This is a genomic window from Microcoleus sp. AT8-B5 (assembly GCF_036705565.1).
GTDB lineage: Bacteria > Cyanobacteriota > Cyanobacteriia > Cyanobacteriales > Microcoleaceae > Microcoleus.
The window spans coordinates 1-57,284 of the sequence record NZ_JAUBUY010000003.1 but is presented as its reverse complement, the minus strand read 5'-3'; the positions used below and the strand labels follow the sequence as shown (position 1 = coordinate 57,284).

General features: G+C 45.2%; 53 protein-coding genes, 1 tRNA gene and 4 pseudogenes (1 of these 58 running past the window's edge). 28 read left to right on the top strand and 30 right to left on the bottom strand.

Annotated elements, in window-relative coordinates:
• Positions 1 to 210, top strand: partial view of a DUF5615 family PIN-like protein gene (locus tag QUB39_RS03095; RefSeq protein ID WP_333056229.1) — the 3' portion only. 132 nt of this gene lie to the left of the window's left edge; the window shows 210 of its 342 coding nt (coding positions 133–342); its start codon lies beyond the left edge, outside the window; its stop codon occupies positions 208 to 210.
• A 16-nt stretch (positions 211 to 226) separates the two neighbouring features.
• Here QUB39_RS03095 and tsaE read toward each other — a convergent pair whose 3' ends face one another.
• Together tsaE and QUB39_RS03085 are read right to left on the bottom strand one after the other, a co-directional pair.
• Positions 227 to 676 carry a tRNA (adenosine(37)-N6)-threonylcarbamoyltransferase complex ATPase subunit type 1 TsaE gene (gene tsaE, locus QUB39_RS03090; protein WP_333210441.1) on the bottom strand — a complete coding sequence of 150 codons (450 nt, stop codon included), beginning with the start codon at positions 674 to 676 and terminating at the stop codon, positions 227 to 229.
• Positions 677 to 789: 113 nt separating this feature from the next.
• Complete coding sequence (locus QUB39_RS03085; RefSeq protein WP_333056231.1) at positions 790 to 2,190, bottom strand: gluconeogenesis factor YvcK family protein; 1,401 nt, start codon at positions 2,188 to 2,190, stop codon at positions 790 to 792.
• 164 nt (positions 2,191 to 2,354) lie between these two features.
• Between QUB39_RS03085 and QUB39_RS03080 the strand changes: the two genes are divergently transcribed.
• From QUB39_RS03080 to QUB39_RS03065, 4 genes are all read left to right on the top strand, one after another.
• Positions 2,355 to 3,137 carry an ATP-binding cassette domain-containing protein gene (locus QUB39_RS03080; protein WP_333066584.1) on the top strand — a complete coding sequence of 261 codons (783 nt, stop codon included), beginning with the start codon at positions 2,355 to 2,357 and terminating at the stop codon, positions 3,135 to 3,137.
• 93 nt (positions 3,138 to 3,230) lie between these two features.
• Positions 3,231 to 4,721: an MlaD family protein gene (locus QUB39_RS03075; RefSeq protein WP_333210438.1), complete on the top strand. Its 1,491-nt coding sequence runs from the start codon at positions 3,231 to 3,233 to the stop codon at positions 4,719 to 4,721.
• Between the two features lie 144 nt (positions 4,722 to 4,865).
• Positions 4,866 to 5,621 carry a Uma2 family endonuclease gene (locus QUB39_RS03070; protein ID WP_333210436.1) on the top strand — a complete coding sequence of 252 codons (756 nt, stop codon included), beginning with the start codon at positions 4,866 to 4,868 and terminating at the stop codon, positions 5,619 to 5,621.
• Positions 5,622 to 5,750: 129 nt separating this feature from the next.
• Positions 5,751 to 6,338, top strand: coding sequence for a Uma2 family endonuclease (locus QUB39_RS03065; RefSeq protein ID WP_333210434.1), 588 nt, complete (start codon positions 5,751 to 5,753; stop codon positions 6,336 to 6,338).
• 136 nt (positions 6,339 to 6,474) lie between these two features.
• On the opposite strand, the gene QUB39_RS03060 is transcribed toward QUB39_RS03065, so the two are convergent.
• Both QUB39_RS03060 and QUB39_RS03055 read right to left on the bottom strand, forming a co-directional pair.
• Positions 6,475 to 6,909 (bottom strand): hypothetical protein, encoded by a 435-nt coding sequence (locus tag QUB39_RS03060; protein ID WP_333056237.1) that lies wholly within the window; start codon positions 6,907 to 6,909, stop codon positions 6,475 to 6,477.
• Entirely contained in the window at positions 6,902 to 7,129 is a 228-nt protein-coding gene (locus QUB39_RS03055) for a hypothetical protein (RefSeq protein WP_333056238.1), read from the bottom strand. Before QUB39_RS03055 ends, QUB39_RS03060 begins: the two co-directional genes overlap by 8 nt.
• A 387-nt stretch (positions 7,130 to 7,516) precedes the next feature.
• Here QUB39_RS03055 and QUB39_RS03050 point away from each other — a divergent pair, with 387 nt between their 5' ends.
• Complete coding sequence (locus QUB39_RS03050) at positions 7,517 to 7,912, top strand: tetratricopeptide repeat protein (protein ID WP_333210432.1); 396 nt, start codon at positions 7,517 to 7,519, stop codon at positions 7,910 to 7,912.
• 64 nt (positions 7,913 to 7,976) lie between these two features.
• Positions 7,977 to 9,620 (top strand): glycosyltransferase family 2 protein, encoded by a 1,644-nt coding sequence (locus QUB39_RS03045; RefSeq protein WP_333210430.1) that lies wholly within the window; start codon positions 7,977 to 7,979, stop codon positions 9,618 to 9,620.
• Here the strand turns inward: QUB39_RS03045 and QUB39_RS03040 are convergent.
• The 5 genes from QUB39_RS03040 to QUB39_RS03020 all read right to left on the bottom strand — a co-directional run bounded on the left by QUB39_RS03040 (position 9,604) and on the right by QUB39_RS03020 (position 16,418).
• Entirely contained in the window at positions 9,604 to 11,112 is a 1,509-nt protein-coding gene (locus tag QUB39_RS03040) for an FkbM family methyltransferase (protein WP_333210428.1), read from the bottom strand. The genes QUB39_RS03045 and QUB39_RS03040 overlap by 17 nt on opposite strands.
• Entirely contained in the window at positions 11,031 to 13,277 is a 2,247-nt protein-coding gene (locus tag QUB39_RS03035; RefSeq protein ID WP_333210426.1) for an O-linked N-acetylglucosamine transferase family protein, read from the bottom strand. The genes QUB39_RS03040 and QUB39_RS03035 overlap by 82 nt, the downstream gene beginning before the upstream one ends.
• A gap of 200 nt (positions 13,278 to 13,477) precedes the next feature.
• The gene (locus QUB39_RS03030) at positions 13,478 to 14,020 is read right to left on the bottom strand and encodes a type IV pilin-like G/H family protein (protein WP_333210424.1); all 543 of its coding nucleotides are present in this window, start codon (positions 14,018 to 14,020) and stop codon (positions 13,478 to 13,480) included.
• 108 nt (positions 14,021 to 14,128) lie between these two features.
• The gene (locus QUB39_RS03025) at positions 14,129 to 15,460 is read right to left on the bottom strand and encodes a class I SAM-dependent methyltransferase (RefSeq protein ID WP_333210423.1); all 1,332 of its coding nucleotides are present in this window, start codon (positions 15,458 to 15,460) and stop codon (positions 14,129 to 14,131) included.
• 370 nt (positions 15,461 to 15,830) lie between these two features.
• Complete coding sequence (locus QUB39_RS03020; RefSeq protein WP_333210421.1) at positions 15,831 to 16,418, bottom strand: Uma2 family endonuclease; 588 nt, start codon at positions 16,416 to 16,418, stop codon at positions 15,831 to 15,833.
• A gap of 141 nt (positions 16,419 to 16,559) precedes the next feature.
• On the opposite strand from QUB39_RS03020, the gene QUB39_RS03015 reads away from it, so the two are divergent.
• From QUB39_RS03015 to QUB39_RS03000, 4 genes are all read left to right on the top strand, one after another.
• On the top strand, positions 16,560 to 16,748 hold the full coding sequence (locus QUB39_RS03015) for a hypothetical protein (protein ID WP_332984302.1): 189 nt from the start codon (positions 16,560 to 16,562) through the stop codon (positions 16,746 to 16,748).
• Positions 16,749 to 16,857: 109 nt separating this feature from the next.
• Positions 16,858 to 17,475 (top strand): Uma2 family endonuclease, encoded by a 618-nt coding sequence (locus QUB39_RS03010; RefSeq protein ID WP_333210418.1) that lies wholly within the window; start codon positions 16,858 to 16,860, stop codon positions 17,473 to 17,475.
• Positions 17,476 to 17,654: 179 nt separating this feature from the next.
• Positions 17,655 to 18,830 (top strand): AI-2E family transporter, encoded by a 1,176-nt coding sequence (locus QUB39_RS03005; protein ID WP_333056248.1) that lies wholly within the window; start codon positions 17,655 to 17,657, stop codon positions 18,828 to 18,830.
• A gap of 157 nt (positions 18,831 to 18,987) precedes the next feature.
• Positions 18,988 to 19,257, top strand: a complete 270-nt coding sequence (locus QUB39_RS03000; protein WP_333210416.1) for a hypothetical protein — start codon at positions 18,988 to 18,990, stop codon at positions 19,255 to 19,257.
• A 161-nt stretch (positions 19,258 to 19,418) separates the two neighbouring features.
• Here the strand turns inward: QUB39_RS03000 and QUB39_RS02995 are convergent.
• Positions 19,419 to 19,682 (bottom strand): annotated as a pseudogene (locus QUB39_RS02995) (Uma2 family endonuclease); the annotation flags it as partial.
• 88 nt (positions 19,683 to 19,770) lie between these two features.
• Positions 19,771 to 20,025: a Uma2 family endonuclease gene (locus QUB39_RS02990; protein WP_445243069.1), complete on the bottom strand. Its 255-nt coding sequence runs from the start codon at positions 20,023 to 20,025 to the stop codon at positions 19,771 to 19,773.
• A 297-nt stretch (positions 20,026 to 20,322) separates the two neighbouring features.
• On the opposite strand from QUB39_RS02990, the gene QUB39_RS02985 reads away from it, so the two are divergent.
• Positions 20,323 to 21,498, top strand: a complete 1,176-nt coding sequence (locus tag QUB39_RS02985; RefSeq protein WP_333036886.1) for a homocysteine biosynthesis protein — start codon at positions 20,323 to 20,325, stop codon at positions 21,496 to 21,498.
• Positions 21,499 to 21,583: 85 nt separating this feature from the next.
• Here the strand turns inward: QUB39_RS02985 and QUB39_RS02980 are convergent, their stop codons facing one another.
• Both QUB39_RS02980 and QUB39_RS02975 read right to left on the bottom strand, forming a co-directional pair.
• Positions 21,584 to 22,831 (bottom strand): hypothetical protein, encoded by a 1,248-nt coding sequence (locus QUB39_RS02980; RefSeq protein WP_333056250.1) that lies wholly within the window; start codon positions 22,829 to 22,831, stop codon positions 21,584 to 21,586.
• Between the two features lie 122 nt (positions 22,832 to 22,953).
• Complete coding sequence (locus QUB39_RS02975; RefSeq protein WP_333056252.1) at positions 22,954 to 23,088, bottom strand: hypothetical protein; 135 nt, start codon at positions 23,086 to 23,088, stop codon at positions 22,954 to 22,956.
• Between the two features lie 327 nt (positions 23,089 to 23,415).
• On the opposite strand from QUB39_RS02975, the gene QUB39_RS02970 reads away from it, so the two are divergent.
• The 3 genes and pseudogenes from QUB39_RS02970 to QUB39_RS02960 form a co-directional block, all read left to right on the top strand.
• Positions 23,416 to 24,324 carry a tetratricopeptide repeat protein gene (locus tag QUB39_RS02970; protein WP_333375254.1) on the top strand — a complete coding sequence of 303 codons (909 nt, stop codon included), beginning with the start codon at positions 23,416 to 23,418 and terminating at the stop codon, positions 24,322 to 24,324.
• A gap of 257 nt (positions 24,325 to 24,581) precedes the next feature.
• Positions 24,582 to 24,860 (top strand): annotated as a pseudogene (locus tag QUB39_RS02965) (Uma2 family endonuclease); the annotation flags it as partial.
• A gap of 139 nt (positions 24,861 to 24,999) precedes the next feature.
• Positions 25,000 to 25,614: pseudogene (locus QUB39_RS02960) on the top strand (Uma2 family endonuclease); the annotation flags it as partial.
• A gap of 37 nt (positions 25,615 to 25,651) precedes the next feature.
• On the opposite strand, the gene QUB39_RS02955 reads toward QUB39_RS02960, so the two are convergent.
• The 5 genes from QUB39_RS02955 to QUB39_RS02935 form a co-directional block, all read right to left on the bottom strand.
• Positions 25,652 to 25,933: a type II toxin-antitoxin system RelE/ParE family toxin gene (locus QUB39_RS02955; RefSeq protein ID WP_172191064.1), complete on the bottom strand. Its 282-nt coding sequence runs from the start codon at positions 25,931 to 25,933 to the stop codon at positions 25,652 to 25,654.
• Positions 25,933 to 26,157, bottom strand: coding sequence for a hypothetical protein (locus QUB39_RS02950; RefSeq protein ID WP_096831014.1), 225 nt, complete (start codon positions 26,155 to 26,157; stop codon positions 25,933 to 25,935). The genes QUB39_RS02955 and QUB39_RS02950 overlap by 1 nt, the downstream gene beginning before the upstream one ends.
• 219 nt (positions 26,158 to 26,376) lie before the next feature.
• Positions 26,377 to 26,565, bottom strand: coding sequence for a hypothetical protein (locus tag QUB39_RS02945; RefSeq protein ID WP_333485003.1), 189 nt, complete (start codon positions 26,563 to 26,565; stop codon positions 26,377 to 26,379).
• 66 nt (positions 26,566 to 26,631) lie between these two features.
• Entirely contained in the window at positions 26,632 to 28,359 is a 1,728-nt protein-coding gene (locus tag QUB39_RS02940; protein ID WP_333339785.1) for a succinate dehydrogenase/fumarate reductase flavoprotein subunit, read from the bottom strand.
• 129 nt (positions 28,360 to 28,488) lie between these two features.
• The gene (locus tag QUB39_RS02935) at positions 28,489 to 28,803 is read right to left on the bottom strand and encodes a hypothetical protein (RefSeq protein WP_333056259.1); all 315 of its coding nucleotides are present in this window, start codon (positions 28,801 to 28,803) and stop codon (positions 28,489 to 28,491) included.
• 522 nt (positions 28,804 to 29,325) lie between these two features.
• Between QUB39_RS02935 and QUB39_RS02930 the strand changes: the two genes are divergently transcribed.
• Positions 29,326 to 30,051, top strand: a complete 726-nt coding sequence (locus QUB39_RS02930; protein ID WP_333485002.1) for a lysophospholipid acyltransferase family protein — start codon at positions 29,326 to 29,328, stop codon at positions 30,049 to 30,051.
• Positions 30,052 to 30,150: 99 nt separating this feature from the next.
• Positions 30,151 to 30,972, top strand: a complete 822-nt coding sequence (locus QUB39_RS02925; RefSeq protein ID WP_333485001.1) for an alpha/beta hydrolase — start codon at positions 30,151 to 30,153, stop codon at positions 30,970 to 30,972.
• 600 nt (positions 30,973 to 31,572) lie between these two features.
• On the opposite strand, the gene QUB39_RS02920 is transcribed toward QUB39_RS02925, so the two are convergent.
• The gene (locus QUB39_RS02920; RefSeq protein WP_333056262.1) at positions 31,573 to 31,956 is read right to left on the bottom strand and encodes a hypothetical protein; all 384 of its coding nucleotides are present in this window, start codon (positions 31,954 to 31,956) and stop codon (positions 31,573 to 31,575) included.
• Positions 31,957 to 32,038: 82 nt separating this feature from the next.
• Here QUB39_RS02920 and QUB39_RS02915 point away from each other — a divergent pair, with 82 nt between their 5' ends.
• A complete protein-coding gene (locus QUB39_RS02915) occupies positions 32,039 to 32,323 on the top strand; it encodes a hypothetical protein (RefSeq protein WP_333056263.1) in 285 nt (94 codons plus the stop codon).
• 54 nt (positions 32,324 to 32,377) lie between these two features.
• On the opposite strand, the gene QUB39_RS02910 is transcribed toward QUB39_RS02915, so the two are convergent.
• The 6 genes and pseudogenes from QUB39_RS02910 to QUB39_RS02885 all read right to left on the bottom strand — a co-directional run bounded on the left by QUB39_RS02910 (position 32,378) and on the right by QUB39_RS02885 (position 39,085).
• A complete protein-coding gene (locus QUB39_RS02910; protein ID WP_333056264.1) occupies positions 32,378 to 32,788 on the bottom strand; it encodes a hypothetical protein in 411 nt (136 codons plus the stop codon).
• Between the two features lie 184 nt (positions 32,789 to 32,972).
• Positions 32,973 to 34,568 (bottom strand): tetratricopeptide repeat protein, encoded by a 1,596-nt coding sequence (locus QUB39_RS02905; RefSeq protein WP_333485000.1) that lies wholly within the window; start codon positions 34,566 to 34,568, stop codon positions 32,973 to 32,975.
• A 333-nt stretch (positions 34,569 to 34,901) separates the two neighbouring features.
• Positions 34,902 to 35,339 carry a hypothetical protein gene (locus tag QUB39_RS02900; protein WP_333056266.1) on the bottom strand — a complete coding sequence of 146 codons (438 nt, stop codon included), beginning with the start codon at positions 35,337 to 35,339 and terminating at the stop codon, positions 34,902 to 34,904.
• 321 nt (positions 35,340 to 35,660) lie between these two features.
• Positions 35,661 to 36,855, bottom strand: a pseudogene (locus tag QUB39_RS02895) (RNA-guided endonuclease InsQ/TnpB family protein).
• A gap of 103 nt (positions 36,856 to 36,958) precedes the next feature.
• Positions 36,959 to 37,702 carry a sigma-70 family RNA polymerase sigma factor gene (locus QUB39_RS02890; RefSeq protein WP_333484999.1) on the bottom strand — a complete coding sequence of 248 codons (744 nt, stop codon included), beginning with the start codon at positions 37,700 to 37,702 and terminating at the stop codon, positions 36,959 to 36,961.
• Between the two features lie 114 nt (positions 37,703 to 37,816).
• Positions 37,817 to 39,085: a transposase gene (locus QUB39_RS02885; RefSeq protein WP_333056272.1), complete on the bottom strand. Its 1,269-nt coding sequence runs from the start codon at positions 39,083 to 39,085 to the stop codon at positions 37,817 to 37,819.
• A gap of 399 nt (positions 39,086 to 39,484) precedes the next feature.
• Here QUB39_RS02885 and QUB39_RS02880 point away from each other — a divergent pair, with 399 nt between their 5' ends.
• Together QUB39_RS02880 and QUB39_RS02875 are read left to right on the top strand one after the other, a co-directional pair.
• On the top strand, positions 39,485 to 39,805 hold the full coding sequence (locus QUB39_RS02880) for a hypothetical protein (protein ID WP_333056273.1): 321 nt from the start codon (positions 39,485 to 39,487) through the stop codon (positions 39,803 to 39,805).
• A gap of 32 nt (positions 39,806 to 39,837) precedes the next feature.
• Entirely contained in the window at positions 39,838 to 40,122 is a 285-nt protein-coding gene (locus tag QUB39_RS02875; RefSeq protein WP_333056274.1) for a flagellar alpha dynein, read from the top strand.
• Between the two features lie 66 nt (positions 40,123 to 40,188).
• On the opposite strand, the gene QUB39_RS02870 is transcribed toward QUB39_RS02875, so the two are convergent.
• The 5 genes from QUB39_RS02870 to QUB39_RS02850 form a co-directional block, all read right to left on the bottom strand.
• A tRNA-Ser gene (locus QUB39_RS02870) sits at positions 40,189 to 40,273 on the bottom strand.
• A 34-nt stretch (positions 40,274 to 40,307) separates the two neighbouring features.
• Positions 40,308 to 41,225, bottom strand: a complete 918-nt coding sequence (locus QUB39_RS02865) for a TIGR04168 family protein (protein WP_333056275.1) — start codon at positions 41,223 to 41,225, stop codon at positions 40,308 to 40,310.
• 291 nt (positions 41,226 to 41,516) lie between these two features.
• Complete coding sequence (locus tag QUB39_RS02860) at positions 41,517 to 44,747, bottom strand: RNaseH domain-containing protein (RefSeq protein ID WP_333212678.1); 3,231 nt, start codon at positions 44,745 to 44,747, stop codon at positions 41,517 to 41,519.
• A 201-nt stretch (positions 44,748 to 44,948) separates the two neighbouring features.
• Positions 44,949 to 48,362 carry a pPIWI_RE_Z domain-containing protein gene (locus QUB39_RS02855; protein WP_333212675.1) on the bottom strand — a complete coding sequence of 1,138 codons (3,414 nt, stop codon included), beginning with the start codon at positions 48,360 to 48,362 and terminating at the stop codon, positions 44,949 to 44,951.
• The gene (locus tag QUB39_RS02850) at positions 48,352 to 49,866 is read right to left on the bottom strand and encodes a restriction endonuclease-related protein (protein WP_333212673.1); all 1,515 of its coding nucleotides are present in this window, start codon (positions 49,864 to 49,866) and stop codon (positions 48,352 to 48,354) included. The genes QUB39_RS02855 and QUB39_RS02850 overlap by 11 nt, the downstream gene beginning before the upstream one ends.
• Positions 49,867 to 50,203: 337 nt before the next feature.
• On the opposite strand from QUB39_RS02850, the gene nadA reads away from it, so the two are divergent.
• From nadA to QUB39_RS02810, 8 genes are all read left to right on the top strand, one after another.
• Positions 50,204 to 51,172 (top strand): quinolinate synthase NadA, encoded by a 969-nt coding sequence (nadA, locus tag QUB39_RS02845; protein WP_333056279.1) that lies wholly within the window; start codon positions 50,204 to 50,206, stop codon positions 51,170 to 51,172.
• 292 nt (positions 51,173 to 51,464) lie between these two features.
• Positions 51,465 to 52,082, top strand: a complete 618-nt coding sequence (locus QUB39_RS02840; RefSeq protein ID WP_333056280.1) for a TIGR04282 family arsenosugar biosynthesis glycosyltransferase — start codon at positions 51,465 to 51,467, stop codon at positions 52,080 to 52,082.
• Between the two features lie 418 nt (positions 52,083 to 52,500).
• Positions 52,501 to 53,217: a TIGR04283 family arsenosugar biosynthesis glycosyltransferase gene (locus QUB39_RS02835; RefSeq protein WP_333056281.1), complete on the top strand. Its 717-nt coding sequence runs from the start codon at positions 52,501 to 52,503 to the stop codon at positions 53,215 to 53,217.
• Between the two features lie 114 nt (positions 53,218 to 53,331).
• Positions 53,332 to 53,841, top strand: coding sequence for a photosystem I reaction center protein subunit XI (locus tag QUB39_RS02830; RefSeq protein WP_333056282.1), 510 nt, complete (start codon positions 53,332 to 53,334; stop codon positions 53,839 to 53,841).
• Between the two features lie 57 nt (positions 53,842 to 53,898).
• Positions 53,899 to 54,015, top strand: coding sequence for a photosystem I reaction center subunit VIII (locus QUB39_RS02825; RefSeq protein ID WP_333042098.1), 117 nt, complete (start codon positions 53,899 to 53,901; stop codon positions 54,013 to 54,015).
• 340 nt (positions 54,016 to 54,355) lie between these two features.
• Positions 54,356 to 54,910: a hypothetical protein gene (locus QUB39_RS02820; protein WP_333056287.1), complete on the top strand. Its 555-nt coding sequence runs from the start codon at positions 54,356 to 54,358 to the stop codon at positions 54,908 to 54,910.
• Positions 54,911 to 55,048: 138 nt separating this feature from the next.
• The gene (locus tag QUB39_RS02815; protein WP_333056283.1) at positions 55,049 to 55,936 is read left to right on the top strand and encodes a hypothetical protein; all 888 of its coding nucleotides are present in this window, start codon (positions 55,049 to 55,051) and stop codon (positions 55,934 to 55,936) included.
• A gap of 183 nt (positions 55,937 to 56,119) precedes the next feature.
• A complete protein-coding gene (locus tag QUB39_RS02810) occupies positions 56,120 to 56,692 on the top strand; it encodes a DUF2996 domain-containing protein (RefSeq protein ID WP_333212670.1) in 573 nt (190 codons plus the stop codon).
• The last annotated feature ends 592 nt before the right edge of the window (positions 56,693 to 57,284 follow it).

Genomic DNA, 57,284 nt, shown 5'->3' with positions numbered 1-57,284 from the left:
GAATTTGCTATTACTAACGATCGAGCTATTTTGACATTAAATCGGTTTGATTTTATCGGGCTGCACAACCGAAAGTCAAACCATGCAGGTATTATTGTCTGCACAAAAAATCGGAATGTAGAAATGTTGGCAACACGCATCAATGATGCTATTGCTGGTGAGGAAACTTTGAGGGGGAAATTGATTCGAGTCAACCGTCCGACGCCGTAAGTTCGATCGCCTTTTCTCAAATTTCCAATTGCCAATCCAATAAGTCGCCATTACCAATTACTTCAATTTGCCGCCCGTTATCTAGATAACTTAAAGAAATTTGCAAATAATTTTCGGGTTTGTACTGCAATCTTTCCGCCCATTCGATCGCCACAATTCCCAAATCCATTTCTAACCCGTCCCAATAACTTTCTAAGTGCAAAGCCTCCACTTCGTCGGGTTCTAGTCGATACAAATCTAGATGATACAGCGGAATTCGTCCTCCAAAATACTCGTTAATCAGCGTAAAAGTAGGACTCTCGATCGAGTCTGAGATTCCTAAACCTTCAGCGATGCCTTGAACCAAGGTAGTTTTGCCCGCACCTAAATCTCCTTGTAATAAGATTACAGTGCCGGCGGGGAGCGATCGACCTAACGCAGCACCAAACTTGCGCGTAGCCTCAGAATCTGGAAGCAAAGTTTTCATTTCAATAATTAGTCATTAGTCCTTAATCATTTGTTATTTGTTACTCGCTTGCGGCTGCTAATAACCAATAACCAATAAAATTAGTCAACTGTCCACTGTCAACACTCAACAGCTTAAATGTTCTGGGCGCGGCCGTACCAACGCAGCAACATTCCCGCCAACCTTTGAGAATTGTGGCGAATTAAACCCGTATTTTGATCTTCATCCATGACATTGGCGATGACAACTCGCCGCCCCAATTGCGTCACGGCTTCTCGATCGAGCACAACCGGATAAGAATCCTCCTGAGAATAGCGAATCAAAGCCTTTGCAGAAGGGACTTTTCCTTGAACTACTACAGCATCGAACAGCGGCCGACCGCAAGCGCGGTCGATCGCCCGAATGTGGTCTGCAACACTGTATCCGTCTGTTTCCCCCGGCTGAGTCATAATATTGCAAACATAAATGCGCGGAACTTCGCTGTTGGCGATCGCATCAGCAATTTCCGGCACCAACAAATTCGGAATAACACTCGTATAAAGACTCCCCGGCCCAATAATGATAAAATCCGCTTCCCGAAGTGCTTGGGCCACCTTGGGCAACGCCGGAGGATTAGCAGGAGTGCAGCCAATTTTGATGATTTTTCCGTTAGCTTTTGTAATGCTGGACTCCCCCTCAATCCTCCGGCCGTCCGCCAGTTCTGCCCACAAAGAAACGTCGCTCAGAGTAGCCGGCAGCACCTCTCCCCTAACTGCTAAAACTTTAGAACTCGCCGCGATCGCCTGTTCCAAATCTCCAGCAATATCGCTCATCGCTGTCAAAAACAAATTCCCAAAACTGTGACCCACCAAACCGTCACCAGCCCGAAAGCGATATTGAAATAACTCAGTCAATAACTTTTCCTCATCTGCCAAAGCAGCCAAACAATTGCGAATGTCTCCCGGCGGCAATACCCCAATTTCCCGCCGCAGCCGCCCGGAAGACCCGCCATCATCCGCCACCGTGACAATAGCAGTGATTTTGGCGCTGTAATCCTTCAATCCCCTGAGCAAATTGGAAAGGCCCGTACCGCCCCCAATTGCCACAATTTTCGGGCCGCGGTGCAAGCGACGGTGGTTGAGGAGTCGATCGACCAGTTCCTCGTTGCCTTCGGGCATCAGCACTTGGGTAATAGAGTTCAAACTGCGAGTTTGTCCCCACAGAATTAATAAAATCCCGCCAGCAATGATGATCGGGCCCGACACGTAATTAGGAACAACTTCCGCAATCCACGCCAAAAAATTTCTCAATAATTGCAATAAGAAGAAAATGGGAGTCATCCCAGTCCAAATCGCTAAACCCAAAGTGGCAAGTACCACGCCGCTGGCACTAATCAGCAGCCACCGTTTCACTAACAGTCCGGGGGCTAACCACTTAAACCACTGGTGAACTCGCCCGTTCCGCAAAGAAGGGGGGTAAGGATTTCTGGATTGGGCAAAAACCTGCTTGGCTTTAGCCAAGACGCGGAGGGCTTTAGGAAGTGAACTAATTGACATGGTTAATTAGTCTTAAGGGTATTGGAACAGCTCGATCTGACAAATTTACAATACAAGAGAGTTTTGATTCTGGCAGTCAATTTAAGTAATTAGTGATTAGTCATGAGTCATGAGTCATTAGCTAGACTGATGACTGATGACTGACAACTTATTGATAACATCCTATGGCTGAGCCACTAATCGAACTCAAGGGGGTAAGTAAGTCCTTCGGCCAGAACCCGATCCTCGATCGAGTGGATCTGAGGATTTATCGGGGAGAGGCCCTGGCAATTATTGGCCCTTCCGGGACGGGGAAATCTACGATTCTGCGGATAATTGCGGGTTTGTTGGCCCCGGATGCCGGTGAGGTTTTTGTTCAGGGACAGCGCAGAGTCGGATGGGTGGACGACGTGGCAGATCCGATCGGAATTGGGATGGTGTTTCAGCAAGCGGCTTTGTTTGATTCGCTGACGGTGGAGGAGAATGTCGGTTTTTTACTTTACCAGCATTCTAAGCTGCCGCGCCGCCGCATTCGGGAATTGGTGGAGGAAAAGTTGGAGATGGTGGGTTTGCCGCGAATTGGCGAACGCTATCCGGCGCAGTTGTCTGGGGGAATGAGGAAGCGGGTAAGTTTTGCCCGCGCTATCATGGCGAATCCTGATAATGACAGGGATAATCCAGAGGTTTTGCTGTACGACGAACCGACGGCGGGTTTAGATCCGATCGCTTCGACGGTAATTGAAGATTTAATCAGGGACTTGCAGGCGGCCCAAGGTGTTTGCAGCACTTATGCGATCGTCACTCACCAAGACAGTACCATCCGCCGCACTGCCGATCGCATCGTGTTTCTCTATCGAGGCAAAGTGCAGTGGGAGGGAACTGTCAATGACATTGCATCGACAGATAATTTACTTATCCGACAATTTTTTAGCGGCAGTGTTACTGGGCCAATTCAAGCGCTTGGATAGTCAGCCAATTTTAGATTTTAGATTTTAGATTTTAGATTGAAATGACCGATGATGAATGACTAATAACCAATGACCAATGACTAAGGAGGTAATATGCGATCGCGAACTGTAAGAGAAGGTTCTGTCGGGTTCTTAATTTTAGTAGGAATCGGTTTATTTGGCGGCTTAGTGCTCTGGCTGCGGGGCGTGCAGGTAGGGAACCGCAGCTACAAATTCGCCGTAGAATTTGCCAGCGCCCAAGGAATGCAAATAGGTACGCCCATCAGGTATCGCGGGGTTGCAGTCGGTAAAATTACCGCCCTCCAACCGGGTTCCAACGGCGTAGACGTGACGCTGGAGATTGCCCCCGGAACTTTAGTGATTCCCAGGGATGTTACGATCGAAGCGAATAAATCGGGTTTAATTGGCGAATCGTCGATCGACATTACCCCCAACTCGATTTTGCCAGAATCATTAGTTACCGCCAATCCCGTTAGTGCCGACTGTCCCCCAGAGATTATCTGTCAAAATTCGCGCTTAAAAGGTCAAGCTGGAGTCACTATCGATGAACTAATTAAATCCACAGTCCGCCTAGCTAATTTCTACACTGACCCCGCGCTGTTCAACAATATTAAATCTCTTGCAGAAAATACAGCAAACACAGCTAAAGGTGCAGCTAAACTCACTCAAGATTTATCGACTTTAACTCAAACTGCCCAAGCGGAAATAAAAACTTTAAATCAATCTGTAAGGGGAGACCTTGGGAGCTTAAATCAATCTGTAAAAACCGAAATAGCCAGTTTAAATCAATCATTAAAGGGGGAAGCAAGCACCTTAAATCAATCATTAAAGGGAGAAGCAAGCATCTTAAATCAATCGCTCAAGACGGAAATATCAGCAGTCGCCGCTGATGTTTCTAAAGTAGCAGCTACGGCGGACACTTCCACAAAAGCCGTATCTGCCGCTGCGATAAATTCTGCTAATTCAGTAACTCAAGCAGCCAATCAAATTACATTAACAGCCAACCAAGTCAATTCTTTAGTAGCAACCAACCGCGGCAGTTTAGTCTCAACTCTGAATAACATCAATCAAAGCAGTCAGGAACTGCGGCTAGCTGTCAGCAGTTTGAGTCCGACAATTAATCGAATCAACCAAGGACAATTGCTGAACAATTTAGAAGTTTTATCGGCGAATGCTGCCCAAGCTTCTAGTAATTTGCGAGATTTATCCAGCCAAGTAAACAATCCCGCCAATTTGCTATTATTGCAGCAAACCCTAGATTCTGCACGAGCTACATTTCAGAACGTGCAGAAAATTACTTCCGACGTGGATGATTTGACAGGAGATCCGGCTTTCCGCAACAATATTCGCAGGTTGTTCAACGGATTAGGAGGCTTGTTGGGTTCGACAGAACAACTGCGACAGCAAGTTAAAGTGACTCAAACATTAGCTCCCCTTTCTGAGAAAGTAAATGCGAGTAAAACTGCCAGAAATCAATCAGTAGAGCCGGGATTTCCCAGCTTGCAAAAACAGCCCAAATTGCCTGTTATACCTTCTCAAACTGCAAGATCAGCAGAACCAGTGGCTCCCGAAAATACTCCTTAAAACAGGGTATCATTGAATAACCGCAATTATTGCAAGATTCGCGAGTTGCTTTAGTTACTAAGGTGCGGCTTTCGCAGCCGGCATTAAAGTTATTGTCCAAATCCTATTAACAAAAAACTCTTTCTATCGCAACCAGGAAAATAAATGACGCAAACATTATCGAAACCGGACGTAACCAAAAGCCAGTATACTGTAACTTGGGAAAAATTGCCAGACGACTTTAAATTACCCGACGATCCTGTCGAAAACATCGACCAACCACTTTTAGCCGCGGCCCTCCGAGAAGCCTTGGATCTCGCAGGATTTATCCTAGCTTCAATGCTAATAGCTTCCAATTTTGGACTGTGTGCCAAAGTTAACGACAAAACAGTAGTAAAAGCACCAGATTGGGTGTATGTTCCCTCGGTATTGCCAGCAGAACCAGGAGAGGTTCGCCGCAGTTATACGCCCAATGCTGAGGGAGAAGTACCTGCTGTAGTGATGGAATTTTTATCGGATACTGACGGTAGTGAATATTCAAATAAACCGACATATTATTACGGAAAATGGCGGTTTTATGAGCGAATTTTGCAAGTGCCGATTTATGTAATTTTTGAAGCAAAATCGGGAGTGTTGGAAGTGTACAGACTCTCGACTTCGGGAGAATACGAATTGCAAGAACCGGATGCTAATCAGCGATTCTGGATAGAATCAATGGGTTTATTTCTGGGGGTTTGGGAAGGTGAAAAATCTCAGAGGACGGGTTATTGGTTGCGCTGGTGGGATGAGAATGGCAATTTGCTGCTGTGGGGTGCGGAACGGGTGGAACAGGAACGCCAGAGGGCCGAAGAGGAACGCCAGAGAGCCGATCGACTAATGGCATACTTGAGAAGCCAAGGCATCGATCCTGATGGCATTTGAAGATGTGGGAGGTCGATCGATTTTAGATTTTAGATTTTAGATTTTCGATTGAATAATTGGGAATCAAGGAGCCAGAGCGATGGATTTTAGTTTAGATTTGCGATTTTCGATTGGGAATTAAGGAGCGCCATGACTGCAACAACATTAGAAGAGAAATTAGATCGGCCGTTGCTATTTCCAGGGTTAACTTGGGAACAATTCAAAACCTTAGAACCGATGCTGGATATTCCAGGGGTGCGGCTGTCATTTTTAGATGGGATACTGGAGATTCAGAAAATGCCTGGAAGAAAACACGAAACAGCCAAAGGACGTATCGGTGCGTTGGTAGAAACTTACATGATGGCGGCAGGAATTGATTTCACCCCTACGGAGTCTCTGACATTAGAAAATGAATCGCGACTGGTGAAGTGTGAAGCAGACAAGTCTTACGAATTGGGTGCTGATAGAGAACGTCCCGATTTAGTGATCGAAGTAGTCGTCACTAGCGGTGGAATTGATAAGCTAGAGGCTTACAAACGGCTGCAAATCCCTGAAGTCTGGTTTTGGGAAAACAGCCGACTGTCTCTGTATGCTCTCAGACAGCAAGGATACGAAGAAATTCCGAGTTCCCAATTGCTCCCAGATCTCGATATTGGTTTACTCGTCAGGTGTGTTAATATGCCGAGTCATGTTGAGGCAATTAAGGAATTCAAAAGGGCGATCGATGGGGATTTGTAGTCAAAAATAGATAATACATATCCCCGACTTCTTAAAAAAGTCGGGTATCTAGCAACGATCCAACGTTGTTGATGAAGTACACCCCGATCGCTCTCCGTAGTTACCCTGGGCCGTGTCCCTATAAGAGCTGGAACTCCTAAACTTCAGTGTATTCTTTGCCTTTTTGAGACTCTAACCAACGTTGATAAGCTTCCTTATCACCTCTAAAGGAATCGACAGAAACTTGACGTTCTGGCATGGGTTTGAGGGGAGCATCAATAGGGGAATATTGGCAATAGCAGATTACTACCATATCAAATTCACCGATCGGAATATCGGGAGTATAAGTCTCAACCCGCGCCACTTCCCACTCACCTGTGCGGTAATGAGTGCTGTAACCGTGCCGAGTTGGATCGTGTTCTGCTTCCACACGAACAAATTCTGGGGGGCGATAGCCAACTTCAGGAATTGGACCATCAGAAGAGTCAAAGTGTTCTGCCAAAATGCGAGTCAATGATTGAGTGTGCTGTAGTTTTCTATCTTTCCACCCAGGAGTTCTCGGTTCGGCTCGGAAAATAATGTATTTATGCATCGTCGTCCTCTCTTTCTGTGTCGTAGAATGATTTGGGAAATTCTGTTTGGCCTCGAAAAACACAATCAACTTCTAGACCGTTTGTATCAATTTCCTCTATGTCAAGTAGTTTCCAACCATATTTTCTTTGCATCTCATAGCAACAAGCTTCGTCGGCTGCTGCGTGTCGAGATTTGTCTTCGTCTGGATCGTAACGCAACCAGTTTGGATTATTTGGCATAATTGTATTGCTCCCTGTGTTGGGTTGACAACATTGGAGAAGTCGCCCGGACGAAGTATTTGCGGTACTGCGTCCGGGCGCGTCTTTGTCAAATTATAGAATAATTCAGGGCTTACGCACTCCGACGCCTAGAAACCGGGTTTTTTACCGAATCTGCAGATCGCAGTGAAGTATTCTCGTAAAAAAACCCGGTTTCTGACCACCCGTGCGTCCTGGACTGAACCCGACAATTGATTGAATTTGCTTGACAAATATCATTTAATATGGTTTCTAGGTTTCAGCGAAAATTTTAAATGGCGAAGGGCGATCGTTTTGTGATCGAACTTGGGCAATCTAGATATAGGCGCTTCTTGAGTGCCTGAAAAACAGCGACGCCAAGAGTTAGCAATGGAAAGTACACAGAAAAAATCTAGTGATAGTCGGGTTCATCGGAGCGATCGAATTAAGCAGATTTTTGCGTTAGTATCAATGGTTGGCTTTGGTGGTTCGGCAATTTTTGGTATGGTGAGTCTGTTCGGCAGCGGTTTGAGCAGTCAGCACCAGCAAAAATCAGCTCCGCCGGTAGCAGTTTCCCAGGAATCTTTGCTAGCGGCGCAGGAAAGGGGATATGAGACGGTTTTGCAGCGGGAACCGCAAAATCCGACGGCTCTGGAGGGGTTGGCAAATGTGCGGTTGCAGATGAATAATCAGGTGGGGGCGATCGAGCCTTTGGAGAAGTTGGTGAAGCTAAATCCCGATCGGGCGGATTATAAGGCGCTGTTGGGGCAGGCGAAGGGGAAGTAAGGGGCGATCGGTTAATTAAGAATTGGCGAAATCTCAATTTTATTATCTATCCTAGGTATCAATAATGTCATCAAACAATTTCTTTTCTATTATCATCCCTACACGCGAGAGACATGATACATTAAAACATTCGATTCAGAGTGTACTTAATCAAACTCATAAGGAGTTTGAACTGGTGGTTATGGACAATTTTAGTAGTGCAGAAACTGCCGAAGTTGTAGCTTCATTTAATGATGAGCGAATCAAGTATTATCGCGCACATGAAAGACTCTCCATGTCTGACAATTGGGAATTGGGGTTATCTCACGCTACAGGAGAATACATTACTGTTCTCGGAGATGATGATGCTTTAATGCCAGATTGCCTCGAAATTTGTTTAAATCTTCTCCAGGAATATGACGTGCAGACAGTGGCTTGGTCTCGGGGCACTGTATATTGGTGGCAGAGTGCGATCGTCCCTTGGCATAAGAATAAATTGTACGTTCAGTTGCAGGATCAGGTAGCTGTAAATTTTCAAGCAAGACAAAAATTAAAGCAGTTCTATAATTTTGAAGTTTCTTATGGTGAACTCCCCATGCTCTACAATGCTTTTATTCCTAGAGCCTTAATAGAAAAGATTAAATCTGTTCATGGTAAATATTTCATGTCATCTATTCCAGATGTGTATTCGGGTGTGATTAATGCCTATTATTTAGAAAATTACTTATATTCTTTTCGCCCTCTTTCAGTGGCGGGCAATTCTGGACATAGTACGGGAACTTCATCGTGCTACCCCAGCTTGGGTGGGAAACCATTTAAAGATTTTTTAAACGATGCCAAAAAAGATACAAAGAAACTGCTGCACGATAGTTTAGTACCATCAATCAACCCATTTATGTGCATTGCTGACGTGCAAGTTAGTACCAAAGAGTTATTTTTTTCGGAGGATGAAGAAATTAACTTTGATATTTTAACTGTCGTAAGGGCTGTTGCTTCAAGTATCAATATGGATATTGGCGAGTACGACACTCGTTTGCAAGAAATTGAAGAATTGGCTAAAAAACATAAAATTCCTACTTCGGAGTTTAACATTCCTGAAAGACAGACGCATCAGCCCCAAGCATATCAAGGTCCCATGTCGGACGGAAATGGCTCAATAGGTACCTGGGCGATTAATGGAGAGCAAGCGGGAATATCTAATGTGGCTCAAGCGGCGATGCTGGTATGGGGAATGTTGCCTGATTTAAGTTTTTTTCGGGTTAACTATCTGTCTAAAGATCACAGAAGTGATCTTTACCAAAACCTGAACTTAAGAGAAATCAATTTAATCGTATTTCCCGACTGGAATCAGCCGGAACAGTCTTTAAATGAGGAGTTGGCCCAGGTAATAAGAGCGATAGCAACTCACCCAGACAAAGATAAGATGACTCTGCTGGTAGACAGTAGCCAAATTTCTGATGAAGATGCTAATCTTGCTTTATCTAGTGTGGTGATGAACCTGTTAATGGAAGAGGACTTAGATGTCTCCGACGGGCCTGAAATTTCAGTGATTGGACTGTTGAGCGAAATTCAGTGGGAAGCTGTGAAACCTCGCCTGCATGGTAGAATTGTGTTGCAGTCTGAAAATAAAGAGGCGATTGCCAGAGTACAAGCCCAACACATTCCCACTCGTGATTTAGACAGCTTAATTATCAGCAACTCCCGTAATGAAATCAGTTCTCCTTCTTAAGGGTATCCTGCGGTGGGCTAGCTCCAAAAAGCCTGGTTCCCGCTTGCTCATATAATTCTCTAGAAAGTGGGTGCAAAAGATTGTATTCTAAAACATTTTTCACAACTAGCAGCAATAAGCCAGAATCTACCTCAGAGGATTGATCCGACTTCAGAAGCTTGATTACGCCCAAAGAATCGAGTTCAGCTTCTGTATAGATCCCCATCCGAATAGACAGGTTAATCAAATGCAATAGATTATTAATGTCTGTCGGATTGATTTCCCGTAGATGATGGCGGATTGTCCAAGTAATTCCATAGTCTCCGAATTTTCCCCGTCGCTCCGCTTCTGTTTGCAGGACTTGCATTAAATCCTTTGTCCACAGATCGACTTGTTCGCTATCTCCTCCCGTCATCCCCATCAGCCATGTCGCCTGAGCTTCTATCTCTTGTGCGTCTAATAGCAAAGCCAACCCCAAATACCAATAGTGAAACCTATTATCGGGTTCAGCTTCAATAGCCTCTTCGTAGAGATGGGCAGCTCGGCTGTAATCTCCTTGAAGTAAGTTTTGATAAGCTTGATTCTGGATAGTTTCTGCTTTAGTCAATCCAGTTTTTTGTAAAACTTCAAAGGGCGTCAAATTTTCGATCTGTGCGATTAAGGTTTCTCGATACGCTTTCAAATGCGCCCTCAGTCTTTCTTCCTGCTCGTTTTCTGCCACATAACGGGATTCTTTTGTAAACTGACCTGATTCTTTGACAAAAACCATATCAACCTGAAATAAAGCTAAGTCTGAATAACGACAAGCAAGATTGACAAGATCATAGGCTACAAAACCTTGCTCTTTCATAAAGTTTATAACACTAGCCATCTTATCAAATCTAGCTGTTACATATAAATTAACTTCTACAATTACCAACTCTGTATTTTGAAGAGTTTGAGTTGCACCTGCTAGGACATCTAGTTCTCTACCATCTACATCAACTTTGATTAAATACGGCCCTTCTAACTGGCGAGTTTTACAAATTTCATCCAGAGTAACGGCCGGGATTGTCCTTAGCTCAAAATTTTCGGAGCTAGCTTCACCATCCTCTGAGATGTAAGAGTGGATAAAGTTGCTCACATTCACTTGAAGAGGCACAAGTCCTGCCTCTGTGGAAGCAGCAGCAATTATATAGTCTGCTCTTTCAAGATGTTGACAGATTTTGTTTAGATATGGTTCGTTCTCGGCTATGGGTTCGATCAGGAGATATCTGGATTTTGGAAAAGCATAATAAATCTCAAATGTACCTAATCCAGCACCTACGTCAATAACCGTTTCCGGATCAAAACCCAACTGCTTTGCATTCAATAATGACCCCAACATTGAACTTCTAGGAATGTGATTATTCGTCATAGTAATTTTTTCCTCTGTTATGCCTAGGGCAGCATTTAATTGCCAGCTTCTACGTAATTTCGCCACATCTGCTCGTATGCTTTCTCCATCTCTAGCGTAAATTGCTTGCCATTCCACAGTGGAGCCGTTTGTCGTGACTGCCGCAGTTTCCAGGATATATGCTGCCGCAGGGCCGCATCTTTCCCTAAACGAATTCCCCATTCTATATACTCTTCATCTGTCCAAGCAATGCCTTCGTTAATCCCAGCATTCATCATCATTGTGTAGCTGTTGCGAGCTGCAAACTGCTCTCCAACTTTTGTCACTAAAGGAACACCCATCCACAAAGTTTCTAGAGTGGTTGTAGCCCCATTATAGGGATAGGTATCCAAAACTACATCAGCGATACTAAGGTTGGCTCGGTGAACTTCTGACGAGACTACCTCTGGCACAAATCGTAATCGATTAAAATCTATACCCTCTTCTTGTGCTAAGTCATTAAAGAGTTTTTTAATAGACTCTTCCTCACCTGCTCCTTTTATTATGAAATAACTATTAGGGACTTCACTGATAATTTTCATCTGGAGCCGTGCTGTATCAGGATGCCGTTTGTAACCTATCTGAGCACTAAGGTATATGACCGCATCAGTAGGAATATCTAAATGCTCGCGTCGCAGTGTTGGTATCCCCACCTCAAAACCATCTACTGCTATGTAAGTTTGAGGTAAACGCCATATCTTTTCCGAATAATAATCCTGAGCTGATTCTGGTAAAACATAAGGATCGGCAATAAAATAATCAATTGTAGGTAGCCCTGATGCGTCCCATCCTAGCCATGTTATTTGCACAGGTGCAGGTTTAAGGGCTATCACTTCATAGCTAACATCTGAGGTGAGGCTGTCAAGATCAATTAGAATATCAATCTCATCTTGAGAAATTTGCTCAGCGATTTCAGTACCTACAATCCCGCACCTATATGCTTTAGACACTTGATTCACGTACCATTCTTGTAGCGGGTCCTGCATATTCCTATAATTAATTAAATAGGCATGAAGTTTAAAACGCTCGCGATCGTGGTACTTGATTAGCCATCGAGCTAGCGACCCCACCGCGTGGGTCGCGAGGCAATGAGATAAATAACCGATCTTCAAAGGTTTGGTTAAACTACTAATATTTTTACGATGAGTAAACTGGCGCTGCCTGTATAGTTCTATCTGCTTTTTAGCAGAGTTTTGAATATTGACTTGGCATATTTGAGCTAATTGGTTACTGATTTTTCTGTATTTTTTGGGTTCATCTCTAAAGTAAGGGAAAAAGAAGGGGGTAAGAAACAGGTTATGAGCTGTAATTAAGTCCAATGAAATTGGCTGTTCAGCTATCAATGACTCTTGTAGAGATTGGAGGCGATTAACGACTGAGACAGCTTCTTCCCAATATCCACCGGCGCTCATTAACCCCCGAAGGACGAGATGCGTTGCATAGATTTTAACAGGCAAAGATTCTGCTAATGAATATAAAATTTTAGCGGTCTTGATCCCTTCATTGTATTGACCTGCATTCTGGTAAAAAACACTTAAAAGACAGATAATATCTAGATTGTTTGGATCTAAGCGTAAACACAATTCAGCAAAGTGTACTGCTTGCCTGGAGTTTTTCCACAAAGTTGCCAGTCCAAAAGCCGTTGGTATTACAGAGTTAATATATAGTTGGCAGTCACAGACATGAGTAAGGCAGGCTTCTGCGAATTCCAAGGATGATGGGTGCAAAGGATCGTATTCTAAAATGCTTTTTAACACCTGCATCAATACCTCGAAGTTTACTTCTCCAGATTCTTCTGATTTAAGAAGTTTAATCACTCCTAGAGAAGTCAGTTCCTCAGCCGTAAAAGTCCCCAGCCTGACGGAAAGCTCAAGCAAGTATAACAGGTTGTTAATATTTGTGGGAGCAATCTCCCGGATGTGGTGCCGAATTGCCCAAGCAATCGAGTCCTCTTTCAAAGCCTCCCTGCGTTCTGCTTCTGTTTGCAGAACCATTATCAGCTGCTCAGTCCATTGCTCAATTTGTTCTTGCTCACCCTCTGCCATGCATAACAGCCAAGTAGCTTGAGCTTCTAGCTCTTGCTCCTGCAATAATAGCATTAGCCCCAAATTCCAGTAGTGAGACTTGGTATCTGGTTCCGTAGCAATTGCTTGCTCATATAGGTTGGCAGCCAGAGTGTACAGTCCTTCAGTTAAGTATTTATGTGCTTGTTCTTCCAAAGCTGCTAAATCTGTAGACGAGGTGTTTTCTAAAAATACCACCATAAGTAAGTCTCCTTTTTTATCCTTATTGTTATGATCTTGCCGCACTAAAAATTATGGCAAAGAACATACCTAAACAAAATAACTATTTAGTGATAATTTGGCTACAAGAGTGGGTAGCGTTCAGAACACTACCCATTGTGTTGCATCAACTTTTGATGAGGCTTGCAGGAACAATTCTAGCTTTAAAGGCTAGATCAAGCCTACTTAGAAACTTCCGTCCATGCGGGACCTGTACAACCCACACTGGCAGCGGCAACCGTTGCATAGCCCGTTACAGCTCCTGCGCCGGCCGCAGTTCTTTCGCACAATACCGCCGCAGTGGTTCTTTCAGTTGCTCCTGCAGGCTGAATTAAAGCTACTTTTCCTGCGTATGCTTTGAGCGCTTCCCCTATGGGTTGTGCGACATTTCCCACCTCAGTAGCATTTGTAGCAGGTGCTATGGGATCGAGCGCGTAGTTATAGTTTTGAGTCTGCGTTTTTATGCCAAGATTCAACTCGCCAACAGATGTGGCAAATCTACCACTTTCTGCGAAGGTAGCTTGTTGAGACCTGTTCATGGAACCGATATACTGCTTAGCTTCTGACTGCTTAGCTTTGTTGGCTTGGTTCAAGAAGGAGGGTAAGGCAATGGCCGACAAAATTCCGATGATGATGATAACCACCAGCAGTTCAATTAAGGTGAAACCCTTATCCCGCTTCTGATTGAGGTGTTGTAGAAATTTCGCTTTCAATTCAGTTTTCATGTTTTATTTCTCCAAATCGCGTGAGATGCTTGATTTTTGACTCCTAAGAGTAACTTACCCCTTTTCAATAACTTTCATATCACTCGCTAACCAAATTTTTGAGCAGCCTCAAACCAAACGCTCGAAAAGTATGTATAGAAAGACTTCTAGGCTACTAAGGAGTTCTTTAACTTCCTCAAAAGCTTTTTCTGGCTTAGCTTGCTCAAGAGTGATAGGATGTAGGGGTCTGAGTTTGAGCCAACGCTCTACAAGACACATGACCGACTGTGGCAGATCAGTTTCCCACAAAGGTAGTAGGCTAGCCGCCATCATACTATCTACCGTAATTGGTACTCGCGTAGGCAGACTTACGTAGCGGCTTATCTCGAAAACTTTGTGATTAGTGATAGCATTCACTAGATCGTTTTTTAACTGAGGTGTTCTGAGTTGAGGGTGCAGATAAACTCGAACTTGCTGCCAGTCAGATTGCGTCCATTCATACACCTCTCTAAAAGAGTGAGCTTGATTAGGATGACCACACCAAAAGTCAATCAAGCGGTTGACCGGGTGCAATAACTCAAATAGGTGTAGTCGGAGATCAACAGGAAGATCCGGCAAGCTCATCGCCAAAAATGCGGGCAAGTTTTCGGGATTTTTGAACAAGTCTGCTAACTCCCATTGTCGCCAATTCACCATGCTGATGAATTCTAAATTCGCTTCCCTTAAAGCTGCAAAAACTTCTGGAATCGTGTAGCCTTTATCGCCTTGAAGGAGATAGTTGGCCAGCAGCCATTCTTCATTTTTTTCTACTGGCAAATTCCAAGTTCTTGCCTTTATCGCTACATTATCTTGTAATTCTTCTATAATTTCTTTAGCGATACCTATTTCCATTTCTCGGGGGTTTTCTTCTAATAAACCCATTATTTTAAATACTTTTTGAACTGCATAATAAGAAGCGCGTTGGAGAGAACTATGAAGGTTAGCGCGAATGATGCCATCGGGCTTTAAAACGGCTTGCATTGCCTGAAGACCGACCACAGGATCGGGTACTAAATAAAGGACATCATCACAGTTGATATAGTCAAACTTTAAACCTAAATCGGGTAAATCCTCAAGGGGTAGAGCATAAAAATCAGTGTTATTGAAACCGTGATATTGTAACCGCTGTCTGGCCAACTTGACCGACTCCTCAGATATATCTACTCCTATAATTTTTGCCCCCGGATTTGCTTCTGCTAACATCAGAGATTTGTAGCCACTGCCACAGCCCGCATCTAAAATAACTTTACCTTCAGTATCTATAACTTTTTGATTTCTTAAATAGTAAGCTGTTACCAGATTATGAATATAGAGAGATTGATAGTCTGTTTTGGGAGAGTGGTCGAGGGGAATTTTAGGGTAAGGAGCTTTGTCAAATTGTTGACGAATTTTCTCGATTAACTCTGATTCTTGGTTATCCATTCTCAATCAAGCCTAATATTACCAAATTACCTGGTGGGACATTCCTCTTCTAAAATAGAAAGGTATTCGAGCCGCGCCGTCTGGGGCAAAATCTATGGCCCCTCAATTTTCCCACCTGCTGCCATATTGTATCACCAAAGACCTATTCTATAAACACCAACACCGCATTTATCCTGAAAGTATTCCCGATCTTGATCGCCCTCTCCTCGCCATTAAGTACGGCGGCCCCATTCTATCCATACCCTCAACGGCTGCGATCGCTCTAATCGCCGTGTTTACCCGTACTATTATCCTTGCCGCATTGCTAAGCTGGCGATCACCCCAACCTACTCAAATCAAGTTAAGCATAAAAAAAATAGGTGCGATCGCCCTAACCAGAAATGCCTCTCCTAAACTCCCTCATCGCTTCCACACTCGAAGCCATCAGCAAGCAGCGACACAATAAGTTAATATCTAAATCTGGCAAAACAACACTTAAATAAATTTTTTCATAATCCTCAGAACCCAAGCGATACATAGCCAATACACCATCCTCCCAGAACCAGACTTCAGAAACTCCCAATACTCGATAGCGCTGCAATTTTTTGACATTACCGCTAGTGAATATAACTTCGATACATAAATCTGGGGGAGAATTTGGGGTTATGCGTCGGCCAATAAAGTAAGATTCATCAGCTTGTGCAGACACTACCCCTTCCTTTTCTTGGGTAAAACTTCCCGTCGGTGAAAACTCAATTTCATTTTCGGCGCAGTAGATAGCCAGCAGCGTACAAATTGTCCGACTAAAAAATTCATGTTCTGGGGAAACTGCCAAGATTTCTACCTCTCCTTTGTAATAAAACAACCTGATGCCAGGGGAGTCAGAAAACCCCTGTTCAATTAGCTTGAACTGTTGCCAGCTAATCCCGGAGTGAATGAACCGTTGGTCTTGTGGCTGTAAAAGTGTCTGTGTCATCATGCGAACCTCAATCAAGTTCTGGGTTTAAAACAACATTCATCGCCTCTTTCCTGTTAAAAACTCTAAGGCGCGATCGCAGCCGCAACACAATACTTGCGATAATAGTCTCAATCCTTAATTATACAACCAACTACCACCTCCATGAACACCAACATCAGCCCCATCCTCAAAGTATTCACCCTTTCCGCCGCCCTTTCCCTAGCCATCAAGTACGCAGGCCCTAGCTTATCCATACCCTCTACCGACCTCAACGCCCTAATCGCCGTGTTTACCCCCAGTATCATCCTAGCCGCCATCCTCGGCTGGCGATCGCGCCAACAGCAGCAGTAGAGACGGAATCAAAAAGTGCGATCGATCTACACTAGGTCTAAAGACTATGTTTTAGCCAAAATCTTAATTCCCCGTACAGCTTATCAAAACCAAAGTTGAGGCACTCACCATGATTCAAATTATACCTGAATTAGTAACATTCGATGAATTCATTGACTGGTATCCTGAGAATTCCGAACACCGCTACGAACTACACAATGGAGAAATTGTTGAAATGCCAAAAGCAACAGGCAAACATTCTAAAGTGGCCGGTTTTACCAGCGGCTGGTTATTTCTCGAAATAGAACGCTTAAACCTACCCTACTTCATCCCCAAAGAATGCGTCATCAAACCCATGCGCGAGGAATCTGGATATGAGCCAGATATAATTGTACTTAACGAACAAACCATTGGAAACGAGCCACGATGGGAAAAATCATCAATTATCACAATGGGTTCATCAGTCCCCCTAATCGTCGAGGTAACTAGCACTAATTGGGGTGATGATTATGCCCTAAAGCTTGAGGCATATGAGTCAATGGGTATTCAAGAATATTGGATTATAGACTATCTAGGATTGGGCGGCAGACGGTTTATTGGCAACCCCAAACAACCCACTTTTTCGGTTTACCAACTAATTGACGGCGAATACCAAGTCAAACTGTTCAGAGGCGGCGAGGGTATTGAGTCCCCAACTTTCCCAGAATTGAAGCTGACAGCGCAGCAGGTGTTCGCCAAAGGGAATTAAGGAGGCTGCTTGTACTAATGTCCGAGTAGGGGTATCCGATTAAAGATGCGATCGCGCCCATCTGCTGTATCTTGTATAGAGGCGATTTATCGCTTCTGGGCTGCAGAGCAATTAGCAAGCAGTAATTCCCCATACCCTATTCCTCAATCTAAAATCTAAAATCTAACATCTAAAATCTAATGAAGCTAGGACAGTGGATGGGCTTATTAGCCCTCATCGCATCTTGTTACATCCTGTGGCAAATCAGGCAGGCCCTACTGCTGCTGTTTGCCGCCGTAGTCTTAGCCACAGCCTTAAACAGACTAGCACGCTACTTACAAAAATTCGGACTCAAAAGATCGATCGCTGTACTCTTATCAGTTAGCTTCCTAATCCTCGTATTCGTAGGCTTATTCCTGATAATTGTACCGCCCTTTACCCAACAGTTTCAACAACTTACCCAAAGAGCCCCTCAAGGAATAGAAAGATTAAATCAGTGGATAGATCAACTTGAGGGTCGCTTTTCAGGGCAATTTGGTCAGCGACTGCCAAATCTTGATGTTAACGACATCATGCAACAACTGCAACCTTTATTCAATCAACTCGTCGGCGGTGCAGGAGCCTTTGTCGGCAACACATTAGGCGTTATCCTCAGCTTTTTGCTCGTCATAGTTTTAACATTGATGACATTAGCAGAACCTCTATCTTACCGCAAAGCATTCATCCAACTATTTCCCTCTTTTTATCGGCGACGAGTCGATGGCATCTTAGATGAATGCGAAATAGCTCTAGGTCGATGGGTCATCGGGGCTCTCATTAGCATGAGTGTGATTGCTTTTTTGAGCTTAATTGGTCTGTCAGTCTTGCAAGTTCCCCTACCGCTAGCTCACGCTGTAGTAGCAGGATTTCTTAACCTAATTCCCAATATAGGCCCCACTCTGAGCGTCATCCCGCCAATGACGATCGCACTTTTAGATTCTCCCTTGCAATCCGGTTTTGTCTTCATCCTTTACTTTCTAATTCAACAGTTTGAAAGTAACGTCCTCACCCCCTACGTCATGGCACAGCAAGTATCACTGCTGCCAGCAGTAACATTAATAGCTCAAGTATTCTTCGCCACCTTCTTTGGATTTTTAGGCTTATTACTAGCCCTCCCCCTCACCGTTGTAGCTCAAGTTTGGATTAGGGAAGCCCTAATTAAAGATATTCTCAACCAATGGAGTGCCAGTCCTAAAACCTTAGCAGCAATCGATTCTGCTATCAATGAAAAACATGAATCTATAGGAGTCAGCGAAACCCTGCCAGAAAAATATTTACCAGAACAGAAACCCAACATCCCCGATCATTCTGACAATGAGGCTCCTGAAAATCAATAGTTAAAATTCATAATGACCGAAAGCATCCAGGATACAAGCCCCCGGGTTCATTCGTCCAGAAATAAAAAACCTGTATCCGATGAAACTTGCCCCCCGCATTTATCTCGCGCAAGTCAATTCTTTAATCTAAAATCTAAAATCTAAAATCTAAAATCGATTGACCAAGAATTTATTGAGGGTACAAGCCCCCCCATTTATCCGTGGAATCAATCGAAAGCATCTCAAATCGAAAATCCTCAAGAAAGAGCATTTATCTCGCGCAAGTCAATTCTTTAATCTCAAATCTCAAATCTCAAATCTCAAATCGATTGACCAAGAATTTATTGAGGGTACAAGCCCCCCCATTTATCCGTGGAATCAATCGAAAGCATCTCAAATCGAAAATCCTCAAGAAAGAGCATTTATCTCGCGCAAGTCAATTCTTTAATCTCAAATCTCAAATCTCAAATCTCAAATCGATTGACTTGATAGTCACCGTCAACCAACTGGTAAGGATCGCGAATTAAATAACTTACAATTTTAATTGTTATTGTGGGACGGGCGGGACGCCCATCCCACAATTTTGTGGAAGTTATTTAATTCTCATTCCTAAACAGAAAAAGTAGGTTGTTTAGGATTGCCAATATAGCGTCGCCCGCCAAGTCCCAAATAGTCCGCAATCCAGTATTCAGAAATGCCCAAAGCTTCGTAATCCACCAATTTGTAGCCATAATCATCCCGCCAATTGGTACTGACAACTTCGACAATTAGCCGGACAGAACTACCCATCGTAATGATAGATTCCTTTTTCCATCTCGGTTCGCTGTCCATCCCTTGCCTGTCCAAAACGATCGCATCCGGTTCGTAACCAGATAGCTCATACCATTTTAGATTTTAGATTTTAGATTTTAGATTAGCCATGAGTTACTGGATATGGGTTTGGAGCTTGCCTGCAGTGACATTATTTTTTTGTGAAACTTGTATCATAATTGGTGGCGACAACGCATTCTTTGGGAACGAAGTAAGGAAGTCCTAGTCGTCGGATTTCAAAGTTGAGTTCAGCGACAAGGAAGCCCGCTACTTCTGAATGTTCTCCGGTTGCTTTAGGCATCTCAACAATAGCTCCATTGTGCAGTTCGTAACGGTTTTCAGAATTTTCAGGATACCAGTCAATAAATTCATCGAAGGTGACTGGTTTTAATATCGCTTGAGTCATGGCGATCGCCCTTTATTTGATTTATGATATTGTTATTGTATCCGTTATAATTTACATCTTGCATCATTATCAAGAACAGGCAAGATGCCTGTTCCACGAAAAGTGAATTTTATTGTGGAACAGGCCGAAAAGCCTGTTCATAAAAGGCTTGTTGAGAATGGTGCAACATCTCAGTTATAATATATTGATTTTATCTCAAACAACCAGCTCGATCGACATTCCATCAATCCCAAATCCAAATTACTCCAAAATCAATCAATTCAAAATCTAAAATCCAAAATCTAAAATCTAAAATATATGAGATCGATCGACGAAATCAACGATAAAATCAGCCAGGGCAAAGCCACAGTCTGGACAATCGAAGAACTCAAAACAAGAGTTCAAGAAACCAGCATTACCCAAGCAGCCAAAGAAGTCGATGTGATTACCACCGGCACCTTCGAGCCGATGGAATCCTCCGGTGCAATCATCAACCTCGGCCATACTGACCCGCCGATAAAAATCCGCCAGTGCTGGCTAGACGGCGTTTTAGCCTACTCCGGCTTCGGCGCAGTAGACCTCTACCTGGGAGCCACCCAAGTAGCCGAAGACGGCGAAGAATCGCGCGAACGGGGAGGCGGACACGTCATCGAAGACTTAATAGCCGGCAAACCCGTGCAGTTGCGGGCTTTGGGGCAAGTAACAGACTGCTACCCCCGCGCCTCCTTTGAAACCACGATTACCCGCGATACAATCAACCAGTTTTATTTATTCAATCCCCGCAACGCATATCAAAACTTTATTGTTGGCGTCAATGGAGGCGATCGCCCGCTGTTCACCTACCTCGGCCCCCTGCAACCAAACCTCGGCAACGCCGTCTACTCGAACCTTGGAGCCATGTCTCCCCTGCTCAACGACCCCGACCTCGAAATCATCGGCATCGGCACCCGCATCTTCCTAGGAGGCGCTCAGGGCTACATCACCTGGGAAGGAACCCAGCACTTCCCGCTGCAAAAACGCCAGCCCAACCGCACCCCCATCGGCCCCGCTGCCACCCTCGCACTCATCGGCGACGCCAAACAGATGAACTCCAAATGGGTGCGCGGCTGCTACTTCAAAAACTACGGCCCATCCCTGATGCTGGGAGTCGGCATTCCGTTTCCCGTCTTAAACGAAACCGTCGTCGCCCACTGTGCAGTATCAGACAAAAAAATAGTAGCGCCGGTGGTAGATTTCTCTATCCCCCGGCGCGTTCGTCCCACCTTCGGTTTAGTTAGCTATGCTCAATTAAAGACTGGCCGCATCCTCATCGAGGGCAAACCAGTGCGGGCCGCCCCCCTTGCGAGTATGTTTCTCTCCCGGCAAGTAGCATTGGAATTGAAGCAGCAAATTGAAGCGGGTCAATTTACCCTCACGGCCCCAGTTGCTCCCCTACCCACTGACAGAGTATTTCTCCCGCAAGATTTGTGGGGTGCACAAGTCCGGCTCGAATAAAGGATTTTAGATTGGCGATTTAGCGGTTGTAAATTAGTCTTGGACAGACTAATCTAAAATCTAAAATCTAAAATCTAAAATTGGTTCATTCCTCGATCGGCTTAGGCTTCTTAACCGGCTTAGGAAGAGGTTCCTTGGGGACAGGCGGTGGTGCTGCTGCGGACTTGATGGTAGGACGCCCTACAGGAGCACCGTCACCCTTCGGCTTAGGAGTAAACGGACGCTTCCCTCCTCCTTTGAAGCCACCGGGCGGCTTGCTGCCGGGGGGGAATTTCCGCTTTTTAATCGGCAGGGCACCAATATTATTAGCCTGCTCAATCATCAGACTCTCAGCTTTCAATTTGACGTGGAAATCCCAAAAAAACCCGATCGCTTTTGTTGCTAAATCTCCCTTGAGTTTCAACTTAAAAAACTTCATCTTGTCGTCATTCTTGCGGGGAGCTTGCTTGATTTTGACGATGACATACTTTTCTTCGTCTTGGGATTGATAAATCACCTCACCTCTAATCGAAAAATAGCCATCTTCAACATCAGGTTCCGAGGAAGGCAAAGATGCGGTCGATGCTTCGCCGCTAGCCTCAATCTCCGCTGCTTCCTGATTTTCTTCCTCATCAGAGGACGGTTCGGGAGATTTCTTGAGCGTTTCCGGCTCCCAAACCCCCATAATCTGGGCGTGCAATTTGCCGTCTTCTTGCCTGGTGCGGGGATAGACCACCCACAGGTGTTCTTGTTCCAGCTCCAGGTGATTTTTGACTAAACTCATAACTCTACCCAGCAAAACTGCGTCGATGGCAGTTCCGTCGGCAGCTATCAGCATACCCCGGGTGAATTGCTCTTCTGATGGCGTGTAGCGGCCCCGCACCAAACCAACAGCTCGGTACTGTCTGGGTTCGCTGGGGGGGGGAATGGGATGTTGGCGCATGACGGAGGGTATGTCCTCAGCGGCCTGACTTTCGTTAGTGGCAGGCTCGGCGTTTGCCGGCGGTGCGACTGCTGGGGCTGGAGTATCGCTGACAGGTGTCGAAGACGCTGCAGACGCCGGGGGGGCAGGAGCATTGCTGGGCTGGTCTTGTGGCTTTGTTTTGTCCTTGTCGGGGGCAGAACTGTAGCGTGGTCGTTGCAGCCTATCCTTGGACGCTGGGGCGTCTGTTGGCGTTGCCGGTTGATTTTGGTCAACAGGCGCAGCCAACGCCGAAGGCACCGAACTTTCGTCTGGTGTCTCAGGAATGGAATCTGTATCTTTAGGCGGATTGACGGCCAGTTCGCTCGGCTGAGCCTTGCGAGTTGAAGTAGATTTGGACGATTTGGAAGACCGGTTGGGAGAGGGGTTCATAAAAACTCCTTGCAGCGGAGACACATCCCTTAAGGGAAATTAGGAATAAACTGAAGAAACTGCTTTAAAAACTACTAGCACCTGACAGGCGGGCTTGCGCCCGGAGGTCTGGTTGTGACCCGTCAACGCCAACTTTCAACGCTACGAGTGCCGATCGGTTCGCTGGCTGCTAAAATCCTTGCGAGCAAGGACTTTGGGAGTTGCTGACCGATCGATCCTGCGATCGCGCTGAGTTTGGAGTTGCTGGCTAATAGCATTTAGGATATTCAGCTTGCCTATTTTACTTAATCCAATTACCTAACGGCCTGATCCGCCATATTTTTGGTAATTTTTAGCTTGACCAGACTAAATTGGACAGACACCGCAGTCCTTGGGGCTGCGGGTCCCAGTGTCCAAAATTGTTTAGCTAGCATGGAGTTGTGGGTCTGTTACCATATTAGCTGCAAGTAAAAGGCTGCTTTGTCCGTTGGGACTTTGAAGTTAAAAACATTTACGGTTGCACCGATCGAGCTAAATGGCAGATGCCCCCCGGCAATGCCTTAATTCTTAGAAAATAGTAGATTTTAAGCTGGGATAGTTGAATTATGGAAAAAGCAAACAAGCGTCGTGGGTTGATTACTGTGGTGGTGGTGCTGTCGCTCATCGCTTTTTTGGGATTTTCCCTTGTGCCAATTTTAAACAGTATTCTCCAGGCCAGCCAAGCGCAAAGTCAGTCAACTCCAACGCCTACTCAGACGGCGCAGTCTGGGGAGAAGCAATCAGAGTTGCTGCAAGCTCAGGCGAGGGGATACGAATTGGTTTTGCAGCGGGAACCTGACAACGTAACGGCTTTGCGGGGATTGTTGCAGGTGCGACTGGAGTTGATTGGACAAGGAGTGGGCGACATTAAGGATGCGATCGCTCCTTTGGAAAAGTTGGCTTCGCTGAATCCAGAGACTACTGAATACGGGATTTTGCTGGCTCAGGCTAAGGAACGCACGGGCGATCGCGAAGGGGCTGCTCAGGCTTACAGGTCAATTTTAGCGTCTAGGCCTGGGGAAATTAAGGCTTTGCAGGGGTTGGTGAATTTGCTGCTGGTGCAGCAGCGGCCGGAAGCTGCGATCGGACTGCTGCAAGATACGTTGAAAGCTGCTCCGGCTGCAAATCTGGCGAAACCGGAAAGTGTGGATGTAACTTCAGTGCAGTTGATTTTGGGACAGGTTTATGCTGTGCAGAAGCGCTACGAGGAGGCGATCGCCATTTACGACGAATCTGCTAAGGCTAATCCAAAAGATTTTCGCCCCACTTTAGGAAAGGCGATCGTGTTTCAGGAACAGGGCAAAACAGATGAGGCAAAAACGCTGTTCGATCGAGCTACTGAGTTAGCTCCTCCTAACTATAAAGACCAAATTAATCAGTTAGCTAGTGGCACTCCTTCGCCTTCTCCTGCGGCTACGACGACTCCCCAACCGGCTGCTTCTCCTACTCCTGAAGGCGCGCTACCGAAACCTTAAGGAAAGTTTGAAGTAAAAGAGTTTTGAGTTGTCAGTGAAAAATTATTAAGTTAAAAACTTAATAATTTAAACTCAAAACTACTCGCTTTATTCCTAATTACGCAGGACTTACGAAAAGAAATCCGGTTTCTAAGATAAATCTTGGTTGAACAACGACAGATACATAAATAAACCGGGTTTCTCAGTCCTCGCGCGGAGCGTCCTGTTACCGATTACCAATTACTAATTACCAATTAGGTAAGACCTCGGAGGGAATTATGACCCAAAGCGTTGACCGCGTTGTTCTACCTCCTGCTTTTCCAGACCACACTCAATTACCAGACTCCGACGGTATTTTTGTTAAAAATTTTCAGGAGCATCCGCAAAGTTTAATTTTAACAGATTCGATCTGGTCAATTATGCAGGCACGGCATCGTGACGGACAATATGCGATCGGTCAAGACTGCGGCATTTACTGGCGCGAAACCGAGCCGCCGGAAAAAGGTGCAGAAGCTCCTGATTGGTTTTATGTTCCCAATGTACCTCCTAATTTAGACGGTCATTCGATTTTAGATTTTAGATTTTAGATTTTGGATTGACCCCACGGATAAATTCGGGGGCTTGAGGATTTTAGATTTTAGATTTTGGATTGATTCCACGGATAAATCCGGGGGCTTGTACCATCAAGAAATTCTTGGTCAAATTCGCCGTTCCTACGTGCTGTGGCGAGAACACATAGCACCATTAATTGCTTTGGAATTTGCTAGCGGGAACGGGGATGAAGAGCGCGATTCCCTTCGGGATAGCTTCGCTTCACGTACTCCTTTATCTCGCACCGATGAAGGGCTAGTCACTAAACCTGGAAAGTTTTGGGTTTACGAGCGGGTGATGCGAATTCCCTATTACGGCATCTATGAAATTAACAGCGGTCGATTAGAAGTTTATCGGTTGATGGAGGGGTATTATCAACTGTTAGAACTCAATCAACGCGGTCATTTTCCCATTGCACCTTTAGGCGTAGAATTGGGACTTTGGCAAGGCAGTTATCAAAATCAAACCCTGCTTTGGCTGCGGTGGTGGGATGAGGAAGGTAATTTACTGTTGATTGGCGATGAAAGAGCACAATTAGAGAGATTGCGAGGGGAGCAACAGCGGGAAAGAGCCGAGAGTGCAGAACAGGCACGACAAGCTGAATTTCAGGCAAGAAGGGATGCAATTCCCCGCTTGTTGGGAATGGGATTGAGTGCCGAACAAGTGGCGCAGGCGTTAAGTTTATCCGTGGAGGAAGTAACGGAGAATACTGGAGAGTGAGATAGTGAGAGAGAATTGGCGAAAAGGGCGATCGGTCTTAATAGACTTCATCATGAGAACCCATTTTGAGCAATAAAATAGCTTCCTCCTCATCTTCTGGATCGGTCACAAACTCAAATAAAATCCGATAATCATAATCTATTGAACACGACCAGATACCCGATAAATCTCCTGTCAGTTTGTGAGTTCGCAAGCTGGGGTTAAAGCAGTCTTCAGACAAAAGTTCAAGCGTAGCTTCAATTAAAAGGCGAAGCTGAGGATTTTTACGAACTAACTTTTTGAAAGTACGAATAGATTTGGGAGTCCAACCAATTTTCATCAATCATCTAACTCCGCCATAAAATCGGCTACCGAACCAAATTTAACATTGCCCTCAGCATACTCTTGACGAACTTCTGCAACTTCCTTGAGTAATTCATTTCGTCGCTGTTGTCGCAGACGATTCTGAAGAATATCTAGAAGCATGGCTTGATCTTCTAATGATAAAACTTCTACAGCTTCAAGAGCTTGCTGGAATTGAGATGTCTGTGTCGTTTTACTCATATTTTTTTTCTACTTATAATCACGATATTTTGTATTTGTTTTAGCAAGACTTATCCTAAGCTAGCATTTTTTAGTTGTGATGTGGAGAAATCCTGAGACGACTTTCAAAAGGAACACATTAGGTGTGAACGGCCCGCCCTACAAATTAATACCACATTTGCATCTTCTACAATCGCTTCTCACCCGTGCATCCTAAAGCAATCTACAAGGCGAGCTTACTCAGTAGTCACATAGAGCTTTACGAACCTCGATTTCTTCAGCAGCGATTTCGATGGCTTCGGGAACCCTTTGTTTATCGATAATGCCTGCATCAATGAGTGCATCAACGATCAAAGCCGCTAGCTGCTCGCTTGTTAAAGTTGATTTGGCTTCTTCGTTCTTAAATTCCTTTTCGGGAAGTTCGCGCATTGTTTTCTTTATCCTCTTTTTTTGCTGTTTAAAATTAGTAAGGTGGGCATCGCCCACCCGTACAAATTAATACTTCCTCTCCTGCGGCTCAAACATCGTAATCGCCACCGGCATATAAGCTAAATCAATCCCCGCAGGGGAATAATACGCCAGCGTATGCTTCAAAAACTTCTCATCATCCCGCTGCAAAAAATCTTCCCGCGAATGAGCTCCCCGACTTTCCTGCCGATTCAAAGCAGAAGTTAAAATCATTTTTCCGACAATTATCAAACTCCGCAACTCCAAAGCTTCCACAATTTCCGTATTCCATAACTTGCCTTTATCGTCTAAGTAAACCTCCTCATATTGTCGCTCTAAATCCTCCAATTTCTTTAAACCTTCCTGCATCAATTCGGCGCTACGAAATACACCACAATACTCAGTCATAGTATCTTGATACTGCTGCCGCACTTGATTGATTCGGTATTTTCCGGGACGCTCTACAAGTGCCTGAATTTGCTCTTTTGCTTCCGTAATATAACGCTGTTCGTCTACAGCAGGCAACTTGCGATTTTGTACAAATTGTGCTATGGTTGCGCCAGTAACTTTGCCATAAACGACGCATTCTAAAAGCGAGTTGCTGCCCAAACGGTTGGCGCCGTGAACCGAGACGCAAGCTGCTTCGCCGGCGGCAAAGAAACCGTCTACTAAACTGTCAGGACTGCTGCGAACTTGCCCGCTAACATTAGTAGGAATTCCCCCCATTGAATAGTGAACCGTAGGGCGCACGGGCATCGGCTGATTTACGGCATCAATTCCTAACAAACGGTGGGCTTCTTCCCAAGCAAAAGGAATTTTGCTCATAATTTTTTCGCGCCCCATGTGCCGCAAATCGAGGTAGATAAAGGGGCCGCCGGCACTACCATCAACATTAATCCCTCGGCCGGCGCGAATTTCTATGGAAATTGACCGCGAGGTGATGTCTCTGGGCGCTAATTCCATCCGCGACGGGGCATAATTGGCCATAAATCGATCGCCCTCTGAATTAATCAAATAAGCGCCTTCGCCCCGCACAGCCTCGGAAATCAACACTCCCACCGGATACAAACCAGTCGGGTGAAACTGCACGAATTCCATATCTTCCAGCGGCAATCCCGCCATAGCAGTCATCGCCAAACCGTCTCCCGTCGAGGCATAATCGTTCGACGTGGTATTGTAAACTCGGCCGTAACCGCCCGTAGCAAACATCACCGCCTTAGCGCGCACGACCTCAATTTGACCGTCTAGAAGGCGGTACATAACTACCCCCTTGGCTTGGCCTTCTTCCAAAATCAGGCGCGTGACATACCACTCCTGATAGATGTGAACTCCGCAGCGGCGCAGATTGTTGACTAATTCGTGGAGGATGGCGTGACCGGTTTTGTCGGCGGCGTAGCAGGTGCGGCGGTGGGAATGTCCGCCGAAAGCGCGCTGGGCAATTCGGCCGTCTGGGAGGCGGGAGAAGAGGACTCCCATGTGTTCTAAATCTATGACTACACCGGGCGCTTCGCGGGTGAGGATTTCTACCGCGTCTTGGTCGGCTAAATAGTCGGAACCTTTTACTGTGTCGAAGGCGTGGGCTTTCCAACTGTCTTCGGGATCGACATTTTGGAGGCTGGAGGCCATCCCACCTTGGGCTGCGACGGAGTGCGATCGAATCGGGTGAGTTTTAGCGACGACAGCTACCTTTAAACTGGGGTCAGTCCGGGCAATTTCTACTGCGGCGCGGCAACCTGCTAAACCGCCGCCTACAATGATTACGTCGTGTTCTAGCATCTTTTTGAATTATTTTGAGTGTTCTGCTCAACTTATGGTGACGCAAAAAAAAACTTCCCACCAAAAGAGCAGGAAGTTTTTTAACTTTTGATTTGAATGGGAAATCAAAAGTTAAAATTTCACATTGGACTAGCCGGCGCTTTCGACAGGCTGCTGATTGGACTGATTTCCCGTTGCAGAAGGTTGAGTTTCCGTACCGGGTTCTACAGCAAGCACTTCAATGTTATTTAGCAGAGTTGTAACGAAAGCAAACAGCAAGAAGGGCAGAGACAGCACTAAAATCAAGCCGACGGTAGCCAAGGCGAAGATTTGGCGGGCGCTACTCCACAAGGCGAGTGCCGACGCTAGACTTAGGAAGATGACTATCAGCCAAACAATGATTTGACCGTAAATGTCGCCAAAGGTGAGCGTACATTTAAGGCGATAGTTTTGGATGTTATTCATTTGATGCCTCGCGAGATTGCTATTACGACTTGTCCAAAAATACTTTGACAGTGTGTCAATGGCCACTGTAAATTTCTAAGTTTAGCTGCCGCAACCTGGTTTTAGGGCTGTTTTAAACATTTTTATAGAAGTTTGCAACAACACTTTATGAATTTTTGTTTCTGACTGGGAAATTTGGCCGAAACAAGACTTACGCACTCCGACAAAGAAACCGGGTTTTTTACTGTTTTGGCGGGCTGTAACGCGTCTTTTCGCAAAAAACCCGGTTTCTGGCAACCCCTGCGTCCAGGACTAAGCTGTTCTGAATCTAAATCGTATTTTTTGTGCGGGCTATAAGCCCAACCCCTACTCCCCACAAGAACTTTATCAAATTTTAGTTCACAGTTTAAATGTCCAACAGCTTACGAAACAAAGGCACAAGGGGAAAGTCTACTTTTTGAGGGAGCCCCGACTTGGTAAAGAAATGTTAAGCTGCGTGGAAATGGAATCAACCTTTATAGCGTCGCACCTGTCTTTTCGCCCATGTCTTCAGAGAGCAAATTGCTGATTTCGCGCTGTTTCCTGGCTGGTTTGGGAACGCAGATGTTTATGTACCGCGAAGACCGGATTCCCCAAGAGAGTCCGGTTCTGGTGGTGAGCAATCACCGCAGTTTCTTAGATCCTGTGCTGCTGACGGCGGCTTTGGGTCGATCGATCCGCTTTGCTTGTCATCATTACATGGGTCAAGTTCCGGTGATGAGGGAAGTGGTCACGACTTTCGGCGCTTTCCCCTTGGAAGCACCGGAACACCGACAGCAGCATTTTTTCTCTCAAGCAACAGCGCTACTGCAAGGCGGGGAGATGGTGGGGGTGTTTCCAGAGGGTGCAGAACCGATGGTGAAGCTGACTGGCCCGAATACTGTGGGGAAGTTTCAGCGGGGATTTGCTCATTTGGCTTTGCGGGCGCCGGTGCGGGATTTGGCAGTTTTGCCGGTGGCGATTAGTTCCTTTGAGGAACAGTCAATACGATCGGGTGTACCGCTGAAGTTGTTGAGTTTGTTCGATCCTTCGGAACCGCTGTTCGATCGATCAGGGTGGCATCCTGTGATAATTTATCAGCGAGTTAATGTTTTAATCGGCCGGCCTTATTGGATTACTGTCGAGAGACAGCAGCAATATCAAGGCAAAAAAGCCAAAGCAGTTGTTGCTGAACTCACAAACCACTGTCAGGGAGAAATTGCAGAATTACTCCAACGACGTTGTTTGTAAGTTTGTTGACTGTTGGCTGTTGGCTGTTGATTATTGGCTGGTGTCAGATTTCCACTCTAAAATCTAAAATCTAAAATCTAAAATCGATTGACTTGAATCATGGCAAATGCTAACAACAAGATTCGTTTCCTAACCCCCAAACCGCCAAAACCAGATCGCCCTTTATTTGTATTTCTGCCCGGTATGGATGGTAGCGGTTTGCTGCTGCGGCCGCAAATTTCTAAATTAGCAAATGATTTCGACATTCGCTGCTTAACTGTACCGGCTGACGACATGGCTAGTTGGGAGGTACTGGTTAGCGAAACAATTGCCTTAATTGAAGCCGAAAAGCAAGCCGGAAAGCCGAAGCGGCCGGTTTATCTGTGCGGCGAGTCATTTGGGGGCTGTTTAGCGATGAAAACTGTTTTAGAAGCTCCTCAATTGTGCGATCGATTAATTTTAGTCAATCCAGCTTCTTCATTCCGACAGCAGCCTTGGGTGCAGTGGGGCTCGTATCTGACTCAGTGGCTGCCGGCCAACCTGTATCCGCTGTCGGTAATCGGTTTATTGCCGATATTAGCATCATTAGGAAAGATTGGGCACGACGATCGCCGCGCTTTGCTAGAAGCGATGCAAGCGGTACCGCAAAACACGTCTGTGTGGAGATTGGCGTTAGTGCGATCGTTTAATGTTGACGAAAATCAGTTGCGCGGCATCAAACAGCCGACGCTAGTAATTGCTAGCGGTGCCGATCGGCTGCTGCCTTCTTTAGCAGAAGCGAAGCTTTTAGTCAAGGTAATTCCCAAAGCTGAAATGGTGCTGCTGGCTAACAGCGGTCATGCTTGTTTGTTAGAAACAGATGTTAACCTTTATGGGATTATGCAAGCTCGCAATTTTTTGACAAAATCCGAAGAAAATCTGTCATTAGTCAATAGTCATTAGTCATGGGGCATGGGGCATGGGGCATTGGGCATCTCCGAAAAACAATCTTATCGGCATCAGCAATTAGCAATTAAGTAGATGAGTGGGAAAATACATAAGTATGTCATAGCTGCATGAAACGAAGTGAAACGAAGCAATCGCAATGGTTCTGGCAGATTTACATTCCGTTACCTAGCGAGGTTTCTTTGCGCCTACCTACTTAATACCTCTTGGATGTCGATGGTCAGGAACTGCAATAATAGCTTCAATTAAGTTCAGAGACTGTTGGCGAATTAAAAAAGGGTAATACCCCTCATAGGTAAAATGTAGATAGTGTAGGTTGGGTAGAGCGCGAGCGAAACCCAACTCTTTTAAAATAATGTGTTGGGTTTCGCTGACGCTCTACCCAACCTACTACATCTATGTGAGAAACACCGCGAGTGCTGGTTTTAGAGGTGAGGGGTGAAACCCTATGTGAATTCGCCAACAGTCTCTTAAGTTCATTAGCGATACACCGAGTTAGGATAGTATTTGCGATCGGGTCTGACCCGATCGCAAATACTATGATACATTGCTTTTTCAAGCCTATGCCTTTAGATGTGCGCTTCCTGACGTAATTCTTTATCCCTGCGTCGCACGTACACGAACAGATCGACTAAACCCAGGTATATCATCCCTTCCTATATTGCTTACTCTTGCCGGAATTATATACACGCTTCTGGATATACATTGTTCCGTGGGGGTAGCCTTTAATCTTTCCATTTTTATGTCACTTGAGTTGGAACTTGCCATATAAATCAATATTAGGGAACCCGGTAAGTTATCAGTTGTCTGGAAGCAAATCGTCATATTGCTCCTATTTTGTGGCTTAAAATCGACATCCTCTTGAAGACCGAGAGTCTTCTCTCCTAATAAAATTTTTTGTGCTAAGGCTGTACTGGCGAAACTAAAAGAGATGCCAACAGCAGCCATTAAAACTGCTGGTAGTTTTTTGACAATGCTCATACGACAATACCTCGTTTGTTGAAATTTAGGTTGATTAGTGGTTTTTTCTTCCCACATCTTTTAGACGTTTTCCCACCGCAATTTGGGAATTTTTCGAGTTACAGGCAAATTTTCTCTCCCAAAACCCACACTCAACCCCTCTAACCCTTTCCCAGATTGCTTTTGGGCTGCTGCAAAATTTTCTCGACTTCCCCACGCGCCGCCCAACCTATCAGCTACGCCCTTGGGTTTACCTGGGGGATGCTACGCTTTTGCGATCTCACTCAATCCCATCATCTTCTGTGATCGCCCTCCAGCTTACGGCATCGTAGACATTGCACTGACAATTGAGAAGGTGCGTTACGAAGAGAGCGATCGCACCCTATAAGAGAAGTGCGATCAAACTGTCCTTACCCGCCGCAGGTATCGATCTTTTCAGTTCTTAACCTTTTCGTGTATAAAAAGTTATCGCAAAGAATAGGTCATTGTAATCATAATTTGGATCATTTGGATCTGTAGCAGAATCTTCGCATGCGTACTGGAATGTTGATACTAAAGTGGTTGCTTCATCATCATCAAGGTTTGCGCTATCTGTTATGTACGAAATACAGTTACCAAAGGTTAAGGTATATTTTTGCACCTTCCCATTGGATTTAGGAGGAGTAATAAAAGAACCAGTCACAGACTTAGATAAATCTATACTCTGGATTTCAGTATCTATATATACATGACCATCCTCGTCTTCCAGCTTGATTGTATGCGACTTCTCACTTTGAGCAGTAGCGTACCAGCTAACAGCTTCGCTAGGCTTGATTCTTAATACATCGGTATTGCATTGTATAATCCGAGACATAATTAGTTCTTGCTCCGTAGGTTTACTGCGTATGTTGACAACTGGAAATTTGAAACCCTTGCTGCGCATCGATGGCAGAATTTAAAGGTAATTTTCCTGTTCATCCTCATTTATTAGACGTTTCCCCACCCCAATTTGGGATTTTTTCGAGTTACAGGCAATTTTTCTCCCAAAAAATACACTCTCAACCCCTAGAACCCTTCCCCTTCTTACCCTTCAAGCGCAGCAAACTCTTCTCAACCTCCCCACGCGCTGGATACAACAACTGCTGACTCAAAGCACTTTCATAAGCCTGTATCGCCCCCAACGGATCTTTCAACCCCACCAAGGCTCTCCCTAACCAGTAGTCAGCCATAGCCGGGTTAAACGCTCTCAATTCCTGACATCCCTCACCGGCAACTTTCCACCAGCGCTGACTAGCCCCAACATCCCCCAGCACCTGGTAACTCTCCGCCAGCCACAGCGCCGTCGGTACGAATTGCAGAGAAATTCCCGCTGGTAACAACTTCCATCCTTTCTCCAACGCCTCCACCGCTTCTTGATGTTTAAGAGCCAAAGCCAACACCCGCCCATGACGAAACCAAGTATCAACTAACTGCGGCTGAAGTTTTGTGCCCTGCTCAGAAACACTACATCCTCGTTCAATCTCTTTGAAGTGTTCCACCAACACCCGCCCCGCAGTCGCCCAAACACTCCAACGTTCAGGAAATCGTTTCAGCATCTGTTCTACCACAAAACGCAATTCTTCCCAGCGTTTGGCAGCCGGTAAAATTTCACACAAGACCTGATAAATTGCACAATTATCGGGATACAGTTGATAAGCATTCGCCATCATCTGTGCTGCTTTTTGATAGTCTCCCGTGTCGTATAAGCACCTGCCATAGTAATACCAACCATAAGGATGATTGGGGTGTTGGGCGGTAAACTCTGCTAACACCTCCACACCTTGCCGCCAATCGCCTCGGAAGATGTGATAATAGCCCAGAGAATTGTGAGCCTCAGCCCCATGAGGAGTTTGTAGCAGTAAAGAGGTAATCATCTTTTTCGTCAGTTTCCCCTCTTCACCAGAAACTAATCTCATCTGAAGACGTTGCTCAATTTGTCGTTGCAGTACCCTAAAATCATTCGGAAATAGAGCTATAAGCTCGCTCAACAGCTCTGTTGCGGCGCTCATATCCCCCACCGCCAGATTCGCATCTTGGCTGTAAATCAACGCCACAACATCATCTGGGTTGATTGCCAAAATTGGCTCCACAGCACTGATCACGCCAAGATGATTTTCTATCTGCTGATACACCTGTATCAAAGCGAGCCGGTGAACGACTTTTTCAGGTTCTAAATGAGTTGCTAAATTAAAGGCAATAATTGCTTTGTCACTCTCACCCCGACAAACTGCAATCAATCCCTTGATATGATGCTGAGTCGCTTCGTTTTCGTAACACGACAAGGCTTTTTCATAGACTTCTATTGCCTCTTTTTCTCGTTTCATTAGCTGCAATAGTTTCCCTAGTTGCAGCCGCACACCCATTAATTGCGCTTGTCGCTCAATCACTTGATGATATTCGACAACCGCTTGTTGCCAGTCTCCCATCTGGTAAAGCAAATTAGCTAGTTCTAACCTTTTTTTCCATCCTTGGGGATATTTCTGAACATACTTACTTAAAGTGTTCAATTTCTGCTCTTGTCTAATTGGCTTTTCTTCTAAGAAAAAGTGAACATTCATCTCTAGCCCAGAAGATTGGCAGAACTGCACCAATGATGTGGCAAAGTATCCAGACATAATTTAGACTGGCTATAGATAAGGGGAAATAAAATAATTTACGTTAATCCGATTATGTCTTAGTTACTCAAACTAAACAAGCTATAAAAGATTAATTGTTAGCAAGGAAAATCAATGCGATCGCGTCAATCAATGGCTCTCTCGTAAACAAAAAGCGATATCTACAACGGGCGTTGCCTACGCACTCCGAAAAAAAGCGATCGCGCCCTTCGTCGAGTGGGCAAGATCGCTTTTTCTTCAATTTTTTGAACACTGAAATGGAGCAGCACTAAGTTGGTAATGTCCCCAAAGTCAAAGAGATTTCACTCTCACGCATTATGGATTATTTTACCTTTACATTTTTCTGGCTTCATCAAATATCTTGTCTAGCTCCTCGGAGTCCTTACGGTTGGCAGATTCCCCTGTATCGTCTGCCCAAATTGTTAGCATTCTAAAACATAGCTTAACTGATAACACTTTTTGAGTGTTGCAGTAATCAAATAATCTTGTCTTCCTGTCTGCTGGATTCTTCCATATCTCGTCAAATGATTTGAACGTGGCATATCCCCCAGGTACTTTACTCAGCATATCCCTGAACTGACCAGCAATTAAATAAGTATCTGGTGTTAAATTTAACTGCCTAGACGGAATACTTTCCACAGGAAGCTTTACCGTGTCTGACTGAAACTTTTCAGAGGTAATCGAGTTGGTAGCAGCAAAGCCGCTGACTGATGTAGATGACCACAGGAGACTTGCCACGAGTGCGATCTGGATTTTGCGGGATGTACTCATTTTTTGTTAAGAAAGATGTAACTAATGCCTAGACTCTAAGCGGTTTGATCTGACCGCTTATTTATTAGTTAGACGTTTTCCCACCCCAATTTGGGAATTTTTCGAGTTACAGGCAAATTTTCTCTCCAAAAATCTCCCCTCAACCCCTAGAACCCTTGCTCATCTTACCTTTTGGCTGCTGCAACATCTTCTCAACTTCCCCACATGCGGGATAAACAACGGCTGACTCAACGCACTTTCATCTCCAGACTGGAAGGGTAGTAGAGATGTAGGAATGATGGGTTGACACTCCCCGGCCTTGAAGGCGCGGGGATTCTTGGATCATCCAGTCGATTTGCTTGTTGATGTCACCACCAGCGAGTAGAGATCGGTCTGTCCCCCAGCGTGAATTCCGGCGTGCCCCGCCGTATTTAAATTAAATTTTGCCTGCTTTAACCCTTTCGCCAAAATGTTCAACGCAGCATTGTGGTCGCGATCCAATATCGTACCGCAACCACAAATATGGGTTCGAGTTGACAGGGTTTTCTTGACTAGATTGCCGCAATTTGAACAGTTCTGAGAGGTGTACTGTGGTGGAACAGCAATGACTGTTTTGCTGTACACTTTCCCGAAATATTCCAAATAATGATCAAGTTAGTGACCAGGCTGCATCGCTGATTGATTTAGCGAGCTTGTGGTTTTTAACCATATTCCGAACCTGAAGGTCTTCGTAGGCTACAAAATCGTTAGATTTTACCGCGCACAACGCCGTCTTTATGGCGAAGTCTTTACGCTGCCTGCTGACTTTCCGGTGTTTTCTTCCTAACTTGTTGATCGCCTTTTTCCGGTTCTTGGAACCTTTCTTTTTCCGAGAAACTCGCTTCTGCAATCTCTTCAAAGCTTTTTCACTCTTTCGGAGGTAGCGAGGATTAGGAACTGTTTCGCCGTCGCTATCAGTATAAAAGTGGTTCAATCCCACGTCTATTCCAATAACCTTACCAGTCGGAACAAGTTCCTCTTTCCGCTCCACGTTGATACAGAATTGGGCGTGGTAGCCATCGGCACGGCGCACAATCCTAATTCGTTTAATCTCATCAGGCGCATAAAAATGCAAATCCCGACTACCGATTAACTTGAATCTCCCAGCAGCAAATCCATCTTTAAATGTTAGGCATCTTTTGTCACTAGAAAGCGACCAACCGGACTGCTTGTACTCAACAGAGCGAGTATGTTTCTTGAACTGCGGGTATCCTTTTTTTCCTGGCTTCTTAGCTTTGCAGTTAGCAAAGAAACGCTGGATAGCAAAAATGGCACGTTCGGCGGAAGCCTGACGTGCCGTCGAATTAAGCTTGCCTGCCCATTCAAACTCTTTTGCCATAACGGCGCATTGTTTGTACAGGTCTACTAGCTTAATCCCTTGATTATCTATCCAATGTCTAAGAGTTTTGTTTCGCACAAATTGAGCCGTCCGAATCATGTTGTCGATGATTCGATACTGCTCCGCTTTGCCCTTCAACTTAAACTCTAATACTATCATTTCAATAGTCTACCACTATTACAGAAACTTTGATTTGCAAGTCTGTATCTTTAACGAATCTTCACAGTCTCTGTAATTAAAGCCGTCCTATAAGGACGGGGCTTTAGACCCAATTTATTGGTAAAGTTTCCAGACATAGTACGGTGACTTGATAGCTAATTTCTTCATCCTGGCTTTTTGGGGGAATTAGTGATTCCCAATTGCATTGGGGTTGAGACTTTTCTGGCAAAGGAATTACCAACTTTAAGGCGGGCGAGGAAGAATTTAGAGGAGTATCATCTTCACCGGCCAGATATTTGGTTAAATGCCTTCGCAGAATACGTCCGGCTTTGGTCACGCATTTGCGGACGTTTTCTTCAGAGCATAGAAAGAGCTTGGCAATATCTTGATAAGATTTATTTTGGTAGTGGTATAAGACAAAAGTATCGCGGAGTCTGGGAGGCAAGGAGTCAATTTTGTGGTAGATATATGCCGGCAATTCCAGGTCTATAAGATTAGGTTCAGTAAATCCTAAGTTAGAATAAAGTGCGGGATAATCTTCCAGTTTAATCTCGTCTATGTTTTCAATTATTAATGTTTCTCGTTTTCGTTTTCGATGGAAATCTATGCAGAAGTTATAGAGAAGTTGAGTTAACCAAGCTTTAGGACATTTAATTTGAATTCCATAGTTTTGCCATTCATTCCAGGCTTTAAGCATTGCCTGACTCAATACTTCTTCGGCATCGAGTGGGTTTGAGTTCATCCACTTGAGACAGCAATGGGAAAGATAATCTTGATGCGCCTGCCATTCTTCCCAAAAAATTGTATTTTTATCTTCAGTTTCATCCCACAGGATTGATGCAGCCACTGATTGAGAAGATGACCTGATTTTTTGAGGTCTATGGCTATTGCTTTCCATTTACATTTACAGGAGATTCCACATTTATGAAGTACACCCGCCTATCTTGACATCTCCCCATGCCTAAAGGCGAGGGGATTCATAAGACCACAATTTAAGTCTTACAGGTGCTGAAAAGTCACCTCTACCAACTCCACTTAGATCGAGTCCAAGTATTGTTGCTACTTTACGACCAATATTTGCACAACCATTGCAATCTGCATTAATTAGCCACCCCTTCGCTGTCCGATATAATCCACGTTTAATTCTTGTTCCCGAAGCTTTCCACCACTCGGATTTTTCGCCGATTTTAGGCAGTTCGTCAGCATCGAGAAAAGAAGTTTTTGAAGTAGAGGATTCTTCGGTTTCGACGAATTTAATTCCGTACTGTTCGCCGAGTTGAGCAATTCTATCTTTTAACCTACGCGTGGGAATCTGAACAAATTTTTGATTGGTATTTGTACCCAGATTTAGCGAATCTTTCTGATGCTTGTTCCATCCAAATATGACTGTACCAATCTTGGATGATATACAATGATCGATAACCTTACGAGCAGCTTTATTAACTGCATCCCGCATTGTTCTATTTCTGCTTTCGGTCAGCCGTTCCAGTCTTTTCGACCAGAATCCATTGTCTTTTCCAGACATCAAGCTTGCCACTCGTTTGTTATAGCCTTGGTTGATGGACTTGAGATGCTTTCCGTCTACGATGAATGAAGTTCCAATATTGCTGACACAAGTTATCCAGTTGTCCATCCCGTGGTCGATCATCAATACATAATCAACGTTGACATCGGATTGAACAGCTTCTTTTTGGTAAACCAATTCTAGATAAAAACATCCGTTTCTGGGTAAAATCCTGTACTCTCGAATCGAAGAATGCTCCTTATTAGATGGCATCGTCAGATAGAACGCATCTATGCCAAACCAAGCTTTAACTTGCTTCCCTAAAGGAAATCGCAACATTCCATCTTTTAATTTGACTGATCTACCTGTAAAAGTTACAAGGGCTAATCCACCTTGTCTGTATCCAGGAAGTCTTGGATGTTGCGTCACTGTCCCTTCTTTGATTCCAGCAAGCCCGCCCAAATAGGATTGGAAAGATTCAGCAACGCTAGTCAGTATCTGCTGTGCGGTATCTGAATAAAAAGCTTTATAATGAATGTTTCGATTGTCCGTTTCTAAAACTTTATGCAGCTTGGCTCTACTCGGTATCCTGCCAGTTTTGAAGAATAGTTGTCTGGCATAATAATTTCCACAATTAATTAACTTTGAGGCTTCACTACACAAGAATTCTAAGACTGCTTTCAATTCTTTGTCTGGACTAATTAGATTTTGCTGGCATCCATACATTCTGTTTTCCTCCTTGCTCTATATTAGCATAGTATTCTTGATTAAAGGTAAGGATTCAGGTCTAAAAACTTGCGGCTCCAACGCTTGTCTGGCAAGGGTTTTAGGGCAAACTAAGGGTTTTTGTCTTTCGTGGTTAATTGTCAATAAACGAGGATAAGTGACAGTTTTTCGTGGTTTATTGAGAATAGAGATTGATTTAGTATCAAGCTCCATATCTAAAGTCTTTGCCCAGCAAGGAGTTCAGTGACCTGAATCCTTACCCACTGCCTGACAACTAACGACTGAATCCCATCCCCCTTAATTGGGGGATTTTCGTGTCTACAAGTTTTGTCTACAATATGTTGACAGTGTAGACAGATATCAGTTAGTGTAGACAAATACTGTATACAGGTGTCTACAATGAGTCAAAGTCAAGTCGTATCATTCAGGGCTTCTGGTCATTTTCTGAACTGGATAGAAGCTCAGAAGCTAGACAGTGAGTCGCTTAGTCAAGCTGCACAACGCATTCTCAAGGAAGTCTCAGGCACGTCTACAGCGCTGTCTAATTTGTCTACACCTATAGTGTCTACAGTGTCTACAGACTTGTCTACACAAAGTAATGATAGCGTCGTGTCTACAGAAATTGTAGACACTGTAGACAAGGCTGTAGCCGATCGCCTTGACCCGGTGATGGAGCGGATGGCCGCCATTGAGGAACGGCTGGGAAAATTGAGTGCCTGAGTGATGGCAAAGATGAATCACTCAGGCAGGAATTGAAAGCGGCCAACAAGCAGCTTGCAGAATGGGATAAGGAACTGAACCAGTTGCATGAGCGCAATGGTGACTTAGGACTGAAGGTGCAAATGCTGGAGCAAGAACTCAAGGAAGTGCAGCGCGATCGGGAAGAAAGTAAAAACTCGGCTCCGACCGTCGCAGAATTTCCAGAGCCGGCCGACTTGCTCAATCAGTTAAAAGCGCAGCGTAAAAAGTCGAGGGCGGACTTGGCAGATATGGAGGTGGTTTTGGACATATTAGAAAACCATTGGCGCGAAAGTTGAGCGGAAAATGGTTTTTCTTGCTATGCAGTCAACCTGAAACCCTTAACGGACAAGAGAATTGTTAAACGGAGAGGGTGGGATTTGAACCCACGGAACCTTGCGGTTCACCTGATTTCAAGTCAGGCGCATTCGACCACTCTGCCACCTCTCCCGGCGCATAAATTTTATCATACCAGCAAATGTCTCTAACTACAAATAGCTGCAGATTCAGTGCGCCGATAAAGAATTTGTTCTCTTTCTACCGCGAAATCTTCGCCTACCCATACCAGGGACACTTCCGACACTGCTCCATTTTCCAGCAGGACGATCGAGAAATTCCGCAATTTCGAGCACTCTCTCTCCACAATTCGCGGTACGCTGGCCGCATTCAAATACACCGTACCCTCTGCACTCACCTCCAGCGACTTCCGCAACTCGTGCTTTGTGTGCCGCAGTTTGTGGTGCATATGACCAAAAGTTACCAGAGGTATGTGCTTTCCTGTGGTACGAGTTCGATCGATCGCCTCCGCAAAATCCGGGTCGCCCCAATCCCCTCCCAGTGGCTTCCAATCTCGCCCGCAGGGGTCTTCAGGAGCCTCTCCTAACCCCGTCGGGCCCGTGTGACCCAAAAAAATCACATTTTCGCAATCGGCATCCGCCGCAGCCGCTGCAATGCGCCGCGCCGACTCCTCAAAACTTTCTACCCCAAACCACTCCGAGTAAAAATCCCCGTACTTCCACTCCGAACCCCCCCAAGTAAACGGGCGGCTTCCCACCACAGTTACGCCCAATTCGGGAAAATCCCGTTTCCCGTAACCGACGTGAGCTTCTCCCATTAAATCTAACTGCTGTTTTACCCAATTTTCTTGAGTGCGATCGTAAGGACACTGACTGCGGCCCCACTCTGTCGCCGTGTACCAAGCATCGTGGTTCCCAAACACCGCTGCTTTCGGAATGTCCAATTGGGCGATCGCCCGCACCACCTCCACCGACTCATTGCCAAAATCCCCCACAAACAGCACCAAATCAACGCCCAGATGCTTCAGGGCCTCGCCGTCTTCAGCTTCCCAGCGATCGTGAACATCCCCAACCACCGCAATTTTGATAGATTTAGCCTCATTCATGTGATTTGCGTTCGTTCGATCGATCCCTTACCGCTTAAAAATTCCTACTAAACTTACCAATTTTCGGCAAATCCAGCCTTCACTAATTATACAGTGCAGCCTCTCCCAGGGAATTTGAGATTTTAGATTTTAGATTTTAGATTTGCTCAGCTTTCTTCATCTTTCACTCCAGGGCGCAAAAATTCTCTCCCCCTTTGACATGAGAAGCGATTGGCCTGAAGTTAAGCCCGTTAATCACCGACTCCAACGCTATAAAACTCAAGCGAGTCGGGACAGAACCCCTAGACTGAATTATTCCTCCCTATCAGGTTCCGCCGACCTTTCTTCATCTTCAATTGCAAATTCGCTGATGTAATCTCGCACGACACGCTCGAAGAACAGGGTGGCCGGTAAGCTCGACCAGTCGCTGTAGTGACCGAAACCATAGCGCAGAGATTCTACCAGTGCAGCAAGGCGATCGGGCTTGTCATTTTCTTGTCGCAAGGTAACAACAATCTCAAGGGGATTGGGAGTTGTCCACTGACCCAAAAACGGCGGTTTGCTTGCGATTTTGTCAACTTTTAATTTAGCTTTATTTAAAAGTTTGCCTTTGGAATCATCAGATTTATTGGCAGCTTCGTCAACTTTTAAATCAGCATTATTTAAAAGTTTGTCTTGAGAATCCTCAGCTTTCTTGGCAGCTACGTTAATTTTTGTTGAGCGATAGCAACTTTGACCGCGTAATTTACCTGGTTTTTCATTTCTTACAGATAGATAAGCAACACAACCCGTTTGATTAGTTGCACTTAGTCGAAATAATCCCTTTACACTAGAGGCTGAAGGAATTTCAAGGGTTGAAGTCAGTTCTTTTTTTGTCCGCGTATCTTCCAGAGAAGTTTCTGTTAAATATCGGACTTTTTTATCTATAATTCCAGGGGCGAGGTCTTGGCGAATCCGAATTATCCGCGCGCCTTTCCATTCTTGCTCCATATGTTCGTGCAAGGGGCTTCCCGACTGGGTTTCAAAATTAATCTGATTTGCATTCATTTTAGAATCGGCAAGCCAAGACCAAAGTTTCACGCAGTTGGAAGAATCGATCGTAACTAATGGTTGATTTCCCTCCTCTACAGAATTGGAAATAATCTGCTTGACAAATTCCATGAAACGATTCCGACGCACATCTTCTTTGTCAGCCAGTTTCACGGGGGAGATTTGGGAAATGAAGGCGATCGCATCAGAAAACTTGCTCCAAGGACTGATTTGTAAACTATTCCTATCATAAGCACAGCACAGTTCGCACTCGCCTGTCTCCACGTTGAGACGCATAGCAATTGGTAAAAATGTCTTCTCAATAGAGCCGCGAGCGCGACCTTTCTGTTTGCGGACGATCGTAATCCCAATAATTTCTTTGGGTCTGGCTTCTTGAGGAGTATCTTTTAGCCATTTGTCAACCTTTTCCTTGACATCATCAATGCGGCCAGAATGAGCCCAAAGTAAGTCTTTTAGGGCCGCTTGCACTCGATGGGAAAAATTATCGAGGTTGAGAATATTTTTGTCCTTAGTTTTTTCAATCGGTAGCAGAAACTGCACGCAAGAACCAGCGATTTTAGCCAGTGCTTGACGGGAGGAGGGTTTATTCACCGAATCATCATGTTTCTTGTCTGGATACCATTCCCGTGCCATTACCAGGCAAAAAGTTCGCTGTTTGCGTAAAGCAAGTTGTTGGACGATCGACTCCCAGGCTTTTATGCGGTTTTGCGATCGCTCTTTCGCTTTCAAATTTGCACCGGGCAATGACTCTCTCGGCCCGTGAGTGTTTGCTGGCAAACGATTAGCCATGAGTTCGATCGCACCACCCCACAGAACTGGAATCATTGCTTGCAGCAGTTTCACTTCGGTTTGACATTGTTCTTCGTAAAAGACAACAAGCAACAGTCTTTCGTTAGGATATAGCCGACGCATAGCTTCCTGGTTTGCCTGAATCATCGCCTTGAGTTCTTTTAATTGACAAACCAATTTAAGGGCTTTTCTGCCTTTTGCAATATTATCTAAATTGATATCAAGGTGTTTAGTGAGCAAGCTGTTTAACTCATTGTCCTCAAAGCTTTCTAGATATTTGGGAGTCAAATCATAGCAGTCGTCTTTTTCGAGAACTTCTAAAGCAGCACCTAACAGAGTAGGCAAATTAATCATGCGTGAAGCTGTATCATCTAATTTGTGGCTTTCACCTCTCTTAAAATTTACAGGATAGTAATTATCAAAAGCTTTAAAACCGATAGGTTCAATAATTTTGGCTATCGACTCAAAAGCTTCTAATTTATCAATCTCCGGTACGCCTGCGTCAATTCCGTGTTTCCCTTCTTGCAATCCGTTGCGGTAAGTTAATACTACTTTACAGCTATCCGTTGAAGCTTTCCCCAAAGCAATTTGGGAACCATCAATATTTTGACCGTTAGGGGTTTTCAGCGGGAGTTTTAGCTTGCCGCGCAAGGCTTCAAAATCTTTATCGATCGCCCAAAACCAATTTTTCTTTTTGTCGGGTTGATTTTTCTCAGGTTTTTCGGAATCGGAAAGCACCGTGTAGCGAAAGGTGCGATCGCTATAATCATCAGAAAAGACAAAGCCGCTAATATTTGCTGAGTTATAGCGTGCAGGTTGTAACCCACTTAACCAGCGGCGTTTGGAAACATCTATCTTCAATAAAGGCTGGTGCAAAGAAGGATAGGTTACAACTTCTAAGCGTACCACCAGACTGAATGTTCCTGTAGTGTCGGGTAGAGTAATGGGATCGGTAATCAATTCTGCCATCCCAGTTGTGAGGCTACCACTGCTGGAAATAACCCGCTTCATTGTTCCTAGCTCCTGAAAAATCTCTTTTCCCGCGATCGCACGAGCTGCATAATCGACTAACACGCGATAATCATAATTGTTGCTGTGTTTTGTAGTTCCTGTATTTGGATTCCATTTCCAAGGTAAAACTTGAGACTCAGACGGAGTAATTGTTAACAACTCCTTTCGATCGTGCAAATCTTCCAAACGGTCGATAACTTCCACTAGCCCATCTTCTTTTTCAGCAAAAGGTTTTAGGAAATTTGTTATCCACTCGTTGATAATTGGGCGTAACGCTTTCTGGATATCTTGTGTACTTTCGGAATTTAAGTAAGCAAATGGTTCCGGCTCATTTACACTTTTAGAATTCAACGAATAGTTACTCAAACCTACATTTGACTGAATCCGTGCGGCACTGTCAAGTCCTACTTCTAACAAACCTCGCAGCGAGGCATAAGGGAGATTTTTGATGGCTGAATCGCCCTTGCAAGCAGCTTTTTGGATAGTTGAAAGCTCATGTAAAGCAGATTTTGTCCAACCTAGTGTCAAGCCTTTGACTGTTACTGGCTCGATATTATCTGGCACGGTAAAAGCTAGGGTAATTTCTTTCAGACTCTTATTCGCAAGAGGAATGTAAAGAGTGTCTGAAACCACAGTAGCTTCAGTTTCTTCGTCATCATCGGATTCGATTTCGTCAAAAATGTCGTCGTTCATGGTTGCATCTCCAATAATAGTGGTTTCCTTTATAGTCCTGGACGCATGGGGGCCAGAAACCGGGTTTTTTTACGAAAATATTTCGTTACAGCCCGTAGATTCGGTAAAAAACCCGGTTTCTTTGGTCTGAGTGCGTCCAGGAGTGCTTTACTTCGCCGTCGCGATCGAATTCAATTTCGTCCAAAATTTCGTCGTTCATGCTTACATCTCCAATAAAGGCGAAAAATCATTAAAATCGTCTTCTTCCTCTGTCAAACCTTCTGAATCGCGTAAACTTTCCGGGTAAACTATGCCATTAATGCGCCGCAGGGGCTCCAGAAATGCACCGTAAAGTTCTTGATAAATTTCTCGAATCACTGGATCGGGATGCTTGACGCATTCTTCTAAAATAATTCGCATTTGAACTAGCATACTGTCCCGCCCGGAGTCAGGTTCATTTTTAGTGGATTTAATAGCCCAAGCTGCATCGACAAAGTAAACTTGTACCGGACACCCATTTCGCATCCCGCGCCCGATAGTTTGCAAAATCCCAACCATCTGATTTGCCGTAAACGGTTTAAATAAATCTTCACCCAAACGGCTAGCCATGAGAGGTTCGCGCAACAGTCGATTCGCCGTTTTCCATAGTTGTTTTCTCGACTGTTTCCAAGCATTAGAAATTGCAGGCAAGCCTTCTATTTCAGTAAAAACTCGACTGTCAAATTCTTGGGTAGCTTTGCCGGCGAGGCTGTACAAAAGTTGCGTATCGTCAGTGGTGGGGTGGGGACGGGTGAGGAAATAAATTGTGCCAATCGCTGCATCGAGTTGCCTATCTCCTTTGGTAAAAACAATATTCACGCCTCTACCGATCGCCAACATCGGAAAAATGATAATATCGCAAGTTTCATCATCTCCTAAAGCCTCGCACTGAGCCGTGGTAACGAAATCTGTGGGTTGCTCTCCGTTTTTGAGAAAATTAACAACTGCTTTGGTTCTTTTGCCGATTTCTGGATGGTAATCGTTGATAAAATTCTTAACGTTCCGAGCTTGTTCGTAGCTGTTAACAATTAAGGCAGCTTTGCGGTAAATACCATGTTGCACGTCAAAGTTGAGGATGGATTTGTAAATTTCAGATTTCTTGGTTCCTCCTTGCACCAGCGCGTCTACCATTTTTTTTAAATTACGATCGCGCAATTCGCCTGCACCGCTATATCGGAGAGGTTCATCGCGCGATTCGCGATCGGGCAGCCATTTGAAGCGGTAAAAGCTCTTTTTGGGTTCGTGTTCTGTTTGCCGCGGTTTCAGCAGATAATCCGGCCCAGAGTTAATGTGATAAGCAGGACTTGCTTCGAGAAATGAGGTAGCTGAAGTCATTAAAACTGCCGGCGCTGTCAGTTCGCCATCTGCCTCAAATAACTGATGAAAACGGTGCATTAACATCCGAGGCGCGCCCACAAAAATAATATAAGACAGTTCCACATTTCGGGCTTGAGAGCGAGTAGTTTGTGCCGATTCACAACTGTATTTCACGCCCGAAAAAGACCCCAAAATATTCTCAGGAATCAGTTGTCGCAGTTCGGGTGTTGCCGTTGATTCGACAATCGGTTCCCGAAGCAGTCCTTCTGCTACCATTGTTCGAGTTTGCGGTACGATACGCTGATAGCCTAAAATCACAAAAGTAACGCAAACAAGTAAGGTAATCGTATCCTGAGCTTCGCCTGATGCAGTGGCATCCTTAAAACACAAAGGCAAAAACAATTCGGCAATTTCTTTGACTATTTTATCGCGCCGTTCGATCAGATTCTCCGCTAAATAACGACGAAAATAAAGAATTTGAGTTTCCCATTGCTGTTTGAGCGTGTCGGCGTTTATTCCCAGCCTTTGAGCGCACAGATCCATGTTTAGCCGATCGTGCGGTTCAATGCCAGTGCGATCGTAAAAAGCATGGTAAGCAGCCGTTTCCCAGAATTCTTTCAAGGCTCGACTTTTGCTAAATCCCTGTTTGACTTCCTCTTCGTCAAGGCGATCGCGTTTAGAAGTTTTCTCATAGCCATCCAACAAATCGCTGACTATTCTCAGAACGGTTAATAACTGATTCTCATAGCGTTGGCTCACTCGCGATGAGGGCATATTTTGAACGGCAGTAATTAATGATGTATTGCGATCGCCAAATTCCGATAAATTGCGGCTGTAAAGTTCTACATTGCGGTCGAACAATCGATAGTTTTCTCCGCGAGCAAAAGGATTGTGAATTTGCTCTTGAATGGCTAAATGGATAGATTCTTTCGCCCCGGAAAGTTTTAAAGTTGCAGCACCGTAAGCATCCAGATTTGATTGCACCATATCTGCTTCGTCAAAAACTACGACATCGAATGTCCGGGCAATTAATTCAAAATAACGAATGCGCTCGCGAATAGCATGGGGTGGTACTTCCGTATCCATTGAAAGAACGTGGCCGACCCAAATATCGGCATCTAGCAAATCGCGGGGTGCTTTGTGGCGACCGCACATCGTCCAAACCGGACAAAGATACTTTTTCATTTGCCCTTTTTTGCCACCGCTTTGTAAAATTTCATTGCAGGGTGCATAACCAAATCCCCACATCGAAGTATCAGCAGTAGAAAACGCAGGTAAGACGCAATTTAAGCCAAAAACTTCTGCTTGTTCCAAACTATAGCCAAAGCCGCCATTTCCCCCTGATGCTGCGATCGCCTCGGCAATATTGTTAGCGTGTCGGCGGCGAGTTCCATCGCTTTGACCGACTAGCATTCCCACTTTAATTTCATGAAATGCTAGTTCTGCCATGTACTGTCTGGCAACTTCAATAGAGGGAAACACAAACATCGCTTTATAACCGCGTTTTCCCAACCACACAGCTATTAATACGAGCAAAGTTGTTTTGCCCGATCCAGGCAGTCCAATTAAGTGCTTGATGCCTTCTAATTCGATGACTGTTTCTTCCCGCAAACCCTTGCCAATTTCTGGCACCTTAAGTGCAAAATGTTGAAACCGTTGTACCCAGCTACCCCGTCTTTTTTCAGGGTGATTTGCTTCGCGTTCATCCATCTCAACTGCTAACTCGTACAGTTCCGCAAGGGGAATGCGGATTTTTGCTTTCGGGGCGCGATCGAGGGAATGGGTGCGGCGCGGCGCAAGTGGGGCTGCGATCGGCCCAATTGGCACTCTCGCGGCTGTTGTTTCTTCACCTAAAGCAACGGCCATTGGCTGGCGGGGATCGGCAAAGGTGGCGCTGTAAAATTGGTGTGCTAAAGGCTGACCCAGAATTTGACGTGCTTGGGCAATTAAAGGGTCTTCTAGGGGGTCTGTGCGTTGAAAGTGAAGTGTTTCTAAGTTAATTTTATAGGTTCCTTGAGTTTTGTTGCGGTAGTGGCGATCGTTATAAATAGCAACGGCGTGTTTCACTGACTGTTCTGTTACGTAAGCCAGCGACATCAGGCGCATATTGAAAATGGCTTGGCGGGCTTTTGCCAACGCGGGTGCATTGATGATACTCGCCATTCCCGATATCGTTAAAGGGGCATATTCTAGGGAATTAGTTTCGATAAATTCTGCCATCAAGACACACAGCCAGCAAATGCGATCTATTCCCGTCCAGAAATCTGGTTTAATTCTCATATTTGATTTTCTTTAACAACTGTATGACTTGTGAAACAGACAGAATTTCGAGAGTAGCAGGATCGCCTTTTTTATCGATCGCTGACCGGAAAGTAGAGAGGTAATCTGGCCGCTCCTCAATTAATTGGTCGCTGACGGCAATGATGCGGCGGCGGTAGTGAATCAGCCCTCCGATGCCAGTGCGGTTGAGGCGCAAAGCAAGGGAGACAGGACTGGTGTATGACTTAGCATCAATGCCGATATTGCGACCGTTAATTGCTACATCGCATAGGTCTGATTCTGGGTAAAGTTCGGCATCTAGTCCGTTTTTTATGGCTGCCTTAAAAATTGCTAATTCGTCGATCGCCGGCCCAGTCCAATAGGTTAAAATTTGCGGTTGGGCAATCAGCAATCGGTCTTGGTTTGGGTCTGATTTCTCCGAAACTTTTGCTGTTGAGGAGTTGTGACCGAGGCATTGGCGAATCGGACATCGCCCATCGGGAAAAAGTTCTTTATTGGGATAGGGGCGCATCAGCGTACCGCAATACGCGCAGCGATGAGCGTGTCCGTCAATTAACCAGACATCCGGCACGCTATCAAAAAAGGTGTCAACAATCATTCCCTGTAAAGGTGTTAAATCGTTGTCACGTAAATACTCTAAGAGTTGGTGTTCTCCGATGAGCGATCGGCTGCCAAATAGCGATCGCAAAGCCGTATAAGCTTTGTGCTGGCGGCGAATTCCCAATCGTTCAGTTGCGTCGCGCAACCGTTGGTACAGGCGGTGTTCGATGATATTATCTTCGCCAAAAGTACCTTTACTGTTGGCAATTACTGCACAATCTGGGGTTGGCACTCGCAAGTCTGGATCGATGAGAATTACTTGACCAGAGTCAAAATCGGCGTGACAAAAAATATCTAATTCCCACTGATCGAGGGGATATCTAGCACGTTCCAAAACCGTATGCACGCAAGCGGCGCGATCGCTTTTTCCAGATTCGATATATAGCCTGCCCAACTTGCACATAGCCCGATAAAGTTCCGATGGCATACTATCATCGTCTTGGCGAACGATGTCTCGATTGAGAATTCTTGTGTATTGTCGCAGAATTCCCTGGGCTAGCAATATAACAGTATCTTCAGCGAGATCGATCGTGCTGGCGTGTCCTGTGGGTAATGGCAATGTCGTTGTTTGCATTTGTGGCAACCAGGTTGGGTCTTGACCATCAGTCTCGGCAACAATTTGTTGCTCCAATGTTGCGTCGGGGAATGAGGGTAAAACTTGAGCGATCGCGGCCAGTGTCCAGCCTTTCTTGAGCAAAAGTGCTGTTGCCAGTCCTTCTAAAATCTGCCGAAACCGAAATTCTTGACCTTTCGGCTGTGACAGGAGTTGCTTGGCTCTCCACGATCGCACAGTTCGTAAGGCTGGTGGTTCCACAGATAGCCCAAGCTGCTCAATCTGTCGTTTTAGTTCTTTTGTCAGAAACTCAGCAGTTCCCTGCCACTGGCGATCGTCTTCAAAGTACATAGATGTATAAAACCAACCACTTTACAGCGTATACTGATTACAGTAAACGATGTAAATAAAGGATGTCAATAGAGGCTACTCAAAATACTCGTGGCTCAAGGTAGTCATTTACCTGTGAATATCTTGCGGGATAAAGCTTTCAGTCTAATTAGAGTCAGGTAAAAACTTAGCTGAGTCCACTCTTGGATCGCAAAATCTTGCTCCCATTGCCAGTCAGTCGGTTAACCTATGGCAAATTTTCTACCTCTGGCCCAACTGCCCACCGTTTTTGGTGAATTCAACTATAATTCAAAATACACTTGAGTCCAGCCCGCACCTTCCCCGGAATATTCTAACTGTGTTTACCACCGCACCTGCTCCGAACTTTACTCAAACCCGACTGCCCGACGACTTGTTTGCAGCAATTAACGCCCTCAAACAAGAGTTAAACGCCGTCATTCTCGCCCACTATTACCAAGACTCCGAGATTCAAGACATCGCAGACTTCATTGGCGACTCCCTAGAACTTGCCCGCAAAGCCGCCAACACCAGCGCCGATGTCATAGTTTTTGCCGGAGTTCATTTCATGGCTGAAACCGCAAAAATTCTCAATCCTGACAAATTAGTATTGTTGCCCGACTTAAATGCTGGGTGTTCCCTCGCCGACAGTTGCCCTCCCGAAGCCTTTGCAGCTTTCAAAGCCGATCGACCCGGACATTTGGTAATTTCCTACATTAATTGTACCGCCGCAATTAAGGCAATGAGCGATATAATTTGCACCAGTTCTAACGCGGTTAAAATTGTCAACCAAATTCCCGAAAATCAGCCGATAATTTTTGGGCCAGATCGCAATCTCGGTCGCTACGTCATGGAACAAACTGGCAGAAACATGGAGATTTGGCAAGGAGCTTGCATCGTCCACGAAAACTTCTCAGAAAAAAAGATAGTTCAACTCAAAATCGAGAATCCCGAAGCCGAAATAATCGCCCACCCCGAATGCGAACCTCCCGTGCTGCGCCACGCTAATTACATCGGCTCTACCACTGCTTTGCTCAAATATTCTCAAGCTAGTTCCAGCCAAGCTTTTATTGTCGCGACTGAACCGGGAATCATTCACCAAATGCAAAAGCAAGCTCCGCACAAACGCTTCATCCCCGCTCCTCCCAACAATAATAGTTGTGCTTGCAACGAATGCCCGCACATGAGATTAAATACCTTGGAAAAATTGTATCTAGCTATGAAAAATCAAACCCCTGAAATTACCATGCCCCTAAATATTCAACTAGCAGCCTTGCAGCCGATCCAGCGAATGCTAGAAATGAGCTAATCGCTGGCTATTTTTCAGTAAATACATTGTAAGCTGTTCGGCATTTAAAGGACTTGCGTAAGGTGCGTCAGCATCTAAGGTTTTCCGTTTCAGCGTAAGGGTTCGCGAATGACGCACCCTACTAGCCTCGTTACTGGTTTAAATGCTCCACAGCTTATGCTGGGTTGGCCGGGGCGATTAAATTAAGTCCTGGCCTAACCCACCAAGCTCGATCGGCAATCTGTGAATCAGTTGTCCACTCTTTCTCTTCTTTTCCTCTGCGGTGCCTGCCTTTAAAACTCATGAACAATAAATGATGTCGGAAAAACTGATTGTTTTCACCCGCTATCCCGAACCGGGAACAACCAAAACTCGACTAATTCCGGTGCTGGGAAAAACAGGCGCTGCTAACCTTCACCGTTTGATGGCCCAACGGACGATCGCCTGCGCGCTCTCTCTCGAAAAAACCCGCGGATTATCGGTAGAAATTCACCGAGCCGGCGGCAGCCAACAACTGATGCAAGAGTGGTTGGGAAGTGATATTTTTTGTGAAAATCAAATAGACGGTGATTTGGGCGCCAGAATGACAGCAGCGTTTCAAAACTCTTTTAATTCAGGGGTTGAGAAAACAGCAATTATCGGCACTGATTGTCCTGGTTTGAAAGCAGAAATCATGGCACAAGCTTTTGAGGCACTGAGCCACCACGATTTAGTTTTGGGCCCGGCAAAAGACGGAGGTTATTATCTGATCGGGCTGCGGCGATCGATTCCGGAATTATTCGGTGGCATTCAGTGGGGAACCAGTGAAGTATTTGCTTGTACGCGGGCGATCGCCCAAAAGCTCGCTCTCAATATTGCTTATCTTCCCACTCTTGCAGATATCGATCGACCTGAAGACCTCCTCGGTTTAGATATTAATATGTTGAAATAACTAAACTATATTTAATTTCTTTCAATCATTAGTAATTGTCATATTTAATTAAATAAAACTACTTGATTGTGAAACCATAAGGTCATAATATAGTAAGTGTATTTGTCTAACCAAATGCTGAATCTCAGTAGCAGTTAGACAGCGCTTGGGACAATAGTCCCAGGCGCGAGAAAAAACAAAAAATTAGCAAATAAATTAGCAACTAATAGATCGGCTTTGTACAAAACCCGCCCTGCCACAGGAAAGCCCAATGTAGGTGCGAGGCTATTGTAAAAAATGAGCAACTAATAGCTTGGTTTTTTACCAAACTCTCCCACCTTAATTAAGGCAAAATGTAGGGGCGAGCCTGGGGTCAGAAATGGGAAAAATCAGCTTTGTACAAAACCCGCCCTCTCTCTCACGGGTTGCTTAAGTCTGTATGTCGCCAGAAAATCCCAATCTCAAAATTTCCATTATCATTCCAGTCTTAAACGAAGCACCTACAATAGCCTCAGTCATCTCCACCGCCCTTGAGGCCCAAAATGTCGAAATAATTGTCGCTGACGGTGGCAGCAGCGACGGTACTACAGATATAGCAAAATCTTTTGGCGTCCGAGTTATCTCCACCCCCCCAGGCCGCGCCACTCAAATGAATGCAGGTGCCACCGCTGCTGCTGGAGATATCCTGCTGTTTCTCCACGCAGACACTCTGTTGCCTCGCGGGTACGACGATAGCGCGCGTCGGGTACTAGCTAACCCGTCTGCTGTAGCGGGGGCCTTTCAACTCCAGATTGACGCCCGCAGCCTGGGCCTCCGGCTGGTAGAAACAGGGGTAAAGTGGCGATCGAACTTTCTGCAACTGCCCTACGGCGATCAAGCCATTTTCCTCAACGCAGCTACTTTTGACCAAATCGGCGGTTTTCCCGACTTGCCCCTCATGGAAGACTTTGAATTCGTGCGCCGATTGAAAAAACAAGGTCGCATTGAAATAGTACCCCAGCCAGTCCTGACCTCCGCCCGTCGCTGGCAGCAGCTTGGGGTGATCCACACCACCGCCATTAATCAAATAGTAATCATCGCTTATTTCCTGGGAGTGTCGCCCGATCGACTCGCTTTCTGGTATAAGAGGCAAAAGAAAAATTCTTCCAAAAACTAAAGAATAGTGAACTTTTCTAAAGCTCGCCGTTAATTATGTAAATAGGAAACACGTCCCTGCGTAAAATATGACTTGAACGCCTCAACTTTTACGCACAGCGAGGACACACAGAATATGGCAGATCCCAGAGATGCAGAGCTTATTAAACCCTTTAACGGCGACCCCTTCACGGGTCATCTAGCCACCCCCATCAGTGCTTCTGATTTCACAAAAGCATTTATTGGGAACTTGCCGGCCTACCGCAAAGGACTCTCACCCCTAGTTCGAGGTCTAGAAATCGGTTTGGCACATGGTTATTTCCTCGTCGGCCCTGAAATCGTCTTCGGGCCCCTGCGGGATTATCCAGAAGCAGCTAATCTCGGCGGATTAATTACAGCCCTCGTATTAGTTCTGCTTGGCACAGCAGGTATGTCTGCCTACGGTTTGGTCTCTTTCAAGCAAGACAACACCAGCTACCCTAGCGCTAATCCCATGACTCCCGATTCCCTCAGAAATGCTGAAGGCTGGAGCCAGTTTACCGCTGGTTTCTTTATTGGTGGAATGGGTGGTGTCTTTGCTGCCTACTTCTTACTCGAAAACTTTAACGGCGTTGATGCCATTTTCCGGGGTTTAGTCAACAATTAGACTCGACTCCCACATATCCCTGTTGGAACACACTAACTTTAGTTTGGAGAATTTGATATGACAGGTTCCTACGCTGCCTCTTTCTTGCCTTGGATTTTGATTCCCCTAATTACCTGGGTGATGCCAGTTGTGGTAATGGGTTTGTTGTTTATCTACATTGAAAGCGACGCCTGATCCTTACCTCTAAAGTAAGACCTAAGTTGGAAAGCCGAAGTAATAAGACGATTGACGAACAATTGCTCTGACATTTCTAGATAAATCTAGGGAAAATCAGCAAAAATTGTTTTGAGATTGCTGGCTATCCGAAAACTTAGTTTCTTTACTCCCATCCCCAGAATTTATCTGTGGAGCAATCTTTCAGTTTTCTTCCTTCAAAACTCATAATTGCAAAAAAATCCTCCGCCTGCAGGCAGAGGATTTTTTTACAAAGAAGACAAATCATCCGCTCAGAGGACACAAATTGCCAAATTCTAAGCCACAATTGTTATGGAAACCTACTAATGAGGAGACAGCGATGCAATTTTTCCCCGCACGCCGCATCTTAGCTCCATTCCTGATCTCGGTACTGCTGCTGGTGACCGCCTGCGGCCAAACCCAAGCCCCATCACGCTGGGACAAAGCCCAGGAGGAAAGCACCCAAAAACCTGGTAAAGCACAGCAGACAACTGCTGACAAATCAACGGCTAGTAATCAAAACCTGCCCAAAAAGGCAGTTGCAGGCGGTAAGTTAAATAAATACTTCCCGTCTTCTGGGAGTGGATTCGATCGCGTTTTTGCTCAAGAAAAATCCGGTTTTGCTGAAGCTAAGTTGAACAAAGACGGTAAAAATGTCGCGGTTCTCTCAATTAACGACATCGCCGGCAACCCCAGCGCAGGTGCAAAATTCCAGCAAAGTACCAAGAAAATAGGCGGCTATCCCGCAGTTAATCAAGGTGCTAATATCACTGCTGTTTTAGTGGCAAATCGCTATCAGGTGAAAGTTCAATCCCGGACTTCCTCTTTTACCGCTAGCGATCGCGAAGCTTGGCTGTCAAAATTTAACCTGGGCGGCCTCGCCCGCCTCAAGTAGCCATGTCTTTTTTCCAACTCGGCGCCCGACTCAAGTCTGGCGCTATCAGAACTAAGTCGGCCACTATGAGACTGTGAAGTTTTGCAATCTGCCAAAAGTAATACCTTTGATTTTCGTTTCAGCATAAGGAGTTTTTTTGTGAGCAAAACAGTCTTTGAATTAGTCGATCAACTGCCTCAAGACAACATGACTGTCAAAGCCCTGCGAGCGCTTGACTTTGTGGTTCCCGGCGAGTGGAACAATTTAGTTGGCTTTGAAAATACCATTCGCACCGTTACTGGCGAAACAGACGAAGAACTGATCCAGCAAATTGGCGAGCGCGCCATCTACCTGTACAACGATAAATCTGAGGGCTACCAGCGCGCTCTCTGGCTCTACCAAACTATTGACAACGCCGACAAGGCTTTGGGTACTGCCGCCCTCGCTAACAAAGTCTCCCAAAATGTGCCGTTTTTGTCCCTTCTGGGCAATCTCACTCCCAAGCCGGAAAAAGCTCAAACGATCGACCTTTCTCTGAAGTTAGTCACTGAGTTGCTCGCTTTTTGCCAAATTAACGGTATTCCCGGCGACAGCATCGGCGATTTTGCCGCTTCCTTGGGCGACTACGGCGGCGAATCCTTGATGCGGATGGCTGCTTTGGTTTGTTTTGATGGTTTGATTCCCCTGGGCCCAGACTTTATCATGGCAACTCAGTCTTGGATTCAGAGGCTCTCCCCCAGCGATTTGCAAGAGAATCAGGCATTTAAGTCGATCGGCGGCATGATTCCTGGGGGCTCTCCCGCAGGCCAACTCGGCTTTATCGGCGAAAGCTTTAACTCGGTTTCTGGCTGGATGAGCTCTTTTGTGAGCGATCGAGGTTTGACTCCCCAAAACGTACTCGGCCAATTGCAGAATTTTGTAGACATTTCTGCCGACAAGGTGGACTACGTGGGCGCATTCCTCGATATCACTACCAACTACTACGAACACACTGGTGTTCAAACTCTCGCCCGCCGCTTGATTGAACGAGCTGTCGCTGAGATTTAGAATAACCAAAGGAGTTGTGATCTTGGCGGACGATCGCCCTGTGAGAGTGTTTTGAGTTCAAATTTTTTTGACTAGCCATTCTCTCAGGTTGGTTTTCGATAAAATGTGTGCCCTCAAGAAAGTCGATCGCCCGCTTGCTCAACTCCCAACTCCTTACCCAATCACTTTTACCAGGAAGCGTTAATGTCAGAAGAACCGAAAAATCCTACCGCTGGCGAATCCGAAACTCCCAGTGCTGCGATCGATCACGCCCCAAGTTCCGACGAACCAGACACAAGCGACTTACCCAGCACTGACAAGCCTCCAGCGGCTGCTAAAAAGCCCCCAGCCAAGGCCGAAGGCGACAAGCCCCCAGCTAAAGCTAAGAAGGAAAAAGCACCTGCTGTTGAAGACAAGCCCTTTGCGGAATTTATTCAACAAGATTATTTGCCCGCTTTGCAAACTGCTTTGACTAAGCAGGGCGTTAAGGATTTAGAGGTGAGTTTGGCAAAGCAAAAACTCCCAGTTGCTGGCATGAGTTCCGCCGGAGATTGCTGGCAGGTAATTGGCAAATTCCAAGAAGGTCAGCGCCAATTTAACCTGTATTTTCCTCAAGAAAATATTCAAAGTCAAAGGGCGTTTTCCTGCGCTGAAAATAATACCAAAACCAGCACTTTAGAGCCTTTTTTGATAGATGAGCGCAAGGTAACACTAGACCTCATGGTGTTTGGCGTCGTCCAGCGGCTTAACGCTCAAAAATGGCTAAATCTTAATTAACCTGAGTTCGGGATAAGAAGAGGGGGGGACAATAACTTACTCAAAGTCAACCCCTACTCCCCTTCTTAAGGCAAGGCTGTTTCATTCTCACCAAAAACATGAATTTTGACTCTTGTAGTGCCTTTCTTTGCCTACCCCCGACCTAGAGGATTTGATCCCACATTCCGCACCCCCAACTGGCACATAGGCAGATGGAGGGGATAAAAGTGAATCATCCGAGATAATAGTGAGTAAAAACACCCAAAAATCTGTGCAACGCTCGCATCACTCAGTTAGGAATTCCTAAAAATTGACATGAGGGCATTAATTCAATCTTCTTAGCCCATTAAAAGTCAAAAATCAGACCATTAATAACTATTAATTCCCAGCATATATCGCCCGCATTATGACAATAATACATCACTGCTGAATCAACAATTATTTAAATGTAAGTCAGTTTTACCAATCAATAATAGACTTCTTTTCACAACAAAAAATAATAAGACCGACAGGTGACTGGAAATAAATTTAAGATGGCTAACCGTTCTGATGTCAAATTAGAAACTTGCTGAATTCCTTGAATACACACGGCATGAATCGATTGAAAACTTTG

Bases quoted from the DNA above. Each gene is read 5' to 3' on its own strand.
- QUB39_RS02930 (WP_333485002.1), top strand. From the start codon at position 29,326: ATGTCTTCAGAGAGCAAATTGCTGATTTCGCGCTGTTTCCTGGCTGGT.
- QUB39_RS02950 (WP_096831014.1), bottom strand. From the start codon at position 26,157: ATGAGTAAAACGACACAGACATCTCAATTCCAGCAAGCTCTTGAAGCT.
- QUB39_RS03075 (WP_333210438.1), top strand. From the start codon at position 3,231: ATGCGATCGCGAACTGTAAGAGAAGGTTCTGTCGGGTTCTTAATTTTA.
- QUB39_RS03080 (WP_333066584.1), top strand. From the start codon at position 2,355: ATGGCTGAGCCACTAATCGAACTCAAGGGGGTAAGTAAGTCCTTCGGC.
- tsaE (WP_333210441.1), bottom strand. From the start codon at position 676: ATGAAAACTTTGCTTCCAGATTCTGAGGCTACGCGCAAGTTTGGTGCT.
- QUB39_RS02955 (WP_172191064.1), bottom strand. From the start codon at position 25,933: ATGAAAATTGGTTGGACTCCCAAATCTATTCGTACTTTCAAAAAGTTA.
- QUB39_RS02905 (WP_333485000.1), bottom strand. From the start codon at position 34,568: ATGTCTGGATACTTTGCCACATCATTGGTGCAGTTCTGCCAATCTTCT.
- QUB39_RS02880 (WP_333056273.1), top strand. From the start codon at position 39,485: ATGAGTCAAAGTCAAGTCGTATCATTCAGGGCTTCTGGTCATTTTCTG.
- QUB39_RS02925 (WP_333485001.1), top strand. From the start codon at position 30,151: ATGGCAAATGCTAACAACAAGATTCGTTTCCTAACCCCCAAACCGCCA.
- QUB39_RS03050 (WP_333210432.1), top strand. From the start codon at position 7,517: ATGGAAAGTACACAGAAAAAATCTAGTGATAGTCGGGTTCATCGGAGC.
- QUB39_RS02935 (WP_333056259.1), bottom strand. From the start codon at position 28,803: ATGAATAACATCCAAAACTATCGCCTTAAATGTACGCTCACCTTTGGC.
- QUB39_RS02860 (WP_333212678.1), bottom strand. From the start codon at position 44,747: ATGAACGACGACATTTTTGACGAAATCGAATCCGATGATGACGAAGAA.
- QUB39_RS03035 (WP_333210426.1), bottom strand. From the start codon at position 13,277: ATGGTGGTATTTTTAGAAAACACCTCGTCTACAGATTTAGCAGCTTTG.
- QUB39_RS02945 (WP_333485003.1), bottom strand. From the start codon at position 26,565: ATGCGCGAACTTCCCGAAAAGGAATTTAAGAACGAAGAAGCCAAATCA.
- QUB39_RS02970 (WP_333375254.1), top strand. From the start codon at position 23,416: ATGGAAAAAGCAAACAAGCGTCGTGGGTTGATTACTGTGGTGGTGGTG.
- QUB39_RS02975 (WP_333056252.1), bottom strand. From the start codon at position 23,088: ATGCTATTAGCCAGCAACTCCAAACTCAGCGCGATCGCAGGATCGATC.
- QUB39_RS03060 (WP_333056237.1), bottom strand. From the start codon at position 6,909: ATGCATAAATACATTATTTTCCGAGCCGAACCGAGAACTCCTGGGTGG.
- QUB39_RS02825 (WP_333042098.1), top strand. From the start codon at position 53,899: ATGACAGGTTCCTACGCTGCCTCTTTCTTGCCTTGGATTTTGATTCCC.
- QUB39_RS03015 (WP_332984302.1), top strand. From the start codon at position 16,560: ATGAACACCAACATCAGCCCCATCCTCAAAGTATTCACCCTTTCCGCC.
- QUB39_RS03055 (WP_333056238.1), bottom strand. From the start codon at position 7,129: ATGCCAAATAATCCAAACTGGTTGCGTTACGATCCAGACGAAGACAAA.
- QUB39_RS02885 (WP_333056272.1), bottom strand. From the start codon at position 39,085: ATGTATGGATGCCAGCAAAATCTAATTAGTCCAGACAAAGAATTGAAA.
- QUB39_RS02940 (WP_333339785.1), bottom strand. From the start codon at position 28,359: ATGCTAGAACACGACGTAATCATTGTAGGCGGCGGTTTAGCAGGTTGC.
- QUB39_RS03005 (WP_333056248.1), top strand. From the start codon at position 17,655: ATGAAGCTAGGACAGTGGATGGGCTTATTAGCCCTCATCGCATCTTGT.
- QUB39_RS02855 (WP_333212675.1), bottom strand. From the start codon at position 48,362: ATGAGAATTAAACCAGATTTCTGGACGGGAATAGATCGCATTTGCTGG.
- QUB39_RS03065 (WP_333210434.1), top strand. From the start codon at position 5,751: ATGACTGCAACAACATTAGAAGAGAAATTAGATCGGCCGTTGCTATTT.
- QUB39_RS03020 (WP_333210421.1), bottom strand. From the start codon at position 16,418: ATGATGACACAGACACTTTTACAGCCACAAGACCAACGGTTCATTCAC.
- QUB39_RS02900 (WP_333056266.1), bottom strand. From the start codon at position 35,339: ATGAGTACATCCCGCAAAATCCAGATCGCACTCGTGGCAAGTCTCCTG.
- QUB39_RS02990 (WP_445243069.1), bottom strand. From the start codon at position 20,025: ATGACTCAAGCGATATTAAAACCAGTCACCTTCGATGAATTTATTGAC.
- QUB39_RS02980 (WP_333056250.1), bottom strand. From the start codon at position 22,831: ATGAACCCCTCTCCCAACCGGTCTTCCAAATCGTCCAAATCTACTTCA.
- QUB39_RS02810 (WP_333212670.1), top strand. From the start codon at position 56,120: ATGTCAGAAGAACCGAAAAATCCTACCGCTGGCGAATCCGAAACTCCC.
- QUB39_RS03030 (WP_333210424.1), bottom strand. From the start codon at position 14,020: ATGAAAACTGAATTGAAAGCGAAATTTCTACAACACCTCAATCAGAAG.
- QUB39_RS02820 (WP_333056287.1), top strand. From the start codon at position 54,356: ATGCAATTTTTCCCCGCACGCCGCATCTTAGCTCCATTCCTGATCTCG.
- QUB39_RS02840 (WP_333056280.1), top strand. From the start codon at position 51,465: ATGATGTCGGAAAAACTGATTGTTTTCACCCGCTATCCCGAACCGGGA.
- QUB39_RS03085 (WP_333056231.1), bottom strand. From the start codon at position 2,190: ATGTCAATTAGTTCACTTCCTAAAGCCCTCCGCGTCTTGGCTAAAGCC.
- QUB39_RS02830 (WP_333056282.1), top strand. From the start codon at position 53,332: ATGGCAGATCCCAGAGATGCAGAGCTTATTAAACCCTTTAACGGCGAC.
- QUB39_RS03010 (WP_333210418.1), top strand. From the start codon at position 16,858: ATGATTCAAATTATACCTGAATTAGTAACATTCGATGAATTCATTGAC.
- QUB39_RS02910 (WP_333056264.1), bottom strand. From the start codon at position 32,788: ATGTCTCGGATTATACAATGCAATACCGATGTATTAAGAATCAAGCCT.
- QUB39_RS03025 (WP_333210423.1), bottom strand. From the start codon at position 15,460: ATGGATAACCAAGAATCAGAGTTAATCGAGAAAATTCGTCAACAATTT.
- QUB39_RS03045 (WP_333210430.1), top strand. From the start codon at position 7,977: ATGTCATCAAACAATTTCTTTTCTATTATCATCCCTACACGCGAGAGA.
- QUB39_RS02850 (WP_333212673.1), bottom strand. From the start codon at position 49,866: ATGTACTTTGAAGACGATCGCCAGTGGCAGGGAACTGCTGAGTTTCTG.
- QUB39_RS03070 (WP_333210436.1), top strand. From the start codon at position 4,866: ATGACGCAAACATTATCGAAACCGGACGTAACCAAAAGCCAGTATACT.
- QUB39_RS02865 (WP_333056275.1), bottom strand. From the start codon at position 41,225: ATGAATGAGGCTAAATCTATCAAAATTGCGGTGGTTGGGGATGTTCAC.
- QUB39_RS02920 (WP_333056262.1), bottom strand. From the start codon at position 31,956: ATGAGCATTGTCAAAAAACTACCAGCAGTTTTAATGGCTGCTGTTGGC.
- QUB39_RS02985 (WP_333036886.1), top strand. From the start codon at position 20,323: ATGAGATCGATCGACGAAATCAACGATAAAATCAGCCAGGGCAAAGCC.
- QUB39_RS02835 (WP_333056281.1), top strand. From the start codon at position 52,501: ATGTCGCCAGAAAATCCCAATCTCAAAATTTCCATTATCATTCCAGTC.